This is a genomic window from Stenotrophomonas sepilia, assembly GCF_003244875.1.
In the GTDB taxonomy this organism is placed as follows: Bacteria; Pseudomonadota; Gammaproteobacteria; order Xanthomonadales; family Xanthomonadaceae; genus Stenotrophomonas; species Stenotrophomonas sepilia.
In genome coordinates, this window is sequence record NZ_LXXZ01000054.1 from 1 (window position 1) to 55550 (window position 55550).

The window sequence follows — 55550 nt, forward strand, 5'->3', positions numbered from 1 at the left end:
CAGCCGCCAGCGGCTGGGCCGGGCCCCGGAGGGGGAGTTGCAGCGTCCCCTGCATGGCCCACCCGCCCGGCCAAGCACGCGATCCGCTTTACGCGTCCAGCCACGAGGGGCTCAGCCGTTCGCCGCCAGCTCCACATCCAGCGCGCGCAGGCGATCCACGGTCCCGACATCGGTCCAACGCCCCCGATGGTGCTGCCCCGTCATCAACCCCTGCGCCATGAAATGCTTCTGCAGCGGCACCACCGAGAACCTCGGCGGCAGCCGCTCGCTGCCCGGCGCATCGCCGATCACCGCGCGCCAGTCGGCCACGATCGAGGGGCGGTACACGCCGATGCCGGCATAGGTCAGGCATGGCCCTGCGCGGTCGTGGTGCAGCAGGCCCTGTGCATCCAGCCGATAGTCACCGTTCGGGTGCTGAACCGGATTGTCGACCAGCACCAGATGTGCCTGGCCCTGCGGCTCGCGCGGCAGCGTGGCGAAATCGAAATCGGTCCAGATATCGCCGTTCACCACCAGGAACGGGGCATCGCCCAGCACCGGCAGTGCATTGAGGATGCCGCCGCCGGTTTCCAGCGGGGTCTGCCCTTCGTAAAGGAAATGCAGGCGCAGGCCCCACTGGCTGCCATCACCCAGCGTCGCCGGGAACTGCTCGGCCAGCCACGCGGTGTTGACCACCACCTCGCGCACGCCGAGCGCTGCCAGGCGCTCCAGGTGCCAGACGATCAGTGGCTTGCCGGCCACTTCCAGCAGCGGCTTGGGTGTGTGCAGGGTCAGCGGGCGCATGCGCTCGCCGAGCCCGGCGGCAAAGACCAACGCCTTCATCGGGCCACGCGCATCGGTGCGCCCAGTTCGGCCAGCGCCGGCTTGATGCGGTTTTCCAGCAGCTGCTGCAGAGGCGCCAGCTCGCGATAGCGTGGCAGCACTTCATCCAGATAGCCGATGAAGCGCGGTGCGTCGTCCAGGTAATGGCCCTTGTTGTCGCGGTAGCGCAGGCGGCAGAACAGGCCGAGGATCTTCACGTGGCGCTGGATGCCCATCCAGTCGGCATCGCGTAGGAAGGTGGCGCGGTCGGGCACCGGCAGGCCGGCGTCGCGCGCGCGTTCGTGGTACTGCGCCAGCCACGCGTCAACGCGCTGCAGCGGCCAGCTCAGGAAGGCGTCCTTGAACAGGCTCACCGCGTCGTAGGCGATCGGGCCACGCACCAGGTCCTGGAAATCCAGCACCGCGGGGCCGTCGTCGACCGGCATCAGGTTGCGCGGCATGTAATCGCGGTGGGTCATCAGCTGGGCCTGGCCCAGCGCGTTGTCCATCAACCGGCGATGCACCAGCTGCAGCCCCTCGAGCTCACCGCAGTCCAGTTCCAGGTTCAGGTGCCGCTGCAGGAACCATTCGTCGAACAGGCCGGCATCGCGCTGCAGCAGCGCTTCGCCGAACTGGCCGAAGTCGGCCGGTACCGGAATCGCCTGCAGGCGCAGCAGCTGTTCGATCGAGCGGCCAAACCATTCATCGGCATTGCGCTCGTCGAGGATCCTGGCCAGGGTCGGGCCGCCGAGATCTTCCAGCAGCAGGAAGCCGGCCTCCAGGTCCTGCGCCAACAGTGCGGGCACGCGCAGACCGTGGTCGTGCAGCAGGCCACGTATGCGCAGCCACGGCCGTGGATCTTCCAGCCCCGGTGGGGCGTCCATCACGATGTGGCTGCCACGGGTGCTGGTGGTACGCCAGTAGCTGCGCATGCCGGCATCGACCGAAGCGCGCTCGACCACCGCGCTGGCATCGTCGAGCTGGGTACGGGCCCATTGCAGGCGCCGCGCGCTGCGCTGGGGATCGGAGGCGGGTTCGGTCATGCGGGCATATCCGGGGACGCTGGGCGCGCCAACGTCGGGAACAGGAGGGGAAGGAGGGACGGGGTCAGCGGCGGCCGCTGAACAGGCGCAGGACGGCCAGCACGGCCACCGCGCCCACCACCGCACCGAGGAAACCGGCCGGTTCGCCGGGGGCGTACCAGCCCATGTACTGGCCGAACCAACCGGCCAGCAGTGCACCGAGGATGCCCAGCACGATGGTCAGCAGGCAGCCCATGCGGTTGTTGCCGGGCATGAAGAAACGCCCGAGCAGGCCGACGAAGAAGCCGACCAGCAGGATGTACAACCAGCTGCTGCTGCCGAACAGACCATTCATGCGCGCGGATTCCGCTTGAGTGTGGACGCAGCCTAGCAAGGCCAGGCTGCGTCCGTCACCGGTGCCGGATCAGCAGCAGCCGTGGTCGCCGTGGCGGGTGCCGCTGTCGGCAGCCACCGGCGAACCGCTGGTCTCGCCACGCAGGCTGGCGGCGTAGTGCTCGCTGATCACCTTGGACACGCAGGCGGTGACCTTCTTGCCCATCGGGATGTGCAGGAACTCGTTCGGGCCGTGCGCATTGGAGTGCGGGCCGAGCACGCCGGTGATCATGAACTGCGCACCCGGGAACTTCTCACCGAGCATGCCCATGAACGGGATCGAGCCGCCTTCGCCCATGTACATTGCCGGCTTGCCGAAGAAGGCCTGGCTGGCATCGTCGATGGCCTGGGTCAGCCACGGCGCCATGGCCGGGGCGTTCCAGCCAGTGGAGGCCTTTTCCAGGTCCAGGGTGACCTGCGCGCCGTTCGGCGGGTCGCGCAGCAGCGCTTCCTTCAGCAGTTCGCCGCAGGTCTTGCCATCGGCGGTCGGCGGCAGGCGCAGCGACAGCTTCACCGAGGTCTGCGGGCGCAGCACGTTGCCGGCCGATTCCAGCGGCGGCATGCCGCCGACACCGGTGACCGACAGGGCCGGGCGCCAGGTGCGGTTGAGCACCAGTTCGGTCAGGTCCTCGTTCATCGGACGCAGGCCGTCGACCATCGGGAACTTCTCGAAGATCTCGGTATCCACCACTTCGGCCGCGCGCTTGGCCTGTTCCAGGCGCTCGGCGGGGATTTCGACGTTCATGCCGTCGATCAGGATGCGGCCGGTGTCCTGGTCCTCGATGCGCGACAGCAGCTGGCGCAGCAGGCGGAAGCTGGACGGCACCACGCCGGAGGCATCGCCGGAATGCACGCCTTCGTTGAGCACCTTCACGGTGAAGTTGCCGCCGGTCAGGCCGCGCAGCGAGGTGGTGCACCACAGCTGATCGTAGTTGGCGCAGCCCGAATCCAGGCAGACCACCAGCGAGGGCTTGCCGATCCGCTCGGCCAGGTGGTCGACGTAGGCCGGCAGGTCGTAGCTGCCGGACTCTTCGCAGGCCTCGATCAGCACCACGCAGCGGGCGTGCGGCAGGCCTTGGGCCTGCAGCGCCAGCACGGCGGCCAGCGAGCCGAAGATGGCGTAGCCGTCGTCCGCACCGCCGCGGCCATACAGCTTGTCGCCGCGAAGGACCGGCGTCCACGGGCCGAGATCGTCATCCCAGCCAGTCATTTCCGGCTGCTTGTCCAGATGGCCGTAGAGCAGGATGGTGTCGTCGCCGGTTTCGGCGCCGGTCGCTGGAATTTCCAGGAAGATCAGCGGCGTACGGCCTTCCAGGCGCACCACTTCAACCTTCAGGCCGGGCAGCTGCTGGGCCCTGGCCCAGTTCTCCATCAGGGTGACCGCCTGTTCCATATAGCCGTTCTGCACCCAATTGGCGTCGAACATCGGCGACTTGTTGGGAATGCGGATGTAGTCGACCAACTGCGGGACGATTTCGCTGTCCCACTTGTCATTGACGAATTGGCCGAGCTTGGCGCTGTCCATCTGAAACTCCGGTTGCATGGGCTGATCCGGCCATTCTACGCCTGTGCCACGGGTAGGGTTTTTCCTACATCACGTCGGGTATTTGGCTGGCTTACGGAAATCCGGGAAACCGATAGGCTGTGCACATGTGGTGACGGACACTGTTCCTGCCGACGGGATTGCCGGTCGGGGCGGCCAGAATCACAGGGAGATACACGTCGTGCCTTGGAGTGTCGTGTTGAGGGCACTGGTGCTGGTAGTGGGGATCGCTGGGGCGCATGCCGCCGAACCGATCGACATCAACCGCGCCGATGCCCAGGCGCTGCAGCAGGGATTGACGATGGTCGGGGCCGCCAAGGCCGAGGCGATCGTCGAGCACCGGCGCAGACACGGCCCGTTTCATCGCGTCGAGGACCTGGCGCAGGTGAAGGGGATAGGGAAAGCGATCGTCGAACGGAATCGACAGCGGATCACCGTAGGCAACAGGTTGTTGCCGGCGGATCCGGTACCCGGATCGGTACCGGTGCGGACCGTACCCAGGCGCTGACAGCAGGAATCGTCGGAACCGGCAGGAGGCTGGTTCACCGGTCGCGGACAGGAAGGCCGTGACCACCGACCGCCGCAGGACGCGGCACCAATCACCAGGATGGTGGCATCACAGACCTGTGGAAGGGGCTGAGATACAAACAGGACAGACGCGGCCGCGTGCAGGATGCAACGCTACCCCCACAGCGCAGGATGCGAGGGGGCGGCAGCAGGCCGACAAGGACGTAACGATTGCCCGGTACGACACATGGCTGTGTCGCCGGGCAGTTTCATTTCCGCGCCTGGTTTTGCCGCGGCCACCACGGGCCGATGGTGTACGGTGGCCGCTCTGCATGGAAAGGACCCCCGCTGGATGCTTCCGCACCGCCCCACGACCCTGATGCTCGCCCTTGCACTGGCCCTGCCGCTGCTGGCCCATGCCGCTGCGACGACACCGGCTGCCAAGCCCGCAGCTGCCACCGCCGGCACCGCCGAGGTGCGCGGGCCGACCGACCTGAAGCCGGGCGAATACCTGTGGCATCCGGAAATCTCGCCGACCGGCCCGATCGTGCTGGTGGTCAGCCTCGATGAGCAGCGTGCCTACGTCTACCGCAACGGTATTGCCATCGGCCTGACCACGATCAGCTCGGGCAAGGCCGGGCACGAGACACCGACCGGCGTGTTCACCATCCTGCAGAAGGACAAGGACCACAGGTCCAACCTCTACAACAGCGCGCCGATGCCGTACATGCAGCGGCTGACCTGGGATGGCATCGCCCTGCATGGCGGCAGCCTGCCCGGGCATCCGGCCTCGCACGGCTGCGTACGCCTGCCGCAGGCCTTCGCGCAGAAGCTGTTCCGCGAAACCCAGCGCGGCGACACGGTGGTGGTGGCCGATGCCAAAAGCTCGCCGATGACCCTGGCCTATCCGTCAGTGCTGGCGCCGGTCAATGCCCGCGGCCAGGCCCTGCCGGAGGCAGAGGGCGGGGCGCCGGCGCAGGCGTGGTGGAATGACAGCGCGGCGCCGGCCGGGCAGGTCGGCATCCTGGTCAGCCTGCACGACCAGCGCCTGTACGTGCTGCGCGATGGCGTGATGATCGGCGAGTCGCCGCTGAAGGCCGACGCGCTGCCGGCCTTCCAGGGCACCACCCTGTTCGTGATGGGGCAGGGTTACAGCGATACGCCCAGCCCGCTGGACGCGAACCAGCGCCTGCACCAGTGGACGGCCTACCCGTTGCTGGGCCAGGACCGTGCCCAGGCCACGCCGGACCTGCTGGCCACGCCCTCGCTGCCGATGGCGCTGCCGGCCGAGTTCGCCCGCCAGCTGTACCGGGTGCTGGTGCCAGGCACGACCCTGCTGGTGACCTCGCTGCCGGCGGTCCGCCCAAGCCCGGCTGAATCCGGAATGCAGCCGGTCTTGGAATCCGAGCCGCCAGGGTCCACCCTCAAGGGCAACTGAGTCCCTTCGTTGTGCCCATGACTGCATCCCGCCTGTGCCGGCTGGCCGCGTTCGGCCTGCTGGCGACCTCGGCCAGCGCCCCGGCGCTGGCACAGACGCCCGCCCTCGCCACCAGTGCCGATGATCTGGCTGCCTTGCTGTCGCGCAGTGCGCCCAAGGCCGACCGCCACGTGTTGCAGCTGGCGGCGCACGCCATGCGCTGTGCGTTGCAGCGGCCGGAGCTTGGCATCAACGGTGATCGACTGAGCGTTATCGATTACTCGCGGCCGTCCACCGAGCCGCGCCTGTGGGTGTTCGACCTGGCCCACCAGCGCCTGCTGTTCGAGGAATGGGTGGCGCATGGCCGCAACAGCGGCGAGAACCGCACCGAGCACTTCTCCAACCGCGATGGCAGTTTCATGTCCAGCCTCGGCGCGTTCACCGCGCAGGAGACCTACATGGGCGGCAACGGGTATTCGCTGCGCCTGGCCGGGCTGGAACCGGGCTTCAATGACCGCGCGCGCGAACGCGCGATCGTCATCCACGGCGCGCCATATGTGAACCCGGCCACCGCGCAGCTGCAGGGGCGGCTGGGCCGCAGCCTGGGCTGTCCGGCGGTGCGCCTGTCGGTGGCCAAGCCACTGATCGATGCGTTGCGTGGCGGCACGATGGTGTTCGCCTATTACCCCGACCAGGACTGGTTGAAACACTCGCAGCTGCTGGCCGGCGGGTGCGGCGGCCAGGGCACGCTGGCCACGCGGTGATGCACGATGGCGCGCGGCGTGATGCAATGCGCCGATGAACGTCGACTCCCTGCTGCACACTCCGAGCCAGGTCATCTCCCGCCTGGACTACCGCCGCGAACGCTGGCGCAACGGCCTGGGCTGGACGCGCGAGATCCTGCGCCTGCCTGCGCAGGGCGACGACTGGGCGCTGCGCCTGTCGGTGGCCGAGATCGAGCTGGACGCGGCGTTCTCCGCGTTTCCCGGCGTGGAGCGCGAGCTGGTGCTGCTGCAGGGCAATGGCGTGCGCCTGCGCTTCGAGGATGGCCGCGTGGCCGAAGTCCTGCCGCCGCATGGGCGCGTGCGCTTTGCGGGCGAGGAAACGCTGCACGGCGAACTGGTCGACGGCACCACCCACGACTTCAACCTGATGTGGAAGCGCGACCTGCTGCAGGCCGAACTCCTGCATCGGCCGCTGGTGGGCTCGATGTTCTTCTTCTGCGAACCAGGCGTGGCCTGGGCGCTTTACCTATTGGCCGGTCATGCCGAATTTGGGGCTGACAGCGGTCAGCCGCCGATGCACGCTGGCGATACCGCGTGGTTGGCGGCCGGTGAACGGCAAAGGCATGCGTTGCAGGGCGGGGGCGAGTTGCTGGCGATCCGGGTCAGTGCGGCGGCGGGATGATTCCTCGGCGCCGGTGGGCGCTATCCACGCATGGCGTGGACCTACGGGTGTGCGATTGCCACGCTGCCCGGACACGCCGTTCAGTAGATCCACGCCATGCGTGGATGCGGTGAGCTCAATACACATCGCGCCGGTAACGACCGGCCAGCAGTAGCGTTTCCTTGTCCGCAGTCCCCAGCACCTGCTCGATCACCGCATCCACCGCCGGGGCCATGCCCTGCAGGCTGCCGCAGACCAGGATCGTCGCGCCTTCATCCACCCACTGCCGCAGTGTTGCTGCTTCGGCCAGCAGGCGGTCCTGCACATAGCGATGCGCACCACCATCGCGGCTGAACACTGCATCCAGCCGCGCCAGCGTGCCGTCTTCCAGCATTGCCTGCAGCTCGTCGCCGAAATGGAAGTCGTGTGCGGCGGTGCGCTCACCGAACAGCAGCCAGGTGCGGCGCGCGCCCTGCTGGGCACGTTCGTGCAGGTGGGCGCGCAGGCCGGCGATGCCGGTGCCGTTGCCGATCAGCAGCAGCGGTACCTCGGCGGCGACGCCGTGGAAATTGTCGTTACGGCGCAGGCGCAGCTGCACCGGCTCGCCGATGACCGCGTGGTCGCACAGCCAGCCGCTGCCGATGCCAGGCGTGCCGTCCGCGCGCAGCTGGCGACGCAGCAGCAGCTCCACCGCGCCGTCGGCCATCACCGAGGCGATGGAGTACTCGCGATGCGGCAGCGGCTGCAGGGTCGCCAGCAATGCGGGCAGATCACCCGGGGGAACCAATGAAGGCAGGTGCGAGCGCGCGACGCGTGTCAGCAACGTCTGCCCGTCATCCAGCACCCTGTCCGCATCGAAGCGCTGTGCGTCCAGCCAGGCACGCACGGTGTGCGACGCATGCTGCGGGCCGATCTCGGCGATGTCGCCGGCCTGCCACTGCGCCTCTGCGCCGGCCGGTGGCTGCAGGCGCAACCAGTACACCGGACCGCCGGGGCTGCCCGGGTTCAGATGCTCGCGCTGCAGCAGCGTCCACGGCTGGTACGCGGCCGGGCTCCAGTCGGGCAGTTCACTGGCGCCGCCGCCGAGTTGTCCCAGCAGCTGTTGCCAATGACGAAGCGCTGCCGGATCGGCGTTGTCGACCTCGATCGCATCGAACAGCGGATGCGCGCCGTGCTGGCGCAGCCATTGGTCAAGCTGGTGGCCGAATCCGCAGAAGTGACCGTAGCTGCGGTCGCCCAGTGCGAGCACGCCGTAGTGCAGGTGCTGCAGTGAAGGCGGCGAGACCATGACATCGCGCAGGAACGGCAGCGCGTGGTCAGGTGGATCGCCTTCGCCGGTGGTGCTGGCGATGAACAATGCACGCTGGCTGCTGGCCAGCAAGGCGGCGTCGACTTCGTGCAGACCGCGCACGCGCACCGGCACGCCGGCACCACGCAATGCCTCGGCACTGCGTTCGGCCAGGTCGCGGGCAAAACCGGTCTGGCTGGACCAGACCAGCAGGATCGGCGCGGTGTCAGCGGAGGCGGCATCGTCGCGCGGGCGCCCACGCCACCACAGTGCGGCGCAGGTCAGCGCATACAACGCCGTAGCGAGCACCGCGATCTGCGACTGCCGCGCCGGTGGCGCGCCCTGCCACCAGGCTTCGCCGAGATGCAGGCGCAGCAACGCCGAACCGATCAGCGCCAGCAGAAGCAGGACCAGGGCGTTGCCGAGCCAGGCGCGTGACGGCCGGGTGCTCATGCATCCTGCTCGTCGAGCAGGCGCTGGAAGGCGCTGCTGAGGAACTCCCGCGCGCCGTCCGCTGCACGCTGCAGGTAGCGTGCAGCCAGGCCTTCGCGCTCGGCCAGTGCCATGCCCTGTTCGCGACCAAGGACGGTCAGTGCGGTGGCCCAGGCATCAGCATGCATCGCGTCGTCTGCCACCACGGTGACCGCTGCGGCGACCTGGCGCACCGGCCTGCCGCTGCGCGGGTCGAGGCTGTGGCTGTAGACCTCGCCATCGGCCTGGTACTGATGCCAGCGATCGCCGGAGGTGGCGACCGCCTTGCCATCCAACGCCAGCACCCGCAGTGGTGTTTCGCTGTGCGCGTCTTCTTCGGGTGCGGATTCCACCAGCACGCGCCAGGGATGGCCATCCGGTTTGCGGCCGTAGCCGGCCAGCTCGCCGCCGACTTCAATCAGCGCTGCCGCAATGCCTTGCTCACGCAGCCAAGCCGTAACGTGATCGACGCCGAAGCCCTTGGCGATCGCAGAGAGATCCAGTTCCAGTCCACCCGGTTGCAGCAGCGCATCGCCCTGCCACTGCAGGCGCCGCCAACCGCAACGCTCACGCGTGGCCTGCAGGGTAGCGTCGTCGGGCGGGCGGCGTTCGCCGGCGTGTGCACCGAAGCCCCACAGCGCAACCAGCGGACCGATGGTGGGGTCAAAGGCGCCGTCACTGGCGGCAGCGATGGCGTGTGCGCAGGCCAGAACGTGGCGGGTCTCGGCCGGCAGCACGCACCATTGGCCCGCGTTGGCGCGGTTGTAGCGACTCAGGTTCGAGCCGGGCTCCCATGTGCTCATCTGCGCCACCACCGCATCCAGCCGCGCCTGGATGCCGGCATGCAGTGGATGCAGGTCGCGCTGGCGCGGCGCGACCAGCGACACGCTCCAGGTGGTGCCCATGGTGGTGCCGCCGAGGCGGGCGATGTCGAGCTGGGGATCAGTCATGGTGATGCGTCGTGGCGGCGATGCCGGGGTGTGCCCGGCATCGTGGTCCACATCACTGCGGCAGCACTTCCAGCGTGGCGACGTAGCTCAGGCGGCGCTTGGCGGCCTGCTTCACCGAGGTCTTGTTGTCTTCGGTGCCGGTTTCCAGCCAGTACATGCCGGCTTCCGGCCAGGTCACCTTGATCTCGCCCTTGGCGTCGCTGGTGAGCTTCAGTTCGTCCTGTGCGTTGCGGTAGCGGGTGGCGCCCCGCACGATCTCGAACTCCAGGCCAGCGGTCGGCTTGCCATCGACCAGCACGCGGAAGGTGGCTTCCTCGCCGGCGAACAGGTCGTTCGGGTGGCCGACAGCGACCAGCTCGATACCCCGGTTGGTCGGCTTCAGCGCGGTATCGTTCGGTGCACCGTTGGTGACGAAGGTCTCCACGCGGCCGATCGACTGGCTCAGTTCCAGCTTCTTCGCGTCCTTGGGCAGTTCGCCAAGGGTCGCCACGCTGCCGCGCCAGCGCTTGCGCTCGCCGTTCTGCTCGTAGGTGGCGAACAGGCCGTCATTGACCGAGGCGATGCGGTAGGTGCCCGCCTGCTTCAGTTCGATGTCGAACACGCTGCGGTACTTGCCGGTGGTCGCGTTCTGCGGCTGCACGGTGCTGCCGTCCGGCGCGGTGATCACCAGCGATTCCAGTCGCAGCGGCACGTGGTTGAAGTAGAACAGGTCGTTGGAGACCGCACCGTCGACGGTGATCCACGGTGCGTTGCCGGCGATCACGGTCTGCGAGGGCAGCAGCCAGGCCTTGTGGGCCAGGGCGGAGAAGGGAAGGGCAGCGGCCAGGGCGGCGGCGAGGACGAGCGTGCGCTTCATGCGGAAGACTCCAGTGGATGCGGGGTGATGCGGCAAGGAGAAGGGGATTACGACTTAATCCCCTCCGTCCCCTTTTCAGGGTTTGACGGACAGGGTGACCTGACCCAGTTCGGTGGCGCCCTGCGCCTTGCCGTTCTGCGCGGCGGTGGCCGGCCAGGTGAAGGGGATCTTCAGCAGTTCGCGGCCGCCGACTTCGCGCACCGCCTCCACCACCAGGGTGTAGTTGCCCGGGGCCAGCTGCTTCAGTGCCGGCTGCCTGTCGCTGAACGACAGTGTGTGCTTGCCGGCCGGGCGGGTCGGGCCGGTCACGCCGTCCACCGGCACCTGCAGGGTACGGCCACTCTTGCGCCACCACTGGCGCAGGTCGGGCAGCCACTTGGTGCCGTGGCCCTCGCTGTTGCTGGTCTGCTGGTACCAGACCGACAGGTTGGCCGCGACCTTCTGGTCGGCGCCTTCCAGCCACACCGCCACATACGGGCGGTGGTACTCGGCCACGTTGAGCTTGGGCACTTCGACGTTGATGTCGAGGGTGGTGGCATAGGCCGGCGAGGTGGCCAGCAGGCCGCTGAGGGCGATGGTCAGGGTGACGCGCATGGGGCGGCTCCGGAGGAACGGATGGAATTCACGGTGGAAGTCAGTGGATCAGCAGCAGGGCGATCAACAGCGGGATCATCAGGCCGAGGCCGACCAGCGGCCAGGTCATGCGCCGTTGCCGCGCATGCAGGTGCAGCAGGAACAGGCCGGTGATGCAGAACACCAGGCAGGCCACGGCGAACAGGTCCAGGAACCAGCCCCATGCGGGGCCTGCGTTGCGGCCCTTGTGCAGGTCGTTGAGGTAGGAGACCACGCCGCGCGAGGTCGATTCGTACTCCACCGCGCCGGTTTCGCGGTCGATGCTCAGCCAGGCGTCGCCACCGGGGCGCGGCAGCGACAGGTAGATCTCCTCGGCCGACCACTCGGCCGGGCGGCCACCGATGGCGATGCCCAGCTGCGTGTCCAGCCAGTGCCGGGCCGGGCGCGGAATCGGCGCGTTGCCGTCCTCGCGCGTGCCCAGCTGGCCCAGCAGCGCGGCCGGCAGTTCCAGATGCTGGTTCTGCACCTCGGGCTTGGCCTCGATCTTCGCGGCATGGTTGAGAGTCAGGCCGGTCACCGCGAACAGCAGCATGCCGATCAGGCACACCGCCGAGCTGATCCAGTGCCACTGGTGCAGCGTCCGCAGCCAGAAGCCACGGTTCTGTTGCTGCTGCACGGTGGAAAGGGCGGGACGGCTCACGGCACGGTTCGAGGCGGACGGGGACTGCCCATTACATCATTGATGAGAATAGCTCGCAATTGCGTGTCGTTCTGTATCCCGGAGCTATTTCGGGATGCCGGCCAGCGGCCGGCACTACCGATCGGTAGATCCACGCCATGCGTGGAGCAGGAGCAGGGCGCGGCGATCAGAACTTCGCGTTCAGCGAAATCCAGTAGCTGCGCCGCTGGTCCTTGGTCGCATAGTCGTCCACGCAGTTGAACTCGCTCTGGCTGATCAACAGGCACGACTGCGAGACGAAATCCTTGTCGAGCAGGTTGTTGACCCGTGCGTTCACCGTCAGCCAGGGCGTGGCCTTCCAGCTGCCACCGAGATGGAAGATCGTGTAGTCCTCGTAGTAGCGGGTGTGGCTGGCGCCGTTGGCGTCCAGCAGCGTGTCGCGGTAGCGGTCGTAGCGGCCCTCGCCGATCAGCGACAGGCTGACCGCTTCATTGATCTGCCAGTTGAGGCTGGCGTTGGCCATGTGTTTTGCCGGCATGGTGCCGCTGATCGGCAGCCCCTTCTGTGCGCCACTGGTCTGCTCGCTCCTGGTCCAGGTGTAGTTGCCGCGCAGCTGCAGGGTGTCGAGCAGGTCGACGTGGGCGGCCAGTTCGGCACCCCGCGTTTCAGCCTTGTCGATGTTCACGCTCTGGGTGAAGGTGCTGTAGCCCAGTGCGGCCCAGCCCGGGCCGATGTCCACGCAGTAGCCGCTGCCGGCGCGCGCCACTTCGCAGTTGGGGAAGGTGCCGCCGCTGGCGATCTTGTCTTCGAACGTGTTGAAGAAGCCGGTGACGTTGAAGCCCCAGCGCTGGCCCTCGTAGTAGGCGGCCAGCTCGTAGTTGGTGCTGGTTTCAGGCTTCAGGTTCGGCGAACCGACCAATGGCAGCACGCCCTGGCCACCGAAGCCGGTGATGCCCGGGAACAGCTGGTCCGGTCGCGGGGTCTTGTAGCCGGTGCTGACGCCGCCCTTGAAGGTCCACGCATCGCTGGCGTTCCACACCAGGTAGCCACGCGGGCTGACGTGGCTGCCGAACACGTTGTGGTCGTCGTAGCGCAGGCCGAAGGTGGCGGTGAGGGTGTCGGTCAGCGCCCAGTTGTCCTCGGCAAACAGCGCCCACATGCGGTGTTTCTGCTTGACGTTGCTGCGGTAGCCGGCGCCATCCATGCCAAACACACCGTCGACCATGTCAGTGTTGTTGTACTGGCCACCCACCGTCAGCTTGTGCGCGCCGAAGTCCAGGTCGAGCATCGTGTCGAGCACGTAGCCTTCCAGTTCCATGCTGCGCAGCGGGCGCGGCAGGAACGCCTGCAGGCGCGCCGTCTCACTCGGGTTGAGGGCGGCCAGGGCGTTGCCTCGGCTGGCCGCACAGTGGTTGGCGGCGCCAGTGCGGCGGCAGACGTCATTCCACAGCGTCTGCAGGTTGGCACGCTCGTCCAGGGTCAGCGGCAGCGAACGACCCAGGTTGTTGCTCTTGCTGTGGGTCAGTGAGGTCTGCCAGGTGCCGAAGCCGTAGCGGCCCTGGTGGGTCAGCGACAGCTGATCGCGCTCGTAGCGCTGGTAGGCGGTGTAGCCCACGCGCGGCTGCACCACGCGACGGGTGACGGTGCCGCTGCCGTTCGGGTTGGGAATGATCGCATTGCCGACGCGCCACAGGCTGGCCAGGCTGTCGAGGGTGCCGGTCTGGCCTTCGCTGTTGTCGTATTTCTGCCGCGACACGTCGTAGTCCAGCCACAGTTCGTGATCGTCGTTGATGCGGAAGTCCAGGCGCACACCGGTGTTCCAGTTGGTGTTGGCGACCGACTTGCCGCCACCGCCGAAGCCGATGCTGCGCTCCCACGGCGTACCGTCGGGAAGGGTCAGTGCACCCCATTCCGGGTTCGAGGCCTTGGCATCGTAGTAGCTGCCGCGTACCGCCAGGCTGAGGCGATCCTTCAGCAGTGGGCCGCTGAGGTAGAGGTCGGTGGTGCGCGCATCGCCGAACTGGTCGTCCTGCTGCACGGTGAAGCCTTGGGTCACCGAGCCGTGCCAGCTGTCCTGGTTGCGGCGGGTGATGATGTTGATGACGCCGCCCATCGCGTCGGAGCCGTACAGCGTGGACATCGGCCCGCGCACGACTTCGATGCGTTCGATCGCCTCCAGTGGCGGCACGTAGGCGAACTGGCCGCCACCGAAGTTGTTCGGGTAGATCTGGCCGACATTGCTCTGGCGACGGCCGTCGATCAGCACCAGGGTGTACTCGGACGGCAGGCCGCGCATCGACACGGTGGCGCGGCCGTTCTTGTCGGTCGCTTCCAGGCCCACGTCGATGCCTTCGACGTCGCGCAGGGCGTCGACCAGGCTGGTATACGGGCGCTTGCTCAGTTCCTCGCGGCTGACCACGCTGATGCTGGCCGGGGCATCGATCACCTTCTGTTCGAAGCCGGAGGCAGTGACCACCACCTTGTCCAGCGTCTGCGGTGCGCCGGCGGCGTCACCGTGGGCGAAGGCGGGGCTGGCGAAAGCCGCCAGCACGGCGCTGGTCAGCAGGGTACGGGACAGGGACGAACGGACACGATGGCGCTGGGCCATGGCAGTTACCTCGAAGGATGCAGGGTGGCGCGATGCCGTGCGCGAAGGGCGCGGCAGGCACGGAAGGCCCGGTCAGGGGCGGCAGGGATGAAGCAGACAGCGGCGTGCAGGCGCGACCGCGCAGGCGGTCACGCCAGGCCGTGGATCAGGCGAGCGGCGGCGCCTGGCCGCGTTGCTGGCGGCGCCCGGGCGCATCGGCCCAGGGCGTGTCCGGAGCGGCCAGCGGCCAGTCCGGGCGCACGCCGGGCATGGCCGGCGTGGCGGGTACGAGTTCGAGTTCAGTGCGCAGCCAGTGGCTGGCCAGCAGCAACGGCGGGTGTGCCTGCTCGGCCGCTTTCACCGGGGTGGCGGCACAGCGGCGCAGCTTGGCCGGCGCCTCTTCCTGCAGGGGGCTTTCGCCACCGCGCTCTTCCAGCGGCATCTGCATGGCCATTCCGGCCTGGGCCTGTGGCAGCAGTGGCAGGGTGCCCAGCAGCAACGCCAGCATCGCCACCCATGCCAGCAGGCTGGCCAGCGCCGGACGCTGGCCGCGCATGGCGGTGCCCATCTTGCGATGGATGAGTGGGCGAGGGCGAAGCGGACGCAGCACGCAGGGATCCCCAAGGGTCTGCCGGCAGCGGCCGGCATCAACGGGGCGTGATTGTAATGAGAGCCGTTAGCTGTTGCAAATGAGAATGATTGCCAAAATGCCGCAGGCCGGCCCGGCAAGGCTCAGACTTCGCTCCAGCGCCGCAAAAGGTTGTGGTACACGCCGGTCAGCTGCAGGATCGCCTCGGCGTCGCCGCCGGTCTGCCGCAGGCGCTCGATCGAGCCATCCATTTCCCACAACAGGCGGCGCTGCACGTCGTCGCGGATCATGCTCTGCACCCAGAAGAACGAAGCCACGCGTGCGCCACGGGTAACCGGCCGCACCTGGTGCAGGCTGCTGGACGGATACACGACCAGGTCGCCGGCCGGCAGCTTCACTTCGTGCTCGCCGTAGGTGTCGCTGATGATCAGTTCGCCGCCCTCGTACTCATCCGGCGCCGACAGGAACAGGGTGCAGGAGATGTCCGAACGCAGCTGTTCACCATTGGCGAGGTTCATCACCGCGCCATCGACATGGAAGCCGTAGGTGCCGCCGCCGCTGTAGCGGTTGAAGCGCGGTGGCAGGTACTTCAGTGGCAGCGCGGCGCTGAAGAACAGCGGGTGCCGGGCCAGCGCGACGAGGATGATCTCGCCCAGTTCGCGGCGCAGCGGCGAGGCCTCGGGCAGCTGCTGGTTGTGCTTGGCCTGCGCGCCCAGATGGCCGACGGTCTCGCGGCCATCGGTCCAGTCGGCGGCATCCAGTCGGCGGCGGAAGTCGGCCACCTGGTCGGCGCTGAGAATGTCGGGGATGTGCAGCAGCATGCGGGGCTCCTCAGAGGGACGGCGGTGCGACCAGGGCGCGCACCTGCGGATGCGGCGACGCGGCCAGTTCCGGCACGATGTGCGCCATGAACGCCGGGCTGCCGTGCGCCAGGGCGAGCCGTAGCCAGTGCACGGCCTGCTCGACCTGGCCGGCGTGCAGCAGGATCGAGGCGTAGTTGGCCTGGCCGCGGAAATCGCCGGTCTCGGCCGCGCGCCGGTACCAGCCCAGGGCGGCCTGCGGATCGCGCTCGATCTCCAGGCCGTCTTCAAGGTGGCGGGCCAGCAGGTTCATCGATTTGGCATGGCCCAGGTGCGCGGCACGGGTGTACAGGGCCAGTGCCTGCGCGCGGTCCTGGGGCACGCCGCGGCCGGTGGCCAGCAGGTTGGCCAGGTTGTACAGGCCCCAGTCCAGCCCGGTGTCGGCCGCGCGCCGGTACCACACCGCGGCCAGCGTGGGATCGGGCGTGGTGCCCTGGCCCAGCTCATGGCAGCGGCCGAGCATGTTCATCGCCATCGGCGCGCCGTTGTTGGCGGCGGTTTCGTACCAGAGCAGCGCAGCCGAGGCGTCCTGCGCGGTGCCTTTACCTTCCATGTGCATCTGCGCGAGCAGCAGCTGCGCCTCGACCTGCCCGGCCTGTGCGGCGTCGCGCACGCGTGCGAACGCAGCCTGTGGATCGTGCTGGAGCAGCTCGGCCAGGGCGTCGCTGTCGATGGGGGTACGGGTTGCCATGGGGTGAGTATCGCCGGAAACAAAAACGGCGGCAGGAGCGCCTGCCGCCGTGGTGGAGCGCGGTTACATCAGAACTTGACGTTCAGTGCCAGAGTGGCCGAGCGACCCGGGGCGATGCTCGCGTAGTGCGAGGCATAGGCCTTGGTGAAGTAGGTCTTGTCGGTCAGGTTCTGCACGTTGAGCTGCAGGCTGATGTTGTCCTGGATCGCGTAGCTGGCCATCGCGTCGAAGCGGGTGTAGCTCGGGATCCACTTGGTGTTGGCGACATCACCGTACTGCTTGTCCGAGTAGAACGCGCCGGCGCCGAGGGTCAGGCCGATCGGGAAGCGGTAGGTGGTCCACAGGTTGGCGCTGTGCTTGGCAGTGTTGGGGAACACGTTGCCGTTGTACGGCGACGGCACGTACACGTTGGACGGGCAGGTGCGGCCCACCGGTGCGCCACAGACGAAACCGTTGTCCTTCAGTTCCGAGTCCAGGTAGGTGTAGCCGCCGTACAGGCTCCAGGCGTCGGTCAGCTGGCCGGTGAAGCCCAGTTCGAAGCCGTTGATCTCCTTCTTGCCGGCGTTCTGGCTGGTGCCGTTGTCGACCGTCACGCGTGCGTTGTTCATCACGGTGTGGAAGATCGCTGCGGTCAGGTTCAGGCGCTGGTCGAACAGGTCCCACTTGGTGCCCAGTTCGAGGTTCTTCGTGTCCTGCGGCTTGAGGTCGGCCACGGCGGCGCTCAGGCCGTCCGAACCGTCACCACCGTCCATGCCCGGCGGGGTCGAGGAGGTGCCCCACGACAGGTAGATGCTGCCGTTGGCGGCCGGCTTGAACACCACACCGGCCTGGTAGTTCAGGAAGTCGTTGCTGTTGCGCACGCGGGTCGGTGCCTTGCCGGCCACCGGGGTGGTCAGGGTGGTGCGGAAGTCGTCGTAGCGCAGGCCGAGGTTGATCATCCACTGCTCATTGAGCTCGATGGTGTCGAACACGTAGGCCGAGGTGGTCCTGGTGCGCTGCTCGACGTCCAGTGCCTTGTCGCTGCGGTACACCGAATGGGTGGCTGCCCACGGATCGCGCGGATCCGGATTGGCGAAATCGGTGCAGTTGTAGCCGGTGGCCGCGCCGGTGGTCGGGCACTTGCTGTTGCCGGTGAGCGGGTTGCTGGTGCCCGGCGTCATCAGGTAGCTGCCGCGGGTCATCTTCTCGTCGCTGTATTCCACGCCAGCGCTGTAGCTGTGCTTGAGCGCGCCGGTCTGGAAGGCACCGGTCAGGCCCAGCTGGTCGGCGAAGCTCTTGACGTCGACGGCGCGGGCGTTGGTACGGCGCCACAAGGTGCCGTAGTTGTTCGGGTTGCCCTGGCTGTCGTCCGGCTGGGTCCACAGGTAATCGTTGCTGGTGTTGCCCAGGCGCGCGATGTTGCGCAGCTTGTGGCCGCCGAAATCGTAGCTGGCATCCAGCGTGCTGATGTCGGCACGGGTGCGCTGGAAGTCACGGTCGACCAAGCCGTAGTAGTTGTTGCGGTCCGGCACCATCGGGCGGCCGTCGACCCACTTCGAGGCCGGCGCACCGTTCGGGTTGCCGTAGGGGAAACCACCGGCGTCCGGCAGGTCATCGCTCTGCATGTGGTAGTGGCTGGCGATCAGCTGCGCCGGGCCGTTCAGGCCGAATGCAATCGACGGCGCGATGCCCCAGCGGCTGACATTGGCGGCGTCGCGGCCAGCGATGTCCGATTCGTGCTTCATCAGGTTCAGGCGCGCGGCGATGCCGTCGCCCAGGACGTAGTTGGCGTCCACGGTGCCGCGTGCGTAGCTGTCGGTACCGATGCCCATGCTGGCGCTGGTCTCGTTCTTCAGCTTCGGCGTCTTGCTCACCAGGTTCAGGCTGCCACCACCGGAATCACGGCCACCGTAGGCCGAGCTCGGGCCCTTGACCACTTCCACCTGCTCCAGATCGAAGATCTCGCGGGTCTGCGAGCCGACGTCGCGCAGGCCGTCGACGAAGACGTTGCTCTGCGAATCGAAGCCACGGATGAAGGGGCGGTCGCCGGTCGGGTTGCCGCCTTCGCCGGCACCGAAGGTGATGCCCGGCACCATGCGCAGCGCATCCTGCAGGTTGGTCGCACCGGTTTCGGCGATCAGCTTCTCCGACACGATCGACACTGACTTGGGGGTGTCCAGCAGTTCGGCGGTGAACTTCGGCGAGGACGGATTGAACCAGCTGCCGCGCACCTGCACCTTGTCCAGGTCGGTGGCCTTGCTGGATGCGGCATCAGCGCTGTCGGCAGCCTGCGCGGCCAGCGGCGCGAAGCCTGCGGCCAGGGTGGCGGTGGCGAGCAGGGAAACGCGCGGGGCGTGCTTGCGGGACGTGATGTGGGTCATGGCTTTGGGTAGTGGCGTGGATCGGGAAACGGCGAAGGCCGAAGCGCAGACAGCGCGACGACAGGGAGGGAGCGTCTTCTGTAGAGCCGAGCTGATGCCCGGCGATGCGGCGAACGACTTCAGGCGCACGGCAACAGCCGCAGGGCGCCTCAGCTGGCGTGCGGTGCGGGCGGTGCGTGGCCGGGGTTCAAGCGCAGTGCGGGATCGTGCAGTTGCCGGCGCAGGGCGTCGGAGCGCCATAGCGGGATATGTGCGACCAGGGGCGCGCGCAGGGGTGCCACTCCGGTGCAGGGCGTGTTGCCCTCACCCTCAAGCGGCGGCTCCGGTGCAGGTGCAGCATGTTGCGGGCATTCGTCTGCCGACGGCGCCGGCAATGGCATGACCTGGCGCAACCCTTCGGCATGTGCCTGCCACCCTTGGGTAGTCGGGGCGTTGCTGCGTCCTTCGTGCAGCGCCGACCAGCCCAGCAGCAGCGTCAGCAGCACGGCCACGGCCAGTGGCCACCCCTGGCGGGCGAGCTGGCACAACGTGGCAGTGGGCGCGGGCGAGACCATGGCGCGAGGGCGAAGTCGTTACGAAGATGTTACGTAGAATAACATCAACGATAATGATTCGCATGTACGGGGTGCTGCGGGACGCCGGGGCGGCCGGGGAACGCCCTGCGAAGGCCCTTGCGGGGCCTCCTGCAGATCCAGCCCAGGGTGGATACCCCCAGACCGTGCGCCGCCTCAATCGCGGTCGTCGCGGGTCCAGACGGCGTCGTGCTCGCGCTTCACCGGGAACTTGGGCACCGGGGTATAGGCCGGGGCGCACAGGGCGCGGCCATCGCGCACGTCGAAGCGCGCACCGTGCAGTACGCACTCCACGCTGCCTTCGGCGGTGTTGAATTCGCCCGAGGACAGCTCGAATTCCTCGTGCGTGCACTGGTCTTCCAGCGCGTACAGCTCGCCGTCGAGGTTGAACACCACGATCGGGGTGCCGGTCACCTCGTCGAACACGCTCTTCATTTCACCGGGCAGCAGCTCGTTGCTGGCGCACACGAAGGTCCAGGTATCGCTCACGCGGCCGCTCCGGCCAGCGGTTTTTCCAGGATCTCGAAGCGCAGGTCGTCGCGCTTGGGGATGCCGAAGCGTTCGTCGCCATACGGGAAGGGTTTCTTGATGCCGGTCCGCTGGTAGCCACGACGCTCGTAGAAGGCGATCAGTTCGTCGCGTACGTCGATCACCGTCATCTGCATCACCGGCACGTTCCATTCGCGTGCGGCGTGGGCTTCGGCGGCGACCATCAGCTGTTTGCCGACGCCGCCGCCCTGCTGTGCGGGGTCGACCGAGAACATGCCGAAGTAGCCCTTGCCCTCAACGTCGGCAACGTGGGCGCAGGCCACAAGAACGCCTTCGCGCTCGGCCAGCAGGATGGTGGAGCGGGGGCGGTCCAGGTCGGCCTGGATGCCTTCGGCGTCGATGCGGGCGCCATCCAGCAGGTCGGCTTCGGTAGTCCAGCCCACGCGGCTGGCGTCGCCACGGTAGGCCGAGGTGACGAGGGCGATCAGGGCGGGGATGTCGGCCGGCGTGGCGGCGCGGAAGGTCAGGGTGCTCATGGGGGCATTTTAGGTGGGCAGTGGGCGGGCGCAAATGGGGGAGACCCTCGACGGTCCTGGCAACCGCTATGCTCGTGCATTCTTCAAATGCCAGGCGGAGTGCAGGGGTGGGCATACCGAAGGGAATCGCGCTGGCCGCAACTGTCCTGCTTGTGGCTCTTCTGGCTTGCCTGCCGGCGCACGAGGAGAGTGGCGGCATCGCGCCCAACGGCCTGGGGTGCCCGCGTTTCAGTGCGTCCCGTGCGTTGCCAGTGACGGTGGAGGCGCTGCGTGCCGATCCCATGCGTTATCACGGCAGACTGGTGCGCGTACGGGGTGCCTACGTTGAGAGCTTCGAAATGTCTGCGCTGCACCCGGGGCCACCGGTGCAGGATCCATGGGCGGCCGACGGCGTGTGGGTGAATGGAATTCCCGTCACGGCGCTGCCGTCGGAGCAGGCGGTTGAACTCACCGGAATCGTATCGGCGGGCCAATCCGCGTTCCCTTACGGCAAGGGGCACCTTGGGCAATGGCCTGCGGAGCTCTGCGTGTCTTCGATCCTGCCCTTGGCGGCGCCATGAAAAACGCCGCGGTTTCCCGCGGCGTTCTCGTTGCTTCCGGCTGCGCTGTGAGTCTTACCCCAGCAGCTTGCGCACCTTGGTCAGCGCGGTCATGAACCGCTCGATCTCGGCGTGCGTGTTGTAGAACGCCAGCGAGGCGCGGCAGGTGGCGGCGACGCCGAAGTACTGCAGCAGCGGGTGTGCGCAGTGCTGGCCCGAGCGCACGGCCACGCCTTCCAGGTCGAGCAGGGTGGCCAGGTCGTGGGCATGCGCGCCATCGATCAGGAACGAGACCACGGCGGCCTTCTCCGGTGCCTGGCCGATGATGCGCAGGCCATCGACGCGGCGCAGCTCTTCGGTGAAGTGCGCCAGCAGTTCGGCTTCGCGCGCCTCCACGTTGTCCTGGCCAAGCTGCTGCAGGTAGTCGGCGGCCACGCCCAGGCCGATGAAACCGGCGATGTTCGGGGTGCCGGCTTCGAACTTGTGCGGGGCATCGTTGAACACGGTGCCGTCGAAGCTGACTTCCTTGATCATCTCGCCGCCGCCGAGGAACGGTGGCATCGCGTCCAGGTGCTCGCGACGCGCCCACAGCGCGCCGGTACCGGTTGGACCGCACATCTTGTGGCCGGTGATGGCGTAGAAATCGCAGCCGATCGCGGCGACGTCGACCTTGCGGTGTGGCACGGCCTGCGAGCCATCGACCACGGTGATGATGCCGCGCTTGCGCGCTTCGCGGCAGATCTCGCGCACCGGGTTGACCGTGCCCAGCACGTTGGAGACATGGGTGACCGCCAGCAGCTTGACCTCCGGGGTCATCGCCGCGCGCAGCGCATCCAGGTCCAGCGCACCATCGGGAGTGATCTCGGCCACGCGGATGGTGGCACCGGTACGCTGCGCGACCAGCTGCCACGGCACGATGTTGGCGTGGTGCTCCATGCGCGACACCAGGATCACGTCGCCGGCCTTCAGCCGCGGCAGCGCCCAAGAATACGCCACCAGGTTGATGGCGAAGGTGGTGCCGCTGCACAGCACCAGCTCGCTGGGGCGCACGTTGAGGAAGCGCGCCAGCGTGTTGCGCGCACCTTCGTAGGCATCGGTGGCTTCGCTGCCCAGTGCATGCACCGCGCGGCTGACGTTGGCGTTGTAACGGCGGTAGAACTCGTCCACCGCGCCGATCACCTGCACCGGCTTCTGGCCGGTGTTGGCATTGTCGAAATAGACCAGCGGCTTGCCATGTACTTCGCGCATCAGCAGCGGGAAGTCGAGGCGGACGCGGTCCCAGTCGGGAGCGCCGGTGCGTTCTTCGATCGGGCGCGGCGTGGACAGGTTCATGCCACACCCGCCTCGGCCAGGGCCTTGTCCAGGCGGCGTGCCAGCTGTTCGCGCAGCGCGTCCGGCAGGATCTTCAGCGGTTCATGGCAGAACGCAGCGCTCAGCAGCGCCTGCGCCTGGGCCTGCGGCAGGCCGCGCGAGCGCAGGTAGAACAGCGCATTGGCATCGAGCTGGCCAACGGTCGCGCCGTGCGCGGCCTTCACTTCATCGGCGTCGATCACCAGCGTCGGCTGGGTGTCGATCTCGGCGTCCGCCGACAGCAGCAGGTTCTTGTTGGACAGGTTCGCGTCGGTGCCATCGGCGCCTTCGCGGATCTGGATGCCACCATGGAACACTACGCGGCTGCGGTTGGCGGCTACGCCGCGCCACAGCAGCTCGCAGGCGGTATCGCGGGCGATATGGTCGATGCCCAGGCGGGTTTCGACGTGGCGGCGGCCATTGCCGAGCAGCACGCCGTTGGCGGTCAGCCGGGCATTGTCGCCTTCCAGGCGCACGTTCAGTTCATGGCGGCTGAGCGCGGCGCCCAGTTCCAGGTCGACGCGGTGGTACTGCGCGTCGCGGGCCAACACCGCGTCGGTGCGCAGGAAGCTGGTCTGGCGTGCGCTGCCGGCCTGCACGCGGGCGTGCTTGAGCACGGCGTCGCGCGCGACGTGGGCATGCAGCACGGTGTTGTCCAGGTGGGCGGAGTCACCCACGCTGAAGCGGTGCTCGACCACGCCGAGGCTGGCGCCGGCACGCAGTTCGATCAGGTGGCGGTGATGCCAGGCCAGGTCGGTCTCGCCGGCCACACTGGCGAATACCAGCTGCAGCGGCGCTTCGACCTGCACGCCTTCGTCCACGCGCAGCACCACGCCTTCATCGGCCAGTGCGGCGTTGAGGCGGGCAAAGATCTCCTCGCTGCGCTCGTAGCGGCGGCCAAGGAAACGCACGGCGTCTTCGCCGGAGGCCAGTGCGGCCGACAGCGGCTGCAGCTGCACGCCGGCCGGCAGGGCATGCACGTCGCTCAGCGCGGCATCCAGGCGGCCGTTGACGAACACCAGGCGCGGCGCCGGGATGTCGTCCAGCAGCGCGGCGTCCAGCGCCGGGCCCTGCAGCGGTGCCGCAGCAAACGCACGGCGTTCCAGCTGGCGCAGCGAGGTGTACTTCCAGGCTTCATTGCGTGCGGCCGGCAGGCCGTCGCGCAGGGCCGCATCCAGCACTTCGCGGCGCGCATCGCTGCCGCAGAAGGCCTGGGCCATCGAGTCGAGCAGGGCGCTCATCAGACCGCCGCCTCGGGCACGACCCGGTCCTTCAGGAAATCATAGCCGTGCGCTTCAAGTTCCAGCGCCAGCTCGGGACCGCCGCTCTTGACGATGCGGCCATCGGCCAGCACGTGCACCACGTCCGGCTTGATGTAGTCCAGCAGGCGCTGGTAATGGGTGATGACCAGGAACGAACGGTCGGCGGCGCGCAGCGCATTGACGCCGTCGGCCACGCTCTTCAGCGCGTCGATGTCCAGGCCCGAGTCGGTCTCGTCGAGGATCGCCAGCTTCGGTTCCAGCACGGCCAGCTGGAAGATCTCGTTGCGCTTCTTCTCGCCGCCGGAGAAGCCTTCGTTGACGCCACGATGCAGCAGCTCGTCCTTCAGGTGCAGCACGGCCAGCTTCTCCCGCACCAGCTTGAGGAACTGCATGGAGTCGAGTTCGTCCTCGCCGCGTGCCTTGCGCTGGGCGTTCAGCGCCGCGCGCAGGAAGTAGGTGTTGTTCACGCCCGGGATCTCCACCGGGTACTGGAATGCCAGGAACAGGCCGGCAGCGGCACGCGCTTCAGGGTCCTGCTCCAGCAGGTCGACACCGTCGAACTGCACGCTGCCTTCGGTCACTTCGTAGCCGTCACGGCCGGCCAGGACATTGCCCAGGGTGGACTTGCCGGCGCCGTTCGGGCCCATGATGGCGTGCACCTGGCCGGGCTTCACATCCAGCGACAGGCCCTTGAGGATTTCCTTGTCGCCGATGCGGGCGTGGAGATTTTCGATCTTCAGCATGGTGGGGGTTTCCGTGGGGCGGGCCTGGGCCCGCCGGTAAAGAGAATGCGTTTGCGAGGGGCAGGGGCGGGCGGTCAGCCCACCGAACCTTCCAGCGAGACTTCCAGCAGCTTCTTGGCTTCCACCGCGAACTCCATCGGCAGTTCGCGGAACACCTGCTTGCAGAAGCCGTCGACGATCATCGACACCGCGTCTTCCTGGCTGATGCCACGGGCGCGGCAGTAGAACAGCTGGTCGTCGGAAATCTTCGAGGTGGTGGCCTCGTGCTCGACGGTGGCGCCCGGGTTCTTCACCTCGATGTAGGGGAAGGTGTGGGCGCCGCACTGCTTGCCGATCAGCAGCGAATCGCACTGGGTGTAGTTGCGCGCGCCGTCGGCATTGCGGTCCACGCGCACTAGGCCGCGGTAGGTGTTCTGGCCGCGGCCGGCGCTGATGCCCTTGCTGACGATCTTGCTCTTGGTGCGTTTGCCGACGTGGATCATCTTGGTGCCGGTGTCGGCCTGCTGGCGGTGATGGGTCAGCGCGACCGAGTGGAACTCACCGACCGAGTCGTCGCCCAGCAGCACGCACGAGGGGTACTTCCAGGTGATCGCCGAGCCGGTCTCGACCTGGGTCCAGGTGACCTTGCTGCGCGCGCCGCGGCATTCGGCACGCTTGGTGACGAAGTTGTAGATGCCACCGACGCCGTTCTCGTCGCCCGGGTACCAGTTCTGCACCGTGGAGTACTTGATCTCCGCGTCTTCCAGTGCCACCAGTTCGACCACCGCAGCGTGCAGCTGGTTCTCATCGCGCATCGGCGCGGTGCAGCCTTCCAGGTAGGAGACGTAGGCCTTGTCCTCGCACACGATCAGGGTACGCTCGAACTGGCCGGTGTGGCCGGCGTTGATGCGGAAGTAGGTGCTCAGTTCCATCGGGCAGCGCACGCCTTTGGGAATGAACACGAAGCTGCCATCGGAGAACACCGCCGAGTTGAGCGCGGCGAAGTAGTTGTCACCCACCGGCACCACGGTGCCCAGGTACTGGCGCACCAGCTCCGGGTGTTCCTTGATGGCCTCGGACATCGAGCAGAAGATGATGCCCTTCTCAGCCAGTTCCTTGCGGAAGGTGGTACCGACGGAGACCGAGTCGAACACCGCGTCCACCGCCACGCCGGCCAGCTTGGCGCGCTCGTGCAGCGGAACGCCCAGCTTGTCGTAGGTGTCGAGCAGTTCCTTCGGCACGTCGTCCAGCGAGGCGTACTTCGGGCCCTTCGGCGCCGAGTAGTAGCTGAGCGCCTGCAGATCGATCGGGGCGATCTCCAGCTTGGCCCAGTCCGGCATCGGCATGGTCAGGAAGTGGCGGTAGGCGTCCAGGCGCCACTGCGTCATCCACTCCGGCTCGTCCTTCTTGGCCGACAGGGCACGGATGGTGTCCTCGTCCAGGCCCGGCGGCAGGGAGTCCGACTCGATCTCGGTGATGAAGCCAGCCGAATACTTGCGGCCGAGCTGCTCGTGGATCTCGCGGTTGGGGGTGTCGTCGTGGGCGACGTTTTCGATGGTTTCGGTGGCCATGGGGGGCTGCCTGTGGATCAGGAGACGACGTCAACAGCGATGGTGCGGCGCTGTTCGTCATCGGCAAGGGGAAGGGGGGGCAGGATCTGCGCAAGACTGACGTCGCGCAGGGCCTCGGAGACCACGTCGTTGATCAACCGCCAGCTGCTGCGCGCGCCGCACTTGGGTGCCATGCCGCACTGGTGGTGGTCGTGGCTGCATTCGGTCAGGGCCAGCGGCCCTTCCATCGCTTCGACCACTTCGAACAGCGAGATCTCGATGGCCGGGCGGGTCAGCCGGTAGCCGCCACGGACGCCGCGCAGGCCTTCGACCAGGCCGGCCTGGGCCAGCGGCTTGAGTACCTTGCTGACGGTGGGCGGCTCCAGGCCGGTGAATTCGGCCAGTTCGGTGGCACTGAGCACCTCGCCCGGACGGGCGGCGAGCACGGTCAGCACGACGGTGGCGTAATCGGTGAGCTTGGTGACGCGCAACATGGGGATGCGAGTGGTTCTTAAAGCGGACTGAAATTGTACGCTTTTATTCGCCACCATCCAACCCGGGCATTCAGCCGGCGCTGGGGCCGGGCCGGGAGGCTCTGCCAGCGGGCGCTGCCGGGGGCGCCATGCTGCGCCAACCGGGTGATTTTCGCAATCACCCGGAATGGGCGAGAATCCCTGTTCCATCCGCTGCAAACAGCCCGTGCCGATGCCGAAGAAGATCCAAGCCCGCAAGTCCGCCATCCATGGCAACGGCGTGTTCGCCGTCGCCCCGATCAAGCAGGGCGAGCGCGTGATCCAGTACAAGGGCCTGCTGCGCAGCCATGGCGACGTTGATGCCGATGACAGCGGCGACGTCGAAAGCGGCCATACCTTCCTGTTCACCCTCAATGACGACTGGGTGATCGATGCCAACTACAAGGGCAACGACGCGCGCTGGATCAACCACAGCTGCGACCCGAACTGCGAGGCGGTGATCGAGGAAGATGAGGACGGCGACAGCCGTGGCGACAAGGTGTTCATCGAGGCGCTGCGCGATATCAAGGCTGGCGAAGAGCTGACCTATAACTACGGCATCACCCTGGCCGAGCGCCACACCGCCAAGTTGAAGAAGATCTGGGAATGCCGCTGCGGCTCGCCCAAGTGCACCGGCACCATGCTGCAGCCCAAGCGCTGACCGGTACCGGGTAGGGCCGGCCGCTGGCCGGCATGGCGCGATGCAGGAGCCGGCCAGCTGCCGGCACTTGCGGGAGGCTCTCCACCTGCCGTGCACGGCAGGGTCACCGCCGTGCAAGGGCCGTTCGTCCACGCTGTGCACTCCCCCAACTGGAGTGCACCCATGGCAGAGCGATTGAAGGGAAAACAGATCGCAATCCTCGCGACCCACGGCTTTGAACAGTCCGAATTGACCGAGCCCAAACGGCTGCTGGAAGCGGAAGGTGCGCGGGTCAGCGTGGTGTCGCCCGCAAAGGAGGCGACCATCAAGGGCTGGAAAGAGAAGAACTGGGGCGACGCCGTCGCGGTCGACATCCCGCTGGATGAGGCGGATCCGGCGGGCTTTGATGCCCTGGTGCTGCCGGGAGGTGTGATCAATCCGGACACACTGCGCACCGACGACGCGGTGCTCAGCTTCATCCGCTCAGTGGATGAAGCCGGCAAGCCCGTCGCCGCGATCTGTCATGGCCCGTGGCTGCTGATCAACAGCGGGCTGGCCGATGGCCGCGAGCTGACTTCCTGGCCCTCCCTTCAGCAGGATCTGGCCAACGCCGGTGCGAACTGGCGCGACGCCGAGGTCGTGGTAGACGGCAACGTGATCACCAGCCGCAAGCCGGATGACATTCCTGCTTTCAGCGAGGCGGTGGTCAAGGCACTTGCCGCGTGATCCGCTATACCGGTAGTGCCGGCCGCTGGCCGGCAGATGCAGTCTGCGCTGCCGGCCCGCGGCCGGCAGATGCAGTCTGCGCTGCCGGCCCGCGGCCGGCACTACCTTATTTGCCCAGCAGGCCTGCCGGCACCAGGTTGCCCAGGTTCTGGTTGAAGGTGACCACCAGCTTGCCGTTTTTGACCTGTGCCGCCTGTACCTGAAGCGCGCCGAGCACCCCGGCCACGGCCGGGTCCAGCTTGTAGATCGGTTCGCGCTGGGCGTAGTCGCTCAGCCAGGCATTGAGCAGGCCACGGGTGCGTGAGTCGAGGCGGCCGCCCTGGTTGGCCGGGGTGAAGTCGTCCACGCTGGGCTGCTGCAGGTGGAAGCCCTGGGTCTGCGCGTCGTAGCGCAGGCCGCTGCTGAGCTTCACCGTACCCAGTTTGGCCGGGTTGCCGCCGGCGGTGGCCAGTGCCACGTCCATGCCCAGGTTCAAGCGCTCGCCGGCCGGAAGGCTCAGCTGAGGATGGCTCATGGTCAGGGAGATCAGGCCGCCAAGGGCGTCCTGGGTGCGCGGGAAGCTGCCATCGAGGTACTGCTGGACGTCGCTGGCACCCACCGACAGTTCGCGGCCGGAAATGGAGGGAGCCGCCTGCGCGCCGATCGCAGCGGCGATCAGTACGGTGGAGGCAGCGAGGCGGGTCATCAGGGAACGCAGGCGCATGGCGGTGACCGATGGCAGGGAATGGATGGATCAAAGAGTAGCCGTGCAGGCTGAATCGCGCGTGCATGCGGCTGTAACGGTTCAGTCCAGCATCGGACGCAGTTGCGCCGACTGGATCTGCCAGGCGCTGCCATCGCTGCTGGGTTGCACGCGGTACCAGCCACCGAAGCGGAACGTACCGTTGGCGGTGACCGCGCGGATCTGCACCGGCACTTCAAGCAGCTGCGGTGGCTGCCGATCGTCGCGGGCGACCGGGGGATCGCTGTGCAGGCGCAGGGTGCGCAGGTCCTGCAGCTGCCGCAGCGCGGCGTCGTCCGCATGCCGCGGGTCGCTGGGCGGGATCGTCCAGGCAGCATCGCTGGCGGCGCGGTCGCGGTTGAGCAACGCCGCTACGTAGCGGTTGAGCATCGTCGATGGCGGCTCGGCATCGTCGGCGACAGCGGACAGCACCGGCATTTCACTTGCCTGCACTGCTGCGGGATCGGGGCCGGTGCGGGTGTCCATGGCTGCGGTAGCAGCGACGGGAGCGGACGCTGCCGCGATGTCGCCGGTCGTCTGTGCTGCCGGGCGTGAACAGCCCAGCAGCACCAAGGGTGCGATCAGCAACGGGATCCTGCGCATGTCTGCCTCCTCCCCGAGGCAACCTGGAGGGCGGCAGTGTAGCGATTGCGCCGGGATCAGCGGGAGGAGGGCAGCTGATCCAGAGCGTCCAGCGCTGGCAGGACCTGACCGGCGATGGCCGCCAATGCGTGGCCGCCGGTCTCGGCATGGCGCTGCACGATATCGCGCAGCAGCTGGGTGGCGATCACCAGGGTCGCACGCTCGTCGCCGCTGATCCCGGCGGTACGCGGGGCCGCCTCCAGCAGGCGCATCAGGTCGCGGCTGGCGCGATGCTCCAGTTCGATGGTGCAGCGCCCTGTGCACTGCAGCCCGTCCTTTTCGATGGGGGTCACCGAGATCCGGTAGCGGGTGGAGGGGCTGGCCATGAGGGTGTGCTCGCCGTAGCTGTGGAGGATGTGCCCACCATAGGCAAGGCCACGGCCTGAGGCGACGGCCGGCGCTGCACGCAGTGTTCCACCCGGTACGTTCCAGCACCTGCCCAGGCCGCGCTCGGCCAGTGGCGACGGGCCTGTACGGGCATTCCCGGGGAGGCGGCAACGCTGTGTTGCGGATTGCCACAGCGCGACGCATCCACGCATGGCGTGGATCTACCGCCGGGCACGCAAAAAAAACGGGACGGCCAGAGCCGTCCCGTCGGAATCCACGTTGGGGCGCGCGCTTACAGCGCGGCGTCCTTCAGCTTCTTCAGCGGACGCACCTTCAGCTTGGTGGTGGCCGGCTTGGCGGCGAACCACTGCTCTTCCTTGGTGAACGGGTTGATGCCCTTGCGCTTCGGCTTGGCCGGCACATTGACGGTGGTGATCTTCAGCAGGCCCGGCAGGGTGAAGGAGCCAGCGCCCTTCTTGTGCACCGAGGAGGCGACGGCGCTTTCCAGCGAGGCCAGCACAGCGCGGACGTCCTTGGCGACGACGCCGGAGGCTTCAGCGATGTGTGCAACCAGGCCGGACTTGGTCAGCACTTCCTTGATCGGCTTCGGAGCGGCCGGCTTGGCGGCTGCCTTCGTCGCGACTTTCTTCGCTGCCTTCTTCGGGGCAGCCTTCTTAGCGGTCTTTGCCATGGTTTCCTGTTCCGTGAACGGTTGGTTGTTTGGTCGGCGCCGAACCCCGTCGGCAAGCGCAATGTAGGGCAACTCTTGGGCGCCGCCAATAGCCCGAAGCGCGGAAAGTGCATGTTTTTTCATATCCAGGCCGATTCAGTACATGGTCGGCGGTGGGGGATGGGGGCACGCCAGCGTGTTCGATCGCCGGCGCCCGCCGATCGGTGGGGTGCGCGAAACCACTGAAAACAAGAGGAAAATGCGTTCCGGGCTGGCGAGGAAGTGTCCACGCGCCGGACTCGGGGGCGACGTCCGGCGTGCGGCGGAGCGACGCAGGGCTAACGCGTGGCGTGCGAGGGTAGCCGTTCATCACCGCCACGCAGGAGCAGCACAATGGGAATCTCGCGACACGCCACCGCGCACTGGGAAGGCGATCTGAAGACGGGCAAGGGGCAGTTGAGCACGCCGCAGAGTGGGCTGCTGGACAAGACCCGCTACGGTTTCAACAGCCGCTTCGGCGACGAAAAGGGCACCAATCCGGAAGAGCTGATTGCCGCCGCGCACGCGGGTTGTTTCACCATGGCGTTGTCAGCCAAGCTCGGCGAAGCAGGCTTCACCCCGACCTCGCTGGACACCGAAGCCAAGGTCGACCTGTCGCTGGAAGGCGGTCCGCAGTTGTCGCAGATCCGCCTGAAGGTCAGGGCGGTGGTGCCCGGCATCGATGCGACGCAGTTCCGTGCCATTGCCGATGATGCCAAGCAGAACTGCCCGGTATCCAAGGCGCTGAGCGCGGTGCCGATCAGCCTGGAAGCCGAGCTGGGCTGAGCCGGCGCATCTGTAGAGCCGAGCCCATGCTCGGCTTCTGCAGGTCCCGTGATCTGGCCGAGGAGCAGCCGAGCGTGGGCTCGGCTCTACAGTACCCCTTTACCAATCAAGGGTGCCGGTGATGACGGTCTGCACCTGTCCCCCGGACCAGACCTCGCCGTCCTCATCGACCCGCAGGGTCAGACGCGCATCGTGGCCGACTTCGCGGCCCTGGCTGACTTCGAACGGTGCACGGCCACGTGGCAGCGCGTCGCGCAGGTCCAGCCACGCAGCCAGCACTGCATTGGCGGCCCCGGAGGCGGCGTCCTCGAAGCGCCGACCATTGCCGACGAAAGCGCGCACGGCCAGATCGAATCCCTCACTGCCATCGCTGAAGGCATAGGCGAACACGCCCATGCTGTCGGTGGACTCGGCCAGCGCAGCCACCGCGTCCCAGTCCGGATGCAGGGCGCGCAATGCGGCTTCATCGGCCACCTGCACCACCCACCAGCTGCGTCCGCCCTGCATGCGCGCCGGCGGCAGCGAGCCCAGTGGCCAGTCCTTCAGTGCTGCCAGCAGGCGCGGATCGGTGGCTTCAGCGATCTCCGCCAACTGCGCGCGCGGTGTGCGGATGGCGATGCGCTGCTGCGCGCCCTCACCGCTGACGCGCAGCGGCAGGGCACCGGCAATGCCGTCCTGCACCAGCACGCCGTCGACCGGTGTGGCCAGGCCTGCCTGCAGCACCGCATGCGCCGTGCCGACGCTGGGGTGACCGGCGAACGGCACTTCCTTCTGCGGGCTGAACATGCGCAGCCGGTAGCTGGCACCGTCGGCCTGGGGCGGAAACACGAAGGTGGTCTCGGGCAGGCGCGTCCAGCGCGCGATGGCCTGCATGCTGGCATCGTCCAGGCCGTCGGCATCGAGTACCACGGCCAGCGGGTTGCCAGCGCCGGCGCGCGGGGAAAACACATCCAGCTGCAGGAAACGGCGGGTGGTCATCGGGGCGAAACTCCAGGATCGGGTGGCGCGCAGCTTAACGCGCGGTTGTAGAGCCGAGCCCATGCTCGGCTGTGTCGGGGTGTGAGAAGAAGCAGCCGAGCGTGGGCTCGGCTCTACAGCCAACGGATCTGGCCGTCGATGACCGGCTGCACCTGGCCGCCGATCCACACCGTGCCCTGCGCGTCGACCTGCACCTGCACGCGGCCATCGCGGCCCACTTCGCGGCCCTGGCTGGCCACGTAGCGGCCTTCGCCGCCGGGCAGGGCATCGCGCTGCCGCAGCCAGGCGCCGATCAGCGCATTGGCGCTGCCAGTGACCGGGTCCTCGGGCACGCTGGGGGCATCGGCGGGGCAGAACGCACGCACCACGCGGGCATGGCCGGCGCCGGCTTCGTCGGCGAACACCGCCACGCCGGTGGCATCGGTGGCAAGGCTCCAGTCGGCCAGCGCGGCCATGTCCGGCAGCAGGCTGCGCACGGCGTTGGCATCGCGCAGTGGCAGCAGCCACCAGCGTGCGCCGTTGTCCCAGAGTTCGGGCGCCTGCCCGTCGGCAGCGAGCGCCAACAGCGCGGCGGGCGCTCCGCCTGCCTCCGTGTCCAGTTGCCGTGCCGGCGGGCTGGCCAGCTGGATCTCCAGTGCCTCGGCCGGGCCGCTCACCCGTACTGGGAGCAACCCTGCCGCGCATTGCTGCAGCAGGGCGCCGTCGCGCGGTTGGGCCAGGCCGCAGGTCACCGCCGCCCAGGCGGCACCGACGCTGGGGTGGCCGGCGAAGGCCAGCTCACGGGTCGGTGTGAAGATGCGGATGTGGTAATCGGCGCCGGGCGCGGTGGGGCGCAGGAAGAACACCGTCTCGGACAGGTTCAGCCAGGTAGCCAGGGCCTGCATCTGGCTGCTGGAGAGCGCGTCGGCGTCCAGGATGACGCCCAGTGGATTGCCGGTTCCGGGGCGGGGGCCGAAGACATCGAGCTGCAGGTAACGGAGGACGGCCATCTACGGGGATATTGCGCTTAGAATCGAAGGTTCCGCCCCCGAGGGCGGCTTCCCCACATTCTACATAGCCAATCCATGTCAGCTTCCCCCCTTGTCGATCGTTGGATCGTACTGAAGTTCGGCGGCACCTCGGTGTCGCGTCGTCACCGCTGGGACACGATCGGGAAGCTGGCGAAAAAACGCGCGGAAGAGACCGGATCGCGCGTGCTGGTGGTGGTATCGGCGCTGTCCGGGGTCACCAACGAACTGACCGCGATTGCCGACGGCGCGCCGGACAGCGGTGATCGCGTGGCAGCGCTTGTCGAGCGGCATGAGGGCTTCCTGGCCGAACTCGGCCTGGGCCGCGAGGTGCTGGCCGAACGGCTGGCGGCACTGCAGGGCCTGCTCGACGATGCGCGGGCGGCCACCCGTCCGCTGGATTGGCAGGCCGAAGTGCTGGGCCAGGGCGAGCTGCTGTCCTCCACCCTGGGCGCGGCCTATCTGCGCGCCTCGGGCCTGGACATGGGCTGGATGGATGCCCGCCAGTGGCTGGACGCGATGCCGCCGCAGCCGAACCAGAGCGACTGGTCGCAGCGGCTGTCGGTGAACTGCCAGTGGCGCGCCGACGCGGAGTGGATGCAGCGCTTCCGCGCGCAGCCGACCCGCCTGCTGATCACCCAGGGCTTCATTTCGCGGCATGCCGATGGTGGTACCGCCATCCTCGGCCGTGGTGGCTCGGATACCTCGGCGGCGTACTTCGGTGCGCTGCTCGGCGCCAGCCGGGTGGAGATCTGGACCGATGTGCCGGGCATGTTCAGCGCCAATCCGAAGGACGTGCCGGACGCGCGCCTGCTGACCCGCCTGGACTATTACGAAGCGCAGGAAATCGCCACCACCGGCGCCAAGGTGCTTCACCCGCGCTCGATCAAGCCGTGCCGCGATGCCGGCGTGCCGATGGCCATCCTCGATACCGAGCGCCCGGAACTGCCGGGCACCAGCATCGATGGCAGCGCCGCACCGGTGCCGGGGGTGAAGGCGATCAGCCGCCGCAATGGCATCGTGCTGGTGTCGATGGAAGGCATCGGCATGTGGCAGCAGGTCGGCTTCCTGGCCGATGTGTTCAACCTGTTCAAGAAGCACGGCCTGTCGGTGGACCTGATCGGTTCGGCCGAGACCAACGTCACCGTGTCGCTGGACCCGTCCGAGAACCTGGTCAACACCGATGTGCTGGCCGCGCTGTCGGCCGACCTGTCGCAGATCTGCAAGGTGAAGGTGATCGTGCCGTGCGCGGCGATCACCCTGGTGGGCCGTGGCATGCGGTCGCTGCTGCACAAGCTGTCGGACGTGTGGGCGACCTTCGGCCGTGAGCGCGTGCACATGATCTCGCAGTCGTCCAACGACCTGAACCTGACCTTCGTCATCGACGAGGCCGATGCCGATGGCCTGCTGCCGATCCTGCACGCAGAGCTGATCGACAGCGGCGCGATGCCGGTGGAGGAGACCGAAGTGTTCGGCCCGCGCTGGCGCGAGATTGCCGGCACCGTGCGCCCGCGCGGCACGCCGTGGTGGCGCGGCCAGCGTGCGCACCTGCTGCAGCTGGCCGATGCCGGTACGCCGCGCTACGTCTACCACCTGCCGACGGTGCGCGCCCGCGCCCGTGCACTGGCCGCGATCAAGCCGATCGACCAGCGCTACTACGCGATCAAGGCCAACAGCCACCCGGCCATCCTGCAGCTGCTGGAAGCCGAAGGCTTCGGCCTGGAGTGCGTGTCGCACGGCGAGCTGAAGCATGTGTTCCAGCACCTGCCGGAACTGTCGCCCAAGCGCGTGCTGTTCACCCCCAGCTTCTGCCCGCGCAGCGAGTACGAGGCGGCGTTTGCGCTGGGCGTGACCGTGACCGTCGACAACGTGGAAGCGCTGCAGCGCTGGCCGGACCTGTTCCGTAACCGCGAGCTGTGGCTGCGCGTCGATCTGGGCCGGGGTGAGGGCCACCACGCCAAGGTCCGTACCGGTGGCAAGGAGTCCAAGTTCGGCCTGCCGATCGCCCGCGTCGACGAGTTCGTGCGCGCGGCCACCGAACTGGGCAGCCGCGTGGTGGGCCTGCATGCGCACCTGGGCAGCGGCGTGGAAACCGCGCAGCACTGGCGGCTGATGTGCGATGAGCTGGCCGGTTTCGCTCGCCGCATCGGCAGCGTACAGACCATCGATATCGGTGGTGGCCTGCCGATTCCGTACAGCGACGAAGACGAACCCTTCGACCTGGACGCCTGGGCCGAGGGCCTGGCCGAGGTCAAGGCACTGCACCCGGCATTCCGCCTGGCGATCGAGCCGGGCCGCTACCTGGTGGCCGAATCGGGCGTGCTGCTGACCCATGCCACCCAGGTGGTGGAAAAGGACGGCGTGCGCCGTGTCGGCCTGGACGCCGGCATGAACGCACTGATGCGCCCGGCGCTGTACGACGCCTGGCATGACATCGAGAATCTCAGCCGCCAGGGCGGTTATGCCGAAGCGGCGTTCGATGTGGTCGGGCCGATCTGCGAATCCAGCGATGTGTTCGGCAAGCGCCGCAAGCTGCCGGTGTCGACCGCGCCGGACGACGTGATGCTGATCGCCGATGCCGGTGCCTACGGCTATGTGATGGCCAACACCTACAACCAGCGGATGCTGCCGCGCGAAGACGTGATCGAATGACCACCGCGCGCGCCCTGCACCCGCCCACCGACACGCCCCGCGCCCTCGCGCGGGCCCGTGCCTGACCGGATACACCATGACTGCTTTCGACAAACACCAGGTTTCCCGCTTCCGCTTCGTCCGCTGCGACTTCGCAGCGGATACCGGCGTGGCCCGGCTGGTCTACGCCTTCGACGACGGCCCGGAGATGGTGGAGACCATCACCGTGCCGGGTGCCCCGTTCGTGCTGGACGAGGCGCGCGCCGCTGCCGTGCAGCGTGCGCTGCAGCTGCTGCACCTGATCGCCGGCGTCAGCTACTACAAGGCCGGCGTACCGGATACGGTCAGCATCGACAGTTACAGCATCGATGCCGATACCGCCGCACTGGTGGAGACCATTTACCTCAATGGCCTGGGCGAATTCGCCTACCGTAACGGCCTGAACCTGCGCGGCCGGTTCCGGTTGCCGGTGCAGGGCGAGGCCGTGCAGGCGCCGGCGCTGGGCCTGCAGCCGCACGCACTGGTGGCCATCGGCGGCGGCAAGGATTCGCTGGTCAGCATCGAAGCGCTGCGCCGTGCCGGCGTGGACGAAACGGTGACCTGGATCGGTGGCTCGCAGCTGATCCGCGCCTGTGCCGAGCGCACCGGCCTGCCGACACTGAACCTGGGCCGTGCGCTGGCGCCGGAACTGTTCGAGCTCAACCGCCAGGGCGCCTGGAACGGCCACATCCCGGTCACTGCGGTGAACTCGGCAATCATGGTGCTGGCCGCGTTGCTGCAGGGCGTGGACCAGGTGGTGTTCTCCAACGAGCGTTCGGCCAGCTACGGCAGCCAGATTCCAGGCACCGGCGAAGTGAACCACCAGTGGTCCAAGGGCTGGGTGTTTGAACAGGCCTTCGGCAGCCATGTACAGGCGCACGTTGCGGCGGACCTGCAGTACTACTCGCTGCTGCGCCCGTTGTCCGAGCTGGCGGTGGCCCGCCAGTTCGCCAAGACCGATTTCTACGACGCGCACTTCTCCAGCTGCAACCGCAATTTCCACATTCTTGGCGAGCGCCCGGTGAACCGCTGGTGCGGCGTCTGCCCGAAGTGCCATTTCGTGTTCCTGGCGCTGGCTCCGTTCATGCCCAAGACGCGCCTGGTGCGCATCTTCGGCCGCAACCTGCTGGACGATGCCGAGCAGGCCGCTGGCTTCGACGCGCTGCTGGAGTTCCAGGACCACAAGCCGTTCGAGTGCGTGGGCGAAGGCCGCGAATCGCGTGCGGCGATGGCGACCCTGGCCCAGCGCCCGGAATGGAAGGAAGACGTGTTGGTGAAGCGCTTCTGCAATGAAATCCAGCCGCAGCTGGATGCCGCCGAACTGGAACTGGCGCCGCTGCTGCAGCTGCAGGGCGAGCACCGCGTTCCGGCTGCGCTGTGGGACCGGGTGCGTGAAGATTTCGAAGCTTGAAGGAAAGCGCGTCGCGCTGTGGGGCTGGGGCCGCGAGGGCCGCGCCGCGTTTGCGGTACTTCGTGAGCGCCTGCCCACGCTGCCGCTGAGCCTGTTCTGCCCGGCGGCCGAAGTCGGGGCCGCACGCGTGGAAACACAGGGCGCCCTGGACGTGCGTGGCGAGCCTTCCGCTGAAGCGCTGGCCGCGTTCGACGTGGTGATCAAATCGCCCGGCATCAGTCCCTATCAGCCGATCGCGCTGGCGGCGGCAGCGCAGGGCACCACCTTCATCGGCGGCACTGCGCTGTGGTTCGCCGAGCATGCGGCTGACGATGGCATCGTGCACGACACCGTGTGCGTGACCGGCACCAAGGGCAAGAGCACCACCACCGCGCTGGTCGCGCACCTGTTGCGCGCGGCCGGGCATCGCACCGGACTGGTCGGCAACATCGGCCTGCCGCTGCTGGAAGTGCTGGACCCGCAGCCAGCGCCCGAGTACTGGGCCGTCGAGCTGTCCAGCTACCAGACCGGTGAAGTGGCGCGCAGTGGCGCCCACCCGCAGGTGGCAGTGGTGCTGAACCTGTTCCCGGAACACCTGGACTGGCACGGCAGCGAACAACGTTACATCGAAGACAAGCTGCGGCTGGTGACGGAAGCCGCACCGCGCATTGCCGTGCTCAATGCCGCCGATCCGCACCTGGCGGCACTGTCGCTGCCCGATAGTGAGGTGGTCTGGTTCAACCAGCCGCAGGGCTGGCATATGCGGGGCGACATCGTGCATCGCGGCGAACAGGCGGTGTTCGATACCCGCAACACGCCGCTGCCGGGCCGCCACAACCGCGGCAACCTGTGCGCGGTGCTGGCTGCACTGGAAGCGCTGGGCCTGGACGCGGTGGCGCTGGCACCGGCGGTGCAGGATTTCCGCCCGCTGCCGAACCGCCTGCAGCGCATCGGCGTGGCCGATGGCCTGACCTACGTCAACGATTCGATCAGCACCACGCCGCATGCCAGCCTGGCTGCGCTGGAGTGCTTCGCCGGGCAGCGCATCGCGCTGCTGGTGGGCGGGCACGACCGTGGCCTGGACTGGACCGACTTCATGCAGCACATGGCGCACGATGTGCCGCCGGTGGAGATCGTGACCATGGGCAGCAACGGCCCGCGCATCCACGCGATGCTGCAGCCGCTGGCCGACGCCAGCCGCTTCGGCCTGCACGCTGCGGGCGATCTTGCCGAGGCGATGGCGTTGGCGCGCACGGCGCTGGGCGCGCAGGGCGGGGTGGTGCTGCTGTCGCCGGGTGCGCCGAGCTTCGGGGCCTACCGCGATTACGTGGCGCGCGGACGCCATTTCGCCGAACTGGCTGGGTTCGATCCGGACAGCATCAGCGCGATTCCGGGGTTGGGCATCGCCTGATCCGCCGGATCGGGGTCGGATCCCTTTCCTCAGGAAAGGGCTCTGACCCCGGCGAGTTACCATGGGCGCATCCCCGGACGGACCCGGATAGCCGCGTGTGCACCTTCATTACCCTGTTCCTGCCCGCATCCTTATCGCACATTGAAGCCGCCGCGATCATGCAGCGCAGTGGCCGGCGCCTGTTTGCGCAGGATTCGCCCAGCCTGCAGTCAGCGGTCGGGCCCGGTTGGCAGCCGTGGTTGAGTGCCGTGCACTGCGATTGCGGCACGTCGCTGGCCTCGGCGCAGGCGGTTCGTGCGTGGAACGGCGATGCCGAACGCTGGCGCAGGAAGGGCTGGAGCGAAGCGAAGATCGCGCGCGCGTTGGCGGCGCAGTTGGCGCGGCATGAACAGGATCAGCAGGCACGCCGCGATGAAGCCCTGGACGATGCCGGCCAGTGGTTGCAGCGTATCGATGCGCTGTTGCAGGCTGGGGCCGCGCGCATCGGCCTGCTGGTGCGCGACTACGACGGTCCGGTGGGTGCCCGGCAGCCGAAGCCGCCGGAACGGCGCTGGTCGCGGGATCAGCTGGCCGCAGCGGATCTGTTGGCGTTCGCGCCCGGCACGTTGCACTGGATCGAACGCGGGTGAGATCGCCATCCACGCATGGCGTGAATCTACTGTAGAGCCGAGCCCATGCTCGGCTGGGTTTCAATCCTCGTCCTGGTCGATGAACGCGTAATCGCCATCGATCAGCTGCTGCAGGTACGCATCGAAGCTCGGCGCAATGACTGCATAGCTGTCCGGATCGTGCAGGTAGCGCACCACCTGGCCGACGGTGCCACCCGGTGCCGGATCGAAATCCAGGTACAGCATCGAGGTGCCGCCGTTGTTCATGCAGTGCGAGAAGCACAGGCGCCTGCTCATCGGCAGATCACCGTCGATGCCTTTACCCAGGATCTCCGGCTCGTCATCCAGCCACTCTTCGTAGATGGAACGGATGCTGTCGTCCCACTGCTGCTGGTCCTCGAAGATCTGCGCGACTGATCGCAGGTAGTACGGGTAGCCACCGTCCTCCACGTCCGAGCCCAGCATCAGTACGCAGACCTTGCCGCCGGGGTACTCCCGGTAGTGGGTGCCATCCACGCGCGATAGGAGTTCCACAAGGCTGTCCGGCACCTGCGGCCACTGCACACGCAGGCGCTGCAGGTCCTCGGCGCTGGCGCCCTGGACATGTGCCCACTGCGGGGCATCCTCGGCAGGCAAACGCGGGATCAGGCCAGACAGAAAGCGATCAACAGGATTCATGCGAAAAAAGGGGACAGAGGGGATTAAGTCGTATCCAACCACACCTGCGTCACGCCGCCAATGCAGAATGCGACGCGGGAGGGGCGAAAACGGCTTAATCCCCTCCGTCCCCTTTTTCTTGCGGAGCAGGCGCATGAATCGTTGGCGATGCGGTGTGGCGATGATGCTGGGGCTGGCGGCGATGCCGGCGTGGGCGGCGATGAAGACGCAGCCGGTGGAGTGGAAGCACCAGGGCACGACCTTCAGTGGTGTGCTGGTCTATGACGATGGCGAGCATGACAAGCGCCCCGGCCTGGTGATGGTGCCGAACTGGAAGGGCGTGAACGAGTCGGCCATCGAGAAGGCCAAGCAGCTGGCCGGTGATGACTACGTGGTGCTGGTGGCTGATGTCTACGGCAAGGACGTGCGGCCGAAGAGCGATGCGGAGGCGGGACCGGTGGCCAGCAAGCTGCGCAACGACCGGCCGCTGCTGCGTGCGCGTGCACTGGAAGCGGTGAACGTGCTCAAGGCGCAGGCCGGCAAGGTACCGCTGGATGCCAGCCGGATCGGTGCGGTCGGTTTCTGTTTCGGTGGCACCACGGTGCTGGAGCTGGCCCGCGCCGGTGCGCCGCTGGCCGCTGTGGTCAGCCTGCACGGTGGGTTGGGTTCGCCGCTGCCGGCGCAGGCCGGTGGCGCCCATCCGTCCGTGCTGGTGCTCAACGGGGCCGATGACAGGAGCGTGACCGCCGAGGACATCGCCGCTTTCCAGAAGGAAATGGATGCGGCCAAGGTCGATTGGGAGTTCACCAACTACAGCGGTGCCGTGCACTGCTTCGCCGAGCGCGACGCCAACAGCCCACCGGGCTGCCAGTACAACGAGCGGGCGGCCAAGCGCGCGTGGAAGGCGCTGGATGAATTCTTCGAGGAACGCTTCGAGAAGCGTTGAGCCGTGCAGTGGTAGTGCCGGCCGCTGGCCGGCATTCCCGTGACACCCGCAGCATCATGAGGTTGCCGGCCAGCGGCCGGCACTACCAGATGCGGTCAATGCGAGCGTTTCCGTGCCGACCAACGGTCGGCACCCACCGGAATGCCGGTGGGTGGGTGCCGACCGTTGGTCGGCACACCTCAACCCATCAATGCGAGCGCTGCACCGCGTAGCGGGCCAGGCCACGCAGGGCGGCCACGGCATCGTTGTCGGCCAGGCCATCCAGGGCACGCTCGGCGGCTTCGGCGTACTCTTCGGCACGGCGGCGGCTGTACTCCAGGCCGCCGGTGGCGCGGATCGCGGCCAGCACTTCCGGCATTGCCGAGGCGTCGCCGTCCTGCACGATGGTGCGCAGGCGCTCGCGGGTAGCGTCATCGGAGTGGGCCATCGCGTGGATCAGCGGCAACGTGGCCTTGCCCTCGGCGAGGTCGTCGCCCAGGTTCTTGCCCAGCTCCTCGGCGTTGGCCGAGTAGTCCAGCACGTCGTCGGCGATCTGGAATGCGTAACCCAGGTGCATGCCGTAGTCGAACAGGGCCTGCTGGGTGGCTTCATCCACGCCGCTGGCCAGCGCGCCCAGGCGGGTACCGGCGGCGAACAGCACCGCGGTCTTGCGCTCGATCACGCGCAGGTAGGCGGCTTCGTCGGTATCCGGGTTGTGCACGTGCAGCAGCTGCAGCACTTCACCCTCGGCGATGCGGTTGGTGGCATCGGCCAGGATCTGCATCACCGGCATGCGCTCCAGCTCGACCATCAGCTGGAAGCTGCGCGAGTACAGGAAGTCGCCCACCAGCACGCTGGGCGCGTTGCCCCACAGCGCGTTGGCGGTGCTGCGGCCACGCCGCAGGCTGGACTCGTCCACCACGTCGTCGTGCAGCAGGGTAGAGGTGTGGATGAACTCGATGATCGCCGCCAGCTGGTGGTGCTCCGGGCCGGCGTGGCCGACCGCGTGGCCGGCCAGCATCACCAGCATCGGGCGCAGGCGCTTGCCGCCGGCGGAAATGATGTGGTCGGCGATCTGGTTGATCAGCACGACGTCCGAGGACAGCCGGCGCCGGATCAGGGCGTCGACGGCGGCCATGTCGGCCGCGGCAAGCGACTGGATCTGGGGCAGGCCCAGGGCGGGACGGGTGTCTTCGGTGATGGTCATGCGATCAGGCTTTCAGGCTCACCATCGATTATAGGCGCTGGCCGTGAATTCGGGCGCAAACCGGCCCGAGCGGCAATTCCAGCCCGGCCTGCGCGGCCCTTCGCGTGAATACGTATGCAGGTTGCGCCATGCCCGCGAGGCCACCGCTAAGCTTGCCGGATCAGGATTTCGGCCCGCTGCCGGCGGGTCCCGCATGCCCGGAGGGGGGCTGTCGATGTCGCACTATCCATGGTGGCGCGGAGCCGTCATCTACCAGATCTACCCGCGCAGTTTCCTCGATGCCAACGGCGATGGGGTGGGCGACCTGCCGGGCATCATCGAGCGCCTGGACCACATTGCCGCGCTGGGCGTGGATGCGATCTGGATCTCGCCGTTCTTCAAGTCCCCCATGGCCGATTTCGGCTACGACATCGCCGACTACCGCGACGTCGACCCGCTGTTCGGCAGCCTGGACGACTTCGACCGCCTGCTGGCCAAGGCCCACGGCCTGGGCCTGAAGGTGATGATCGACCAGGTGCTGAGCCATACCTCGATCGAGCATGCCTGGTTCCGTGAGAGCCGCCAGGACCGCAGCAATCCGAAGGCCGACTGGTACGTGTGGGCCGACCCGCGCGAGGACGGCACCCCGCCGAACAACTGGCTGTCGCTGTTCGGTGGCGGCGCCTGGCAGTGGGAGCCGCGCCGTGAGCAGTACTACCTGCACAACTTCCTGGTCGACCAGCCGGACCTGAACTTCCACCACCCGGACGTGCAGCAGGCCACCCTGGACAATGTCCGTTTCTGGCTCGATCGCGGCGTGGATGGCTTCCGCCTGGATGCGATCAACTTCTGCTTCCACGATGCGCAGCTGCGTGACAACCCGCCCAAGCCGGCGGAGAAGCGGGTGGGGCGCGGCTTCAGCCCGGACAACCCGTACGCCTACCAGTACCACTACTACAACAACACCCAGCCGGAGAACCTGCCGTTCCTGGAGCGCCTGCGCGCGCTGCTGGATCAGTACCCGGGCGCGGTCAGCCTGGGCGAGATCTCTTCGGAGGATTCGCTGGCGACCACCGCCGAGTACACCCGCGATGGCCGCCTGCACATGGGTTACAGCTTCGAGCTGCTGGTGGATGACTACAGCGCGGCCTATATCCGCGACACGGTCTCGCGGCTGGAAGCGGCGATGACCGAAGGCTGGCCGTGCTGGGCGGTGTCCAATCACGACGTGGAGCGGGCGGTCAGCCGCTGGGGCGGCCACCCGGCCGATCCGCGCCTGGCGCGGATGCTGGTGGCGATGCTGTGCTCGCTGCGCGGCTCGGTCTGCCTGTACCAGGGCGAGGAGCTGGGCCTGGCCGAGGCCGAGGTACCGTTCGAGGCACTGCAGGACCCCTACGGCATCACCTTCTGGCCGAACTTCAAGGGCCGTGATGGCTGCCGCACCCCGCTGCCATGGACCGATGCGCCGTTAGCAGGTTTCACCAGCGGCCAGCCCTGGCTGCCGATTCCGGCCGAGCACCGGGCGGCGGCGGTGGCCGTGCAGGAACGCGACCCGCACTCGGTGCTGGCGGCGTTCCGCGCGTTCCTGGCCTGGCGGCATACCCAGCCGGCGCTTCTGCATGGCAGCATCAGATTCCTTGAAAGCGCCGAGCCTGTGCTGCTGTTCGAGCGTATGCTTGCAGATGAAACCCTCCTGCTGGCCTTCAACCTGTCGGCCGAGGCGGTGACCCATCCGCTGCCGCCGGGCAACTGGCAGCAGGTGGCGGTACCGGGCCCGGATGCGGGCACGGTGCAGGGCAACGAACTCCAGCTGCCGCCGCGCGCGGTGTATTGCGCCCGACGCAGCTGACCGTTTTCTCCGGTGGCGGTACTTGCGGGGACGGGGCCGAAGCGCCCCGTCCCTTTTTTGTGGGTGGGATTCCAGAGAACGGCATCCACGCATGGCGTGGATCTACGGGTTGGAACGTCGCTGCATGGGCCTTGCCGATCACGTGCTGGCATCCGCGCATAAGAAAACCCGCTGCCTGCGCAGCGGGTTTCCGGTCCTGCTCCCTTTGTGTTGCCGGCCAGCGGCCGGCGCTACCGGGTTCGGGGTGGTGCCAGCCAGCGGGCGGCACGACCCGGCCGTGGTCAGAACTTGTAGTTCACGCCCAGCATGTAGGTGCGGCCCCACTCGATGTACTCCAGCGGGCGGTCCTTGCTGCCGGCGTAGGTGCGGTACGGCTCGTTGGTCAGGTTGCTGCCCTGCAGAAGCAGGGTCAGGCCACGCAGGGCACTGCTGTCGCTGAAGGTGTAGCTGATCTGCGCATCGGTCACGTTCTCGCCGACCACGTAGCGCAGGCTGCGGTTGCCGTTGAAGTTGCCGATCTCGCCGATGAAGTCCGAACGCCGGCGCTGGCTGACGCGTGCTTCAAAGCCGCTGCGCTCGTAATAGGCGGTGAAGTTGTACACGCGCTTGGACAGGCCCGGCAGGCTGATCGGATCACTGCCAACGCTGGAGGCGCTCTCCGGGTCCAGGATGGTGATGTCGCTCTTGTTGAAGGTCGCGCTGGCCTGCACGCCGAAGCCACGCAGGCTGTCGGTCAGCATCTCCAGCGGGAACGATGCGGTCAGTTCCAGGCCCTTCAGCGTGCCGCCCTTGCCGTTCTGCGGGGCGGAGAAGGTGCCGGTGGTCAGCACCGGTGCCGTCATGCCCGGCGGCGGCACGTAGCTGCCCAGCAGCGCGGTGAAGTCGTAGTTGTCGACCGATTGGGTGTAGACGTAGCTCTTCAGGTCCTTGTAGAAGATCGCGGCGGCCACGTAGGCCTTCTCGCCAAAGTACTTCTCGTAGGACAGGTCCAGCGCGGTGGCACGCCACGGGTCCAACAGCGGATTGCCGCCGCTGCCGCCGGGGCGGCCGGTGCCGGTGTCCACGCCGAACTCCAGGCCGGCGCGCATCTGGTCCACGCGCGGGCGCGCGACCTGCTTGGCGACGGCGAAGCGCAGCGTCTGCTGGTGCGGGAACAGGAAGGCCAGGTTCAGGCTCGGCAGCCAATCGTTGTAGGTGCGGCCGTTCGAGTACGGCTGCACGTTGTTACCGGCCGACTGCGAGCTGTCCCAGTAGCGCGAATCCGAACTCTGGTCGGTGTGCTGCATCTGCACGCCGATGTTGCCGCGCACGCCGACGTCGCCGATGTCGGCGTTGATGTTCAGGCGCGCCCAGGCGGTGGTGATCTTCTCCTGTACCGTCCACGACTTGGGAATCAGGTAGTCCAGGTTGTCGACCGGGTTGAAGGTCATGTAGCGGCCCACCGCGGCCGGTACGTTCCAGGCCGGGATGGTGCCGAGGCCGGCGAAGCCCAGGTTGACCGGGCGGTACTGCAGGTCCGAGGCGATGTTGGCGTCGCCCTGCGCACCCAGCAGGATGTTGCCTTCGGACTGGGTCTTCACCTTGCGGCGGTCGGCGTAGTTCACGCCGATGTCGATGTCCGGCGCCCACGACGCGACGGCGTCGGGCAGGGCGATGGTGGCGGCCAGCTTGCCACCCTTCAGGCGGTCTTCCACCTTCGGCACCTTGCCGTAGCCGGAACCATAGATGGTGTTGGTCAGGAACAACGCATCCGGGTTGGAGTAGTTCAGGCCCGGGCTGATCTGCGAGAAGCCGTCCTGGCGGATCGACACGCCGACCGTATCCAGCTGCGGCATCGGCGTCAGCTGCAGGTTGTTTTCCAGGTTCAGCTCGTCGCGCGTGGCCTTGGAGTAGTTCAGGTCGGCGACCAGCTTGACGCCACTGAAGTTGAACTCGTTGTTCCAGCCGAATGCGTCGATCTTGTCCTTGCGCTTGTTGTACATGCCGCGTACCAGCGGGTACACGCCGCTGGCGGTGCCGCCAGTGAACGAACCATTGGCGTTGACCTGCGGGTTGCTGACCAGCAGGCCCGGGGTGTAGTTGCCGTTGTAGTTGCTGAGGTTCAGCTCGAACTGGTTGGCGGTGTCGATCTGCTCGGCTTCGGTGTGGAACGCATCGAAGGTGCTGGTCCAGCTGTTGTTCGGCCGGAACTGGATCGTGGCCATCACGCCGTCGCGCTTGTTGTTGCCGGTGCGGCGCAGCGCCTTGATGCCATCGGAGAAGTAGGTGCCGGCACCCACGCCCGGACGGTCGCCCTTGTCGGTGTGCTCGGTGGTCCACGGTTCGTACAGGCCGACCTGGTTCTCCTGGATCGGCATGTCGCTGTGCGCATAGCCGATGGCGATGCCCAGGGTCTTGTCCAGGAACTGGTCGATGTAGCTGGCGCTGAAGCGGTTGCCGTACGGATCGGTGTTGGCGGCGCGGCCCAGCGAGCTCTTCTGGTAGCGGCCACTGACCGCGATCACGCGCTCGCCGAAGCTGAGCGGGCGCGCGGTCTGCATGTCGATGGTGCCCGACAGGCCCTGGCCGACCAGCGCCGCATCCGGGGTCTTGTACACGGTCACGCCGTTGACCAGCTCGGACGGGTACTGGTCGAACTCGACGCCACGGTTGTCGCCAGTGCTGACCACTTCGCGGCCATTGAGCAGGGTGGTGGCGAAGTCCGGCGACAGGCCGCGGACGCTGATCACCTGCGCGCGGCCCGCCACGCGCTGGGCGGCCAGGCCGGGCAGGCGCGAAATGGACTCGGCGATGCTGACGTCGGGCAGCTTGCCGATGTCTTCGGCGGAGATCGCTTCGACCACCGAGGTGGCGTCCTGCTTGACCGCGATCGCGCTCTCGATGCCGCGGCGGATGCCGGTGACCTGCACCGTATCGAGGTTGGTGGCGGCGGTGCCGGCCGGTGTGGTGGTGTTCTGCGTGGACTGTGCCGACGCCAGTGTCGGCGCCAGGACAACGGCCAGCGCGATGCTCAGCGCGCTGCGCTTGTGGTTCAACATTTTCCCCTCCCAGGCAATGTTGCAGATCGATTTGTGAGCGTTCCGGCGGGGCCGTGAACGTGCGACGCGGTGGCCGCTGTCGTCGCCGCTATGGTAGGCAGCGCGTTCTTCGCGGGAATCACCCTGCATACGTATTCAATGGCGTCTGCAGGGATGTAATCGCTTTCAAGTGTCTCGTTCTGTAGAGCCGAGCCCATGCTCGGCTGCATTTCGGTGCTACGCACCGCCGCCCGAGCGTGGGCTCGGGCGCTACGGGGGCGCAGGCAGGAAAACGTTCAGCGGATCGGCGTGAAGCGAATGGCCTGGCCACCGCCGGGTGCCAGCACCAGCGTCAGTGCATCGGCGCTGGTCACTTCGCGGGTTTCGCGAACGAACGCGAACGGGTTGCTGCGGAAATCCGCGCCTTCACCATCACGGTAGATCTCGGCGCGGTAGCGCACGCCAGGTTCCAGGAAGCCCAGCGACACCGGCAGCACGCGGCCGTGTTCATCGGTGATGCTGCCGAGGAACCAGTCGCGGCTGTTGCGGTCGCGGCGCACGATCGTCACGTAGTCGCCCACTTCGCCATCGAGCACGCGGCTCTGCTCCCAGTCCACCGCCACGCCCTCGATGAAACGGAACGCCTCGCGATGCTGCAGGTAGTGTTCGGGCAGGTCGGCGGCCATCTGGATCGGGCTGTACAGCACCACGTACAGCGCCAGTTGGCGGGCCAACGTACTGGGGATGGCCTGGCCGTGGCGGCCCTTCAGGCTGAGGATGCCGGGGGTGTAGTCCATCGGCCCGGCCAGCATGCGGGTGAACACCAGGTTGACCTCGTGCTCCGGCGGGTTCGGTGGCTGGCCCCAGGCGTTGTACTCCATGCCGCGTGCGCCTTCGCGCGAGATCCAGTTGGGATAGGTGCGGCGCAGGCCGGTGTCCTTGATCGGCTCATGCGGGTTCACCGACAGGTGCCGGCGCGCGGCTTCCTGCACCACCTTCAGATGGTGGCGGGCCATGAACTGCCCGTCATGCCACTCGCGCCACAGTGGGCCCCCCGTGGGATTGCGGCGGTCGACCTGGCCGTCGTCGCAGACGTAGCCGGTCTTGAACTGGTCCACGCCCAGCCGTGCGTACAGGTCCAGCGCGGCGTCCAGCTGGGCCTCGTAATGTTCGATGGCGCAGCCGGTTTCATGGTGGCCGATCAGGTGCACGCCTTTCTTCAGGCCATACGCCGACAGCGCTTCGATGTCGAAATCGGGCGTGGCGCGGGTGAAATCGAAGTCGTAGCCATTGCCCACCCACATGCCGTCCCAGCCTGGGTTCCAGCCCTCCACCAGCACGCCGCGGAAGCCGTGCGCCGCGGCGAAGTCGATGACTTTTTTCGTCTTGGCGGTGGTGGCCGCGTGCTTCGGCCCGGTCGCCCAGCTCTCGTTGTCCAGGTGCATCGACCACCACACGCCCAGGTACTTGGCTGGTTTCACCCAGCTCACATCACCCAGTGCATTGGGTTCGTTGAGGTTGAGGATCAGGTCCGATTCGACCAGGCCGCCGGCACGGTCGGCGATCTGCAGCGTGCGCCACGGCGTGGCGAAGGGCAGGGTGCGGCGCACCTTCCAGCCTTCAGCCGAGGGCGACAGCTGCGCGCGCAGGCGCTGGCCCTCGCTGCGGCGCAGCCACATGCCGGCGTAGTCCACCAGCGCAGCCTCGTGGATCGCCACGTGCAGGCCATCGCGGCTGCGCAGGGTCATCGGCGTATGCACCAGCGGTACTTCGCGCAGCGGGGTGCGCTGGTACAGGTACTCGTAGTGGATCGGCTCGCCGGCGGGGATCCACCAGGCGGTGGAGTCCTGTGCGATGGCGAACTCGGTCAGCTCGTCATCGATGATGGCCTCGCGCAGATTCGGCTGTTCGGGGAATACGTAGCGGAAGCCGAGGCCATCGTCGTAGACGCGGAACACTACATCCAGCCGGCGCTTGCTGCCGGTGGTTTCGGCCAGCTGCACGGTCAGCTCGTTGAAATGGTTGCGGGTGAGCCGGCGTTCGCCCCACGGCTGCTCCCAGGTGTCATCGACGCTGCGCCGCTGCTGGCCCAGCAGAGTGAAATCGCGGTCCAGGCGACCGTCGCGCAGGGCGAAGCCGAGCTTCGAATCCTCCACCACAGTGTCGCCCAGGCGCTCGACCCGGTAGCGGGCCGTGCCGCCGTGCAGCACCAGGCTGACCTTCAACACCTTGCCCGGCGATTCGACGCTGGCCACCTGGGGCGCGGCCTGTACCAGCGTGGCCCATCCGATCAGGGCCAGGCCCAGCATGTGCGCGAATACCGCACGTACAGCAGTGGGTGACATCGGCAATTCCCCTCCCAAGGCGCCTTTGGCAGACCCGGACCATAAGCCAGCGCGGCGGGTGCGCTACCGCGCGACGCCATGAATACGTATGCAACTGGACGCAGCCGACAGCCCCGCGTCTACCATGGCGCCAGGGCACCTTGAGGGAGGGGCCGCGCCCGCCCGCCGGCAACGACGGTGCGGACCTACAACGCGTGCAGAGAGGGAGGGAGGCCGACGGGCGCGAGCCGGTCCGCCGCTTCGATGCTGAAGATCATTTGCCTGACCGCTGCCCTGGGGGCAGCGCTGGGGACGACCGCGCAGGCGGCCGACCTGCAATTCGACGGCCGCCATGCGCGCGCCGAAGCCACTGCCAAGGGCAGCTTCGTGCTGCATGCGCCGAAGCGCGAGGTGCGCATCGCGCCGATGCCGATGCGCAGCCAGACCGGCAGCGTGATGTTCGATGCCCTGTTCGCACTGGCCCAGCAGGAGATGGACCAGGACCGCGTGGATGCGATCCGTGATCCCGCCTTCGACGAAGGCCGGCCGGTGCCCTGCGAGTGCTTCCAGACCGGCGCGCGCTGGCCCTATGTGTGGACGCGCGATGTCAGCTTTGCCGCCGATCTGGCGCTCGCACGCCTGGACCCGAAGCGCACCCGGCAGTCGCTGCAGTTCAAGCTGTCGGCGGCGCGCGATGGCCGTACGCCCGGCCTGTTCGTTGCGCAGGACACCGGCTCCGGCGGCAGCTGGCCGATCAGCAGCGACCGCGTGGTGTGGTTCCTGGCCGCGCGTCACCTGCTGGAGGATCGCGCGTTTGCCGACCAGGTCTGGCAGGCGCTGCAGGGCACGCTGGCGCAGGACCGCGCGATGGTGTTCGACGTGCAGATGGGCCTGTACCGCGGCGAGACCTCCTTCCTGGACTGGCGCGAGCAGACCTATCCAGACTGGACCCGCGAGGATGTGCGTTTCATCGGTGATTCCTACGCACTGTCCACCAACGTGCTGCACTACCAGGCACTGCGCCTGGCCGAACGCCTGGCCGGGCAGCACGGCGATGCCCGCGCGGCCGACTACAAGGCCTGGGCCGATGCATTGGCGCAGCAGATCGATGCGCGCTTCTGGCGCGAGGATATCGGCCAGTACATGAGCTACATCGGCGAAGCCGCGCACCCGGTACCGTACGCCAAGGTCGATCTGCTCGGCCTCTCGCTGGGCATCCTCGCCGAGGTGCTGCCGCCCGGGCGCGCGCGGCGTGCGCTGGCGGCGTATCCGATGGGCCCGGCTGGCAGCCCGGTGGTCTGGCCGCAGGAAGCACAACAGCCGATCTATCACAACCGGGCGATCTGGCCGTTCGTCAGTGCCTACTCGCTGCGTGCGGCGCGGCAGCTGGACGATGCGCCGCGCATCGCCGCCGAGATCCGCTCGCTGATGCGCGGTGCCGCGCTGGCCGGCTCCAACATGGAGAACTACGAACTGGTCACCCAGGCCGTCCATGTGGATGAAGGCGCGCTCAGCGGGCCGGTGGTCAATTCGGAGCGCCAGCTGTGGTCGGTGGCTGGATATCTGTCGATGGTGGTCGAGGGCGTGTTCGGCGTGCAGGACGATGGCCGCGTGCAGCCCAAGCTGCCAGCCGCGCTGGTCCCCGAACTGTTCGGCAAGCAGCGCCGCATCTCCCTGGAGGCCGATGGCAAGCGCTATGTGCTGGAGCGGCCGAAGCAGGTGGGTGATGGCCTGCTGGTGGCGGGCGAGGTAAAGACGCGTGGCGCCACCACCACCGTGCAGCTGGTGGCCACCGCAGCGGCACCGCGCAGCGTGGCGACGACGGCCGACGCCAATGCGCGCGCACCGGCCACGCCGGCCGCACCGCAGGCGCGACGCGAGGGCAGGGGCTGGAATGTCGAGGTCGCTGCCGGCCAGGTGCTGTGGCAGGACGGCCGGGCGCTCACCGCCAGCAATGGCCTGGCACGCATCGGTGACGATGGCCTGCAGCATTGTCTGAGCCTGACCCGGCGCGACGGCGCATTGGAATCGCTGCACAGTCCGATGGTCTGCGTCGGTCCGCAGCAGCGATTGAAGGGTGCCGAGCGCTGGCAGTTCACCTCGGCCAAGGCGGGGCAGGTGCGCCTGCGCCTGCAGTACAGCAACGCGAATGGGCCGATCAACACGGGCGTGACCGCCGCGGTGAAGCAGCTGGTGCTGCAGTGCCCGGGCCAGCCGTTGCAGCGGCACACCGTCACCCTGCCGCACAGCGTGGCCGTGCAGGACTCGACCTCGGCGACGTTCCCGGTGCCGAAGGGCCGATGCGCGGTCACGCTTGAAGAGGGCTTCAACATGAGCACACTGCAGCACTTCGCGCACTACACCGGGGGCAAGGGCGGGCGCGACGGCGTGCTCAACCAGGCGCAGGTGCAGGCGCTGACGGTGGCGCCCGTGGCCGTAGAGGGCGCGCGATGAATCGCCCCGCCAAACCCCAGCTGTCGTTCTGGCAGATCTGGAACATGTGTTTCGGTTTTCTCGGCATCCAGTTCGGCTTCGCCCTGCAGAATGCCAACGCCAGCCGTATCTTCGAGACGCTGGGCGCGGACATCGACGCGGTACCCGGGCTGTGGATCGCCGCGCCGCTGACCGGCCTGCTGGTGCAGCCGGTGATCGGCTACCTGTCCGACCGCACCTGGACGCGCTGGGGGCGGCGCCGTCCGTTCTTCATGATCGGTGCGGTGCTGACCACGCTGGCCCTGCTGGTGATGCCGAATTCGCCGACGCTGTGGATCGCGGCCGGCACGCTGTGGGTGCTCGATGCCTCGATCAACGTATCGATGGAGCCTTTCCGTGCCTTTGTCGGCGACCAGCTGGCGCCACGCCAGCGTCCGGCCGGCTACGCGATGCAGAGCTTCTTCATCGGCGTGGGCGCCATCGTCGCCAGCTTCCTGCCGTTCATCCTGGCCCATTTCGGCGTTGCCAATACGGCCGCCGCCGGTGAGGTGCCGGACACCGTGCGCTATGCGTTCTACTTCGGCGCGGCGGTGCTGCTGGCGGCAATCACCTGGACGGTGGTCAGCACCCGCGAATATTCACCAGCAGAACTGGCTGCCTTCGATGATGCCGAGCCGCCGGCGCATCATGCGGGAGCGGTGATCAACGGCCCGGCGCCATGGACGCGGGTGGCCCTGTGGCTAGGGCTGGGTGTGCTGTTGGCGCTGCTGATCACCTGGCGGCAAGGCGACAGGATGCTGTATGTGCTGGCAGGCCTGTGCGCCGGCTACGGCCTGCTGCTGGCGGCCGCGCGCGTGTTGCCGGCCACGCATATGCTGGCCGCCATCGTCGGCGACCTGCGCGCGATGCCGGTGACCATGCGCCGCCTGGCGTGGGTGCAGTTCTTCTCATGGTTCGCGCTTTTCGCCATGTGGATCTACACCACTGCTGCGGTGGCCGGTACCCACTTCGGTTCGACCGATCCACAGTCGGCGGCCTACAACGAAGGTGCCAACTGGGTTGGCGTGCTGTTTGGCGCCTACAACGGCTTCGCTGCGTTGGCGGCGGTGCTGATTCCACCGATGGTGCGTGCGATCGGCCTGCGCTGGAGCCACCTGGTCAACCTGTGGCTGGGCGCTGCCGGCCTGGTCTCGCTGATGTTCATCCGCGACCCGCACTGGCTGCTGCTGTCGATGGTGGGTGTGGGTTTTGCCTGGGCATCGATCCTGTCGTTGCCGTATGCACTGCTGTCCGACAGCGTGCCTGCGTCGAAGATGGGTGTGTACATGGGCATCTTCAATTTCTTCATCGTGATCCCGCAGCTGGTGGCGGCCAGTGCGCTTGGCTTTGCCCTGCGCGCATGGCTGGGTGGCCAGCCGATGCATGTGCTGGTGCTGGGCGGCTGCAGCCTGTTCGTCGCCGGCCTGTGCGTGCTGCGGGTTCCGTCCCGTCCGGAGGTGGTGTGATGCGTGGTGTCCTGGCTGTTGCCGTTTCCCTTGCCCTGTTCGCCGGCCAGGCCGTGGCCACGCCGCGCCCGGACTACGTCGGCACCACCGAACCGTTCGCCAGCGATGCGGTGTACTTCGTGGTCACCGACCGCTTCGTCAACGGTGATCCATCCAATGACCATCGCGACCAGGGTGGCGCGCACCGCACCTTCGACATCCCGGTGCCATGCCCGGACAAGGTGGACGGCAACATTGGCTACCTCGGCGGCGACTTCCGTGGCGTGCTCGACAATGCGCAGTACATCCGCAACCTGGGTTTCGGCGCGGTGTGGATCACGCCGATCATCGACAACCCCGACCAAGCTTTCACCGGCAGCAAGCCGATCAGCTGCACCAGCACGCTGACCGACCGCGGCAAGACCGGCTACCACGGCTACTGGGGCATCAACTTCTACAGACTCGATGAGCACCTGCCCAGCAGGGACCTGGACTTCGCCGGACTGACCAAGGGCCTGCACGGTGCCGGCCTGAAGGTGGTGCTGGACATCGTAGGCAACCACGGTTCGCCGGCCTGGACCATGCCGACACGGCAACCGCAGTTCGGTCAGATCTTCGACAAGGATGGAAAGTTGATCGCCGACCACCAGAACCTGCCGCCGCAGAAGCTGGACCCGAAGCACAACCCGCTGCACGCGTTCTACAACAACATCGGTCCGGTCGACAGCAAGGACGGCTCGATCTTCGACGGCAACCTGGCCGAACTGTCCGACTTCAACCAGGACAATCCGGCGGTGATGGATTACCTGGTCGGCGCTTACCTGCAGTGGACCGCGCAGGGCGTGGACGCATTGCGCATCGACACCATCGGTTGGCTGCCGCACCCGTGGTGGCATGAATTCGTCAAGCGCATCCGCGCCGAGCACCCGGGCATGTTCATGTTCGGCGAAGCCTTCGACTACAACGCGGCGACCATTGCCGAGCACACCTGGCCGGTCAACGCCAATGTCAGCGTGCTCGACTTCCCGTTGCGCGGTGCTCTGGAGCAGACCTTCGGCACCGCCGGCAAGGGCTTCGAGACCCTGGCCGAGCCGCTGCACCTGAGCGGTGGCCCGTATGCCAATCCGTACGAGCTGATGAGCTTCTACGACAACCACGACATGCCGCGCCTGCAGGCCAGCGACAGTGGCTTCATCGACGCGCACAACTGGCTGTTCACCGCGCGCGGCATTCCGGTGGTCTATTACGGCTCGGAGACCGGCTTCATGCGTGGCCGCGCCGAGCATGCAGGCAACCGTGCCTACTTCGGCCAGCCGCGTGTGGACGCTGCGCCGCAGAGCCCGATCTTCGCGCCGCTGCAGCGTATCGCCAAACTGCGTGAAGCGACCCCGGCACTGCAGCGTGGCTTGCAGGTGAACGAGCGCCTGCACGGCGACGAAGCGGTGTTCCTGCGCGTGCTGCAGCAGGAAGATCTGGCGCAGACGGCGCTGGTGCTGCTGAACAAGGGCGATGTGGCGCGCACCTTCGAGGTGGATCGCTACCTGCAGGCCGGCACGTGGCGTGACGCGCTGGATGGCGGCACGGTGAAGGTCGAGCGGCAGCTGAAGACTAACGTGCCGGCGCATGGGGTAAAGGTCTATGTGCTGGACGCCACCGTGCAGCAGCCGGCACTGCAGGCCGAACTGGACAAGGCGATGGCTGACCAGCGGGCACGGGACCAGCGCCTGGGGCGGTAGTGCCGGTCGCTGGCCGGCAACTCATGAATCCATGGTCCCTTCAGGTGCCGGCCAGCGGCCGGCACTACCGGGGGGACCACATCCGGCACAATAGGCACCCCTCACGCCGTGCCGCACCGCCATGACCGACCTCGCCCCGCAGACCCCGATCGAAACCCTGCTGAAGGCGGCGATGGACGGGGCGGTGCCGATCCGCGCCTTCATGGAAGCCTTCGTCGCCTCCGAGGTGGTGCTGCAGACCGGCAGCCTGGTGACCCCCGACGGCAGCGGCTTCGACCCGCTGCTGTTTGACAAGCAGGGCACCCTGCACGTGGCCGTGTTTACCGACCCATCGCGGGTGGGCATCTACAGCCAGCAGGCCGAACACCAGATCCGCTGGCTGATGCTGGACGTGCTGCGTCGCGTGCCGGGTGGCTACGGCGTGGTGATCAACCCCGGCACCGCGCTGGGCTTCGAGATCTCGCCCAGCGGCGTCGGCGAGATCCTGAAGGACTTCGCCCAGGGTTGATTGTCATGTAGAGCCGAGCCCATGCTCGGCTGCCGTTCGCGCCATGCCGGATCAGTCGAGCACGGCCCGACCCTACAGAACGCTTCCCTTCGGGTGCAGTACGTGGTTCCTTTTGGATAACACCAGGATCGAGGCTCTGCTGTGGAATTGAAGGAATTACCTGTCGGCTCACCGGCACGATCACGCCATTCCCGCTCCGCACTGATCTTCCTGATCGCAGCCATCGTTGCCGCGCTGGTGTCCGTGCCCCTGCTGCGCGCGGTGGGCATGGTGCAGTGGCCGGCCTTCGCCATTGCCTGGCTGATCAACCT

51 protein-coding genes (1 of these 51 running past the window's edge) are annotated in these 55550 nt (G+C 67.5%); 19 read left to right on the forward strand and 32 right to left on the reverse strand.

All coding sequences use genetic code 11. The annotated features are described in order from the left end of the window. Positions 1–111: 111 nt before the first annotated feature. The 4 genes from murU to A7X97_RS10130 all read right to left on the reverse strand — a co-directional run bounded on the left by murU (position 112) and on the right by A7X97_RS10130 (position 3741). Positions 112–822: an N-acetylmuramate alpha-1-phosphate uridylyltransferase MurU gene (gene murU, locus A7X97_RS10115; protein WP_072168608.1), complete on the reverse strand. Its 711-nt coding sequence runs from the start codon at positions 820–822 to the stop codon at positions 112–114. Beyond that, positions 819–1844 (reverse strand): aminoglycoside phosphotransferase family protein, encoded by a 1026-nt coding sequence (locus A7X97_RS10120; protein WP_111007881.1) that lies wholly within the window; start codon positions 1842–1844, stop codon positions 819–821. Before A7X97_RS10120 ends, murU begins: the two co-directional genes overlap by 4 nt. A 64-nt stretch (positions 1845–1908) precedes the next feature. After that, the gene (locus tag A7X97_RS10125; RefSeq protein ID WP_005415577.1) at positions 1909–2178 is read right to left on the reverse strand and encodes a GlsB/YeaQ/YmgE family stress response membrane protein; all 270 of its coding nucleotides are present in this window, start codon (positions 2176–2178) and stop codon (positions 1909–1911) included. Between the two features lie 69 nt (positions 2179–2247). After that, a complete protein-coding gene (locus A7X97_RS10130; RefSeq protein ID WP_069139004.1) occupies positions 2248–3741 on the reverse strand; it encodes a M20 family metallopeptidase in 1494 nt (497 codons plus the stop codon). Positions 3742–3940: 199 nt separating this feature from the next. Between A7X97_RS10130 and A7X97_RS10135 the strand changes: the two genes are divergently transcribed. The 4 genes from A7X97_RS10135 to A7X97_RS10150 all read left to right on the forward strand — a co-directional run bounded on the left by A7X97_RS10135 (position 3941) and on the right by A7X97_RS10150 (position 7090). Further along, complete coding sequence (locus A7X97_RS10135; RefSeq protein WP_032953992.1) at positions 3941–4267, forward strand: ComEA family DNA-binding protein; 327 nt, start codon at positions 3941–3943, stop codon at positions 4265–4267. 351 nt (positions 4268–4618) lie between these two features. Next, a complete protein-coding gene (locus A7X97_RS10140) occupies positions 4619–5704 on the forward strand; it encodes a L,D-transpeptidase (RefSeq protein ID WP_111007882.1) in 1086 nt (361 codons plus the stop codon). Between the two features lie 17 nt (positions 5705–5721). Beyond that, positions 5722–6447, forward strand: a complete 726-nt coding sequence (locus A7X97_RS10145) for a murein L,D-transpeptidase catalytic domain family protein (RefSeq protein WP_069139006.1) — start codon at positions 5722–5724, stop codon at positions 6445–6447. A 34-nt stretch (positions 6448–6481) separates the two neighbouring features. Continuing rightward, entirely contained in the window at positions 6482–7090 is a 609-nt protein-coding gene (locus tag A7X97_RS10150; protein WP_111007883.1) for a HutD/Ves family protein, read from the forward strand. Between the two features lie 115 nt (positions 7091–7205). Here A7X97_RS10150 and A7X97_RS10155 read toward each other — a convergent pair whose 3' ends face one another. From A7X97_RS10155 to A7X97_RS10215, 13 genes are all read right to left on the reverse strand, one after another. After that, the gene (locus A7X97_RS10155; RefSeq protein WP_111007884.1) at positions 7206–8810 is read right to left on the reverse strand and encodes a sulfite reductase subunit alpha; all 1605 of its coding nucleotides are present in this window, start codon (positions 8808–8810) and stop codon (positions 7206–7208) included. Continuing rightward, a complete protein-coding gene (locus A7X97_RS10160) occupies positions 8807–9778 on the reverse strand; it encodes an FAD:protein FMN transferase (protein WP_111007906.1) in 972 nt (323 codons plus the stop codon). The genes A7X97_RS10155 and A7X97_RS10160 overlap by 4 nt, the downstream gene beginning before the upstream one ends. 52 nt (positions 9779–9830) lie before the next feature. Next, a complete protein-coding gene (locus A7X97_RS10165; RefSeq protein WP_088496718.1) occupies positions 9831–10634 on the reverse strand; it encodes a DUF4198 domain-containing protein in 804 nt (267 codons plus the stop codon). A gap of 75 nt (positions 10635–10709) precedes the next feature. Next, the gene (locus A7X97_RS10170) at positions 10710–11228 is read right to left on the reverse strand and encodes a DUF2271 domain-containing protein (RefSeq protein WP_111007885.1); all 519 of its coding nucleotides are present in this window, start codon (positions 11226–11228) and stop codon (positions 10710–10712) included. Between the two features lie 40 nt (positions 11229–11268). Beyond that, on the reverse strand, positions 11269–11907 hold the full coding sequence (locus tag A7X97_RS10175) for a PepSY-associated TM helix domain-containing protein (protein WP_069139011.1): 639 nt from the start codon (positions 11905–11907) through the stop codon (positions 11269–11271). Between the two features lie 166 nt (positions 11908–12073). Then, positions 12074–14494, reverse strand: a complete 2421-nt coding sequence (locus A7X97_RS10180; RefSeq protein ID WP_111007886.1) for a TonB-dependent receptor domain-containing protein — start codon at positions 14492–14494, stop codon at positions 12074–12076. Positions 14495–14639: 145 nt separating this feature from the next. Beyond that, positions 14640–15041, reverse strand: coding sequence for a hypothetical protein (locus A7X97_RS10185; RefSeq protein WP_053496847.1), 402 nt, complete (start codon positions 15039–15041; stop codon positions 14640–14642). Positions 15042–15205: 164 nt separating this feature from the next. Beyond that, positions 15206–15883, reverse strand: a complete 678-nt coding sequence (locus A7X97_RS10190; protein WP_069139012.1) for a Fe2+-dependent dioxygenase — start codon at positions 15881–15883, stop codon at positions 15206–15208. A 10-nt stretch (positions 15884–15893) separates the two neighbouring features. Then, positions 15894–16613 carry a tetratricopeptide repeat protein gene (locus A7X97_RS10195; protein ID WP_072168620.1) on the reverse strand — a complete coding sequence of 240 codons (720 nt, stop codon included), beginning with the start codon at positions 16611–16613 and terminating at the stop codon, positions 15894–15896. 68 nt (positions 16614–16681) lie between these two features. Then, a complete protein-coding gene (locus A7X97_RS10200; protein ID WP_111007887.1) occupies positions 16682–18973 on the reverse strand; it encodes a TonB-dependent receptor in 2292 nt (763 codons plus the stop codon). Positions 18974–19122: 149 nt separating this feature from the next. Next, entirely contained in the window at positions 19123–19527 is a 405-nt protein-coding gene (locus tag A7X97_RS10205) for a hypothetical protein (RefSeq protein WP_072168621.1), read from the reverse strand. Positions 19528–19701: 174 nt separating this feature from the next. Further along, a complete protein-coding gene (locus A7X97_RS10210; RefSeq protein WP_005415593.1) occupies positions 19702–20034 on the reverse strand; it encodes a non-heme iron oxygenase ferredoxin subunit in 333 nt (110 codons plus the stop codon). Then, positions 20031–20570 (reverse strand): GNAT family N-acetyltransferase, encoded by a 540-nt coding sequence (locus tag A7X97_RS10215; RefSeq protein ID WP_072168623.1) that lies wholly within the window; start codon positions 20568–20570, stop codon positions 20031–20033. Before A7X97_RS10215 ends, A7X97_RS10210 begins: the two co-directional genes overlap by 4 nt. A gap of 68 nt (positions 20571–20638) precedes the next feature. On the opposite strand from A7X97_RS10215, the gene A7X97_RS10220 reads away from it, so the two are divergent. Further along, positions 20639–21130: a hypothetical protein gene (locus tag A7X97_RS10220; RefSeq protein ID WP_111007888.1), complete on the forward strand. Its 492-nt coding sequence runs from the start codon at positions 20639–20641 to the stop codon at positions 21128–21130. A 54-nt stretch (positions 21131–21184) separates the two neighbouring features. On the opposite strand, the gene A7X97_RS10225 is transcribed toward A7X97_RS10220, so the two are convergent. From A7X97_RS10225 to A7X97_RS10245, 5 genes are all read right to left on the reverse strand, one after another. Continuing rightward, positions 21185–22441, reverse strand: coding sequence for a cysteine desulfurase (locus tag A7X97_RS10225; RefSeq protein WP_065196580.1), 1257 nt, complete (start codon positions 22439–22441; stop codon positions 21185–21187). After that, positions 22438–23700: a Fe-S cluster assembly protein SufD gene (sufD, locus tag A7X97_RS10230; protein ID WP_111007889.1), complete on the reverse strand. Its 1263-nt coding sequence runs from the start codon at positions 23698–23700 to the stop codon at positions 22438–22440. The genes A7X97_RS10225 and sufD overlap by 4 nt, the downstream gene beginning before the upstream one ends. After that, positions 23700–24464 (reverse strand): Fe-S cluster assembly ATPase SufC, encoded by a 765-nt coding sequence (gene sufC / locus A7X97_RS10235; protein ID WP_111007890.1) that lies wholly within the window; start codon positions 24462–24464, stop codon positions 23700–23702. The genes sufD and sufC overlap by 1 nt, the downstream gene beginning before the upstream one ends. Positions 24465–24538: 74 nt before the next feature. Further along, positions 24539–26014, reverse strand: a complete 1476-nt coding sequence (sufB, locus tag A7X97_RS10240) for a Fe-S cluster assembly protein SufB (protein WP_005408435.1) — start codon at positions 26012–26014, stop codon at positions 24539–24541. 17 nt (positions 26015–26031) lie between these two features. Continuing rightward, entirely contained in the window at positions 26032–26487 is a 456-nt protein-coding gene (locus A7X97_RS10245) for an SUF system Fe-S cluster assembly regulator (protein ID WP_049414161.1), read from the reverse strand. Positions 26488–26698: 211 nt separating this feature from the next. Here A7X97_RS10245 and A7X97_RS10250 point away from each other — a divergent pair, with 211 nt between their 5' ends. Together A7X97_RS10250 and A7X97_RS10255 are read left to right on the forward strand one after the other, a co-directional pair. Further along, complete coding sequence (locus A7X97_RS10250) at positions 26699–27166, forward strand: SET domain-containing protein (protein WP_012479369.1); 468 nt, start codon at positions 26699–26701, stop codon at positions 27164–27166. Between the two features lie 162 nt (positions 27167–27328). Further along, positions 27329–27871: a type 1 glutamine amidotransferase domain-containing protein gene (locus A7X97_RS10255; protein WP_005415602.1), complete on the forward strand. Its 543-nt coding sequence runs from the start codon at positions 27329–27331 to the stop codon at positions 27869–27871. Positions 27872–27977: 106 nt separating this feature from the next. Here A7X97_RS10255 and A7X97_RS10260 read toward each other — a convergent pair whose 3' ends face one another. From A7X97_RS10260 to A7X97_RS10275, 4 genes are all read right to left on the reverse strand, one after another. Then, positions 27978–28574, reverse strand: a complete 597-nt coding sequence (locus A7X97_RS10260) for a YceB family lipoprotein (protein ID WP_005415603.1) — start codon at positions 28572–28574, stop codon at positions 27978–27980. An 81-nt stretch (positions 28575–28655) separates the two neighbouring features. Continuing rightward, a complete protein-coding gene (locus tag A7X97_RS10265; RefSeq protein ID WP_088496729.1) occupies positions 28656–29195 on the reverse strand; it encodes a hypothetical protein in 540 nt (179 codons plus the stop codon). Positions 29196–29251: 56 nt separating this feature from the next. After that, positions 29252–29560 (reverse strand): DUF3861 family protein, encoded by a 309-nt coding sequence (locus A7X97_RS10270; protein WP_005415605.1) that lies wholly within the window; start codon positions 29558–29560, stop codon positions 29252–29254. Positions 29561–29853: 293 nt separating this feature from the next. Then, entirely contained in the window at positions 29854–30252 is a 399-nt protein-coding gene (locus A7X97_RS10275; RefSeq protein ID WP_072168628.1) for an HU family DNA-binding protein, read from the reverse strand. 372 nt (positions 30253–30624) lie between these two features. On the opposite strand from A7X97_RS10275, the gene A7X97_RS10280 reads away from it, so the two are divergent. Further along, complete coding sequence (locus A7X97_RS10280) at positions 30625–31056, forward strand: OsmC family protein (protein WP_072168629.1); 432 nt, start codon at positions 30625–30627, stop codon at positions 31054–31056. A gap of 99 nt (positions 31057–31155) precedes the next feature. Here the strand turns inward: A7X97_RS10280 and A7X97_RS10285 are convergent, their stop codons facing one another. Next, positions 31156–32034, reverse strand: a complete 879-nt coding sequence (locus A7X97_RS10285) for a PhzF family phenazine biosynthesis protein (RefSeq protein ID WP_088496730.1) — start codon at positions 32032–32034, stop codon at positions 31156–31158. A 113-nt stretch (positions 32035–32147) separates the two neighbouring features. Further along, a complete protein-coding gene (locus tag A7X97_RS10290; protein ID WP_072168631.1) occupies positions 32148–33023 on the reverse strand; it encodes a PhzF family phenazine biosynthesis protein in 876 nt (291 codons plus the stop codon). 75 nt (positions 33024–33098) lie between these two features. On the opposite strand from A7X97_RS10290, the gene A7X97_RS10295 reads away from it, so the two are divergent. From A7X97_RS10295 to A7X97_RS10310, 4 genes are all read left to right on the forward strand, one after another. After that, entirely contained in the window at positions 33099–35693 is a 2595-nt protein-coding gene (locus A7X97_RS10295) for a bifunctional aspartate kinase/diaminopimelate decarboxylase (RefSeq protein ID WP_061479209.1), read from the forward strand. A gap of 76 nt (positions 35694–35769) precedes the next feature. Continuing rightward, entirely contained in the window at positions 35770–37122 is a 1353-nt protein-coding gene (gene murL, locus A7X97_RS10300; protein ID WP_065177916.1) for a UDP-N-acetyl-alpha-D-muramoyl-L-alanyl-L-glutamate epimerase, read from the forward strand. Next, on the forward strand, positions 37103–38512 hold the full coding sequence (gene murD / locus A7X97_RS10305; protein WP_088496734.1) for a UDP-N-acetylmuramoyl-L-alanine--D-glutamate ligase: 1410 nt from the start codon (positions 37103–37105) through the stop codon (positions 38510–38512). The genes murL and murD overlap by 20 nt, the downstream gene beginning before the upstream one ends. A 95-nt stretch (positions 38513–38607) precedes the next feature. Further along, positions 38608–39141, forward strand: a complete 534-nt coding sequence (locus A7X97_RS10310) for a hypothetical protein (protein WP_111007891.1) — start codon at positions 38608–38610, stop codon at positions 39139–39141. A gap of 60 nt (positions 39142–39201) precedes the next feature. On the opposite strand, the gene A7X97_RS10315 is transcribed toward A7X97_RS10310, so the two are convergent. Further along, positions 39202–39798: an SMI1/KNR4 family protein gene (locus tag A7X97_RS10315; protein WP_111007892.1), complete on the reverse strand. Its 597-nt coding sequence runs from the start codon at positions 39796–39798 to the stop codon at positions 39202–39204. Between the two features lie 133 nt (positions 39799–39931). Between A7X97_RS10315 and A7X97_RS10320 the strand changes: the two genes are divergently transcribed. Then, positions 39932–40723: a dienelactone hydrolase family protein gene (locus tag A7X97_RS10320; protein WP_111007893.1), complete on the forward strand. Its 792-nt coding sequence runs from the start codon at positions 39932–39934 to the stop codon at positions 40721–40723. Between the two features lie 187 nt (positions 40724–40910). Here the strand turns inward: A7X97_RS10320 and A7X97_RS10325 are convergent, their stop codons facing one another. Next, positions 40911–41909, reverse strand: a complete 999-nt coding sequence (locus tag A7X97_RS10325) for a polyprenyl synthetase family protein (RefSeq protein ID WP_111007894.1) — start codon at positions 41907–41909, stop codon at positions 40911–40913. 214 nt (positions 41910–42123) lie between these two features. Between A7X97_RS10325 and A7X97_RS10330 the strand changes: the two genes are divergently transcribed. Then, positions 42124–43737, forward strand: coding sequence for an alpha-glucosidase family protein (locus tag A7X97_RS10330; protein ID WP_111007895.1), 1614 nt, complete (start codon positions 42124–42126; stop codon positions 43735–43737). A gap of 281 nt (positions 43738–44018) precedes the next feature. Here the strand turns inward: A7X97_RS10330 and A7X97_RS10335 are convergent, their stop codons facing one another. Next, positions 44019–46775, reverse strand: coding sequence for a TonB-dependent receptor (locus tag A7X97_RS10335; RefSeq protein WP_181503436.1), 2757 nt, complete (start codon positions 46773–46775; stop codon positions 44019–44021). A 275-nt stretch (positions 46776–47050) separates the two neighbouring features. Further along, on the reverse strand, positions 47051–49105 hold the full coding sequence (locus A7X97_RS10340; RefSeq protein WP_111007896.1) for a glycoside hydrolase family 97 protein: 2055 nt from the start codon (positions 49103–49105) through the stop codon (positions 47051–47053). Positions 49106–49342: 237 nt separating this feature from the next. Between A7X97_RS10340 and A7X97_RS10345 the strand changes: the two genes are divergently transcribed. The 5 genes from A7X97_RS10345 to A7X97_RS10365 form a co-directional block, all read left to right on the forward strand. Next, a complete protein-coding gene (locus A7X97_RS10345) occupies positions 49343–51532 on the forward strand; it encodes a glucosidase family protein (protein ID WP_088496553.1) in 2190 nt (729 codons plus the stop codon). After that, positions 51529–53016 carry an MFS transporter gene (locus A7X97_RS10350; RefSeq protein ID WP_088496554.1) on the forward strand — a complete coding sequence of 496 codons (1488 nt, stop codon included), beginning with the start codon at positions 51529–51531 and terminating at the stop codon, positions 53014–53016. Before A7X97_RS10345 ends, A7X97_RS10350 begins: the two co-directional genes overlap by 4 nt. After that, the gene (locus A7X97_RS10355) at positions 53016–54731 is read left to right on the forward strand and encodes an alpha-amylase family glycosyl hydrolase (protein WP_088496555.1); all 1716 of its coding nucleotides are present in this window, start codon (positions 53016–53018) and stop codon (positions 54729–54731) included. Before A7X97_RS10350 ends, A7X97_RS10355 begins: the two co-directional genes overlap by 1 nt. A gap of 121 nt (positions 54732–54852) precedes the next feature. After that, a complete protein-coding gene (locus A7X97_RS10360) occupies positions 54853–55239 on the forward strand; it encodes an SseB family protein (protein ID WP_072168643.1) in 387 nt (128 codons plus the stop codon). 141 nt (positions 55240–55380) lie between these two features. After that, on the forward strand, positions 55381–55550 hold the 5' portion of the coding sequence (locus tag A7X97_RS10365; protein WP_088496556.1) for a hypothetical protein. The gene runs 148 nt beyond the window's last position; 170 of the gene's 318 nt are visible here — the first part of the coding sequence; its start codon is at positions 55381–55383; the stop codon falls past the right edge of the window.

What these genes read in the sequence shown, in the direction of transcription:
- murU (WP_072168608.1), bottom strand. Translation starts at nt 822, where the DNA reads ATGAAGGCGTTGGTCTTTGCCGCCGGGCTCGGCGAGCGCATGCGCCCG.
- A7X97_RS10120 (WP_111007881.1), bottom strand. Translation starts at nt 1,844, where the DNA reads ATGACCGAACCCGCCTCCGATCCCCAGCGCAGCGCGCGGCGCCTGCAA.
- A7X97_RS10125 (WP_005415577.1), bottom strand. Translation starts at nt 2,178, where the DNA reads ATGAATGGTCTGTTCGGCAGCAGCAGCTGGTTGTACATCCTGCTGGTC.
- A7X97_RS10130 (WP_069139004.1), bottom strand. Translation starts at nt 3,741, where the DNA reads ATGGACAGCGCCAAGCTCGGCCAATTCGTCAATGACAAGTGGGACAGC.
- A7X97_RS10140 (WP_111007882.1), top strand. Translation starts at nt 4,619, where the DNA reads ATGCTTCCGCACCGCCCCACGACCCTGATGCTCGCCCTTGCACTGGCC.
- A7X97_RS10145 (WP_069139006.1), top strand. Translation starts at nt 5,722, where the DNA reads ATGACTGCATCCCGCCTGTGCCGGCTGGCCGCGTTCGGCCTGCTGGCG.
- A7X97_RS10150 (WP_111007883.1), top strand. Translation starts at nt 6,482, where the DNA reads ATGAACGTCGACTCCCTGCTGCACACTCCGAGCCAGGTCATCTCCCGC.
- A7X97_RS10155 (WP_111007884.1), bottom strand. Translation starts at nt 8,810, where the DNA reads ATGAGCACCCGGCCGTCACGCGCCTGGCTCGGCAACGCCCTGGTCCTG.
- A7X97_RS10160 (WP_111007906.1), bottom strand. Translation starts at nt 9,778, where the DNA reads ATGACTGATCCCCAGCTCGACATCGCCCGCCTCGGCGGCACCACCATG.
- A7X97_RS10165 (WP_088496718.1), bottom strand. Translation starts at nt 10,634, where the DNA reads ATGAAGCGCACGCTCGTCCTCGCCGCCGCCCTGGCCGCTGCCCTTCCC.
- A7X97_RS10170 (WP_111007885.1), bottom strand. Translation starts at nt 11,228, where the DNA reads ATGCGCGTCACCCTGACCATCGCCCTCAGCGGCCTGCTGGCCACCTCG.
- A7X97_RS10180 (WP_111007886.1), bottom strand. Translation starts at nt 14,494, where the DNA reads ATGGCCCAGCGCCATCGTGTCCGTTCGTCCCTGTCCCGTACCCTGCTG.
- A7X97_RS10185 (WP_053496847.1), bottom strand. Translation starts at nt 15,041, where the DNA reads ATGGGCACCGCCATGCGCGGCCAGCGTCCGGCGCTGGCCAGCCTGCTG.
- A7X97_RS10190 (WP_069139012.1), bottom strand. Translation starts at nt 15,883, where the DNA reads ATGCTGCTGCACATCCCCGACATTCTCAGCGCCGACCAGGTGGCCGAC.
- A7X97_RS10195 (WP_072168620.1), bottom strand. Translation starts at nt 16,613, where the DNA reads ATGGCAACCCGTACCCCCATCGACAGCGACGCCCTGGCCGAGCTGCTC.
- A7X97_RS10200 (WP_111007887.1), bottom strand. Translation starts at nt 18,973, where the DNA reads ATGACCCACATCACGTCCCGCAAGCACGCCCCGCGCGTTTCCCTGCTC.
- A7X97_RS10205 (WP_072168621.1), bottom strand. Translation starts at nt 19,527, where the DNA reads ATGGTCTCGCCCGCGCCCACTGCCACGTTGTGCCAGCTCGCCCGCCAG.
- A7X97_RS10215 (WP_072168623.1), bottom strand. Translation starts at nt 20,570, where the DNA reads ATGAGCACCCTGACCTTCCGCGCCGCCACGCCGGCCGACATCCCCGCC.
- A7X97_RS10220 (WP_111007888.1), top strand. Translation starts at nt 20,639, where the DNA reads ATGCTCGTGCATTCTTCAAATGCCAGGCGGAGTGCAGGGGTGGGCATA.
- A7X97_RS10225 (WP_065196580.1), bottom strand. Translation starts at nt 22,441, where the DNA reads ATGAACCTGTCCACGCCGCGCCCGATCGAAGAACGCACCGGCGCTCCC.
- sufD (WP_111007889.1), bottom strand. Translation starts at nt 23,700, where the DNA reads ATGAGCGCCCTGCTCGACTCGATGGCCCAGGCCTTCTGCGGCAGCGAT.
- sufC (WP_111007890.1), bottom strand. Translation starts at nt 24,464, where the DNA reads ATGCTGAAGATCGAAAATCTCCACGCCCGCATCGGCGACAAGGAAATC.
- sufB (WP_005408435.1), bottom strand. Translation starts at nt 26,014, where the DNA reads ATGGCCACCGAAACCATCGAAAACGTCGCCCACGACGACACCCCCAAC.
- A7X97_RS10245 (WP_049414161.1), bottom strand. Translation starts at nt 26,487, where the DNA reads ATGTTGCGCGTCACCAAGCTCACCGATTACGCCACCGTCGTGCTGACC.
- A7X97_RS10250 (WP_012479369.1), top strand. Translation starts at nt 26,699, where the DNA reads ATGCCGAAGAAGATCCAAGCCCGCAAGTCCGCCATCCATGGCAACGGC.
- A7X97_RS10255 (WP_005415602.1), top strand. Translation starts at nt 27,329, where the DNA reads ATGGCAGAGCGATTGAAGGGAAAACAGATCGCAATCCTCGCGACCCAC.
- A7X97_RS10260 (WP_005415603.1), bottom strand. Translation starts at nt 28,574, where the DNA reads ATGCGCCTGCGTTCCCTGATGACCCGCCTCGCTGCCTCCACCGTACTG.
- A7X97_RS10265 (WP_088496729.1), bottom strand. Translation starts at nt 29,195, where the DNA reads ATGCGCAGGATCCCGTTGCTGATCGCACCCTTGGTGCTGCTGGGCTGT.
- A7X97_RS10270 (WP_005415605.1), bottom strand. Translation starts at nt 29,560, where the DNA reads ATGGCCAGCCCCTCCACCCGCTACCGGATCTCGGTGACCCCCATCGAA.
- A7X97_RS10275 (WP_072168628.1), bottom strand. Translation starts at nt 30,252, where the DNA reads ATGGCAAAGACCGCTAAGAAGGCTGCCCCGAAGAAGGCAGCGAAGAAA.
- A7X97_RS10280 (WP_072168629.1), top strand. Translation starts at nt 30,625, where the DNA reads ATGGGAATCTCGCGACACGCCACCGCGCACTGGGAAGGCGATCTGAAG.
- A7X97_RS10285 (WP_088496730.1), bottom strand. Translation starts at nt 32,034, where the DNA reads ATGACCACCCGCCGTTTCCTGCAGCTGGATGTGTTTTCCCCGCGCGCC.
- A7X97_RS10290 (WP_072168631.1), bottom strand. Translation starts at nt 33,023, where the DNA reads ATGGCCGTCCTCCGTTACCTGCAGCTCGATGTCTTCGGCCCCCGCCCC.
- A7X97_RS10295 (WP_061479209.1), top strand. Translation starts at nt 33,099, where the DNA reads ATGTCAGCTTCCCCCCTTGTCGATCGTTGGATCGTACTGAAGTTCGGC.
- murL (WP_065177916.1), top strand. Translation starts at nt 35,770, where the DNA reads ATGACTGCTTTCGACAAACACCAGGTTTCCCGCTTCCGCTTCGTCCGC.
- A7X97_RS10315 (WP_111007892.1), bottom strand. Translation starts at nt 39,798, where the DNA reads ATGAATCCTGTTGATCGCTTTCTGTCTGGCCTGATCCCGCGTTTGCCT.
- A7X97_RS10320 (WP_111007893.1), top strand. Translation starts at nt 39,932, where the DNA reads ATGAATCGTTGGCGATGCGGTGTGGCGATGATGCTGGGGCTGGCGGCG.
- A7X97_RS10325 (WP_111007894.1), bottom strand. Translation starts at nt 41,909, where the DNA reads ATGACCATCACCGAAGACACCCGTCCCGCCCTGGGCCTGCCCCAGATC.
- A7X97_RS10330 (WP_111007895.1), top strand. Translation starts at nt 42,124, where the DNA reads ATGTCGCACTATCCATGGTGGCGCGGAGCCGTCATCTACCAGATCTAC.
- A7X97_RS10335 (WP_181503436.1), bottom strand. Translation starts at nt 46,775, where the DNA reads ATGTTGAACCACAAGCGCAGCGCGCTGAGCATCGCGCTGGCCGTTGTC.
- A7X97_RS10345 (WP_088496553.1), top strand. Translation starts at nt 49,343, where the DNA reads ATGCTGAAGATCATTTGCCTGACCGCTGCCCTGGGGGCAGCGCTGGGG.
- A7X97_RS10350 (WP_088496554.1), top strand. Translation starts at nt 51,529, where the DNA reads ATGAATCGCCCCGCCAAACCCCAGCTGTCGTTCTGGCAGATCTGGAAC.
- A7X97_RS10355 (WP_088496555.1), top strand. Translation starts at nt 53,016, where the DNA reads ATGCGTGGTGTCCTGGCTGTTGCCGTTTCCCTTGCCCTGTTCGCCGGC.
- A7X97_RS10360 (WP_072168643.1), top strand. Translation starts at nt 54,853, where the DNA reads ATGACCGACCTCGCCCCGCAGACCCCGATCGAAACCCTGCTGAAGGCG.